The organism is Aneurinibacillus sp. Ricciae_BoGa-3, assembly GCF_028421645.1.
Lineage (GTDB): Bacteria > Bacillota > Bacilli > Aneurinibacillales > Aneurinibacillaceae > Aneurinibacillus_B.
In genome coordinates, this window is the sequence record NZ_CP116888.1 from 110379 (window position 1) to 167046 (window position 56668).

Consider the following 56668-nt stretch of genomic DNA (forward strand, 5'->3'; position numbering starts at 1 on the left):
CGGTTATCATCAACGCCCACTCGGAGTCCACTTTGACGTTCAAACGGTTGAACAATCACAATCTGACCAGGTTCGTTAAACTCGAACATGTAACTTTCACCAGATGTTTGCCCAATGAAAGTTTTCCAGTTCACATCCACTTTGACGTTAGGGGCTTTGCCTGTCCAAGCCACCACCGCATCAGGGTCTACACGACAAGGTGCTTGTAAAATCAGTGGGTTGCCATTCGTTTTAATGGCAACTTGAGCATTGGCTCCGTTATAAGACAACTTTGAAGTAAATATTCCTCTTTGGCTCAATACACCTACTCCAATCGGTGTCACACCATATTGGCAGGTATCCGTAAAGGCTAGTAAATCCTCACTCTCAACACAAAGGCTTTGAAACCACCCACTAGCCTCTAAACTGACAACGGTGACATGCGCCCCTTGGTCAGCTAGATAGACGGTTCCCGAACCTTGCACTTCCATCATTTCAAGGTTTTCACCTGAAAATCTTCGAGCTAGATGATTCATCACTTGTCCAACAAAACTTCCCTGATTCGTTCCGAGTAATCGTTTCGAATATTTGAATGTTCCTTGGTCAGCAACCATTGAGCCTTTTTTGGCGAAGAATATTCCACTTCCTTCGGCTTTCGCAAATAATTCAGCATGGGTATTTAAATTAAACAGGAAATCTCACTCCTTTTATTGTTTTTTGTAGGGAATCCGAACTTGGGATTAACCCAAGTCCTTATTCCAACCGAAGCGGTCACACACCTCTTCGATTTCGCCTTTCAATCCTTCATCCAGACCTTGGAAAGCCCAACCGTCTCCATCCCGATAAATACGAGCGGTAATGTTGGAGCAATAAGCTGAAGAATTTTCGGTTAAGTCAAATCGCCCAACTTCGCTTTCGGTATCACGGTCTACAATCCGAATGTACGCATCGGATACCTGACCAAAGTTTTGGCGTCTCGCATGAGCATCATAAATCGTAATGGTTGGAATCAATTCCGTAACGTTAGCGGGAATGGAAGTTAAGTCAATTTCGATGACTTCCACATCTTTGTTTTTGTCGTCCGTTACATTTCCAACACGGTCATCACCCGAATGGCGAACCGACCCGCAAGGACTGGTAGAATTGTTGAAGAATACAAGATGACGTGCTCGATGTACTTTCTTGTCGCTTCCAAGTAAGAAAACAGAAGCGTCCAGGTCGAACTCTACATTTCCAGTCGTATTCGCTGTCCAGCCAAGACCAATCGCAATGTGTTTAAGATTGGCATTGTTCTTTTTGAGTGAAAGGCTTTGCCCTTTACGCAAACTTAATGATTCTTGAGGGGTTCCATTATTCACGACTATTCATCTCCTTTATGGGCGATTATTTTTTATTATCGTTTATAGTCATTAAAAATTAATTTAAAAAAATTACAGTACACCATATTGGGCAAAAAGACCCGAAAGGTCTTGTGTAGAGCCGTTGCCTAATGCACCAAATTTCCACTCCCCATTGTGTCGATAAACTTCACCAACCACTAGAGAGATAGAAGTTGAATAATCTTCGCTTAAATCGAAGCGCACAAGTTCTTGACCATTTGCTTCATCCAGGACACGAATATAAGCATTCATTACCTGTCCAAAGTTTTGGCGTCGTGTATTGGCTTCATGAATGGTTGCAGTAAAGAGAATTCTTTCTACCTCTGGTGATACTTTAGATAACTTAATGGAAATCGTTTCGTCATCTCCCTGACCGACTCCTGTGCGGTTATCACCATGATGTTTTACCGCCCCATCAGGACTGATTTGTTGATTGTAAAAAACAACGTGTTTAGAAGAAACAACTTTTTTGGATGCATCAAGTAAAAAAACCTCTGTATCCAAATCAAATTCTCCTAACGAAGAAACATCCCATCCAAGTCCAACTAAGATGTTGTCGAGTCCAGGATTTCCTTTCGTTAAATCGATTTTCCCGCCCTTTGCGAGAGAAATTCCGCCACCTGCAGGTGCGCCTCCACCTAATTGAATAGATGGGGTTGATGTTGTATTACTTTCGATTCCCAATGTACATGCCTCCTATTTTTACAGATAAGAAGAGTTTTTAACTCTGTCGTGGATACCTTATTTTGTGTACCCGTTACCAGATAATATGTTATTACATAGTCAATTATAATTAATTTGTAGACTAAAGTCAAAATAATAATCAAGAAGTTTTATATGTAATTATATTATGTTAAGTTGTAATTAACAGGTCAATCATGATAGAAAAAGAAAAGAGGTGATTAGTATCACCTCTTTACCTGAATTATGCACTTAAACTTTGACCATCTTTATTTCGTCGGTCAACATCGGATGTTAGAACTTCTTTTTCAGTAAAAAACATCTCGAAGCTAAATGTATCCTCTTTCCAGCCAATGGTGATTTTTTCTAGCTGTTCTGCCGTTGTAATATCTTTTTCGAAATAGATGGTTTCTTCATCTTCCCCGACTTGCTCCATCTCGTATTCGTCAAATCGCTCTAGAATATAATCTTTTACCCCCTCTTTCTTTCTGGAGGCTTTTACTTTAATCGCAAATCTGTCGAAGACGTTGGCTATGGGAACCTGTTTTTCCATCAATTCTCGGTAAAGTTGAACATATGCTTCGATGGGAGCTTTCTTTTCTCCCTCATTTTCCAAAAGAAGGATTTCTTGTGCTTCACAAAGCCCTCCACGGTTACCAACTTCTTGCCAGATGTTATACTCCCAACCCTTTCTTACCGCTTTCCAACCAATGGTGTTGTTCGCTTCTTTTTCTTTAACCAATAGAAGCTTATTTTCATGTCTTCCCTCTGCAAACGTATATAAAATCCTATCCATTTCAACCACTGCTTGCATGTGTATCTCTCCCTTTTATTATTCTTCGATATAAATGAACGGTGAATTAACTTGTCCAATTCCTTTTTTATGGTTTTTCCGTAATTACTACGCTGTTCACGAATCTCATAGCCAGATTCATTTGCATGATAATCCTGCAACTCTTGTTTAATTTGTCCAATACTCTTGATTCTTTTCCCTCTATTTAACTCTAGTAAGTCTTTGAATCGACTATCATCAGGAAATTGGTTTAAACACTCAATTAACTTCAACTTTAAAACTCCTTTACGAAGTACTCTTTTTTTACTACCAGAGTCGCCTTCTGCGTTTGCTTTGTTTATCAATCGCAAACTCGACACTATAATCTTTTCCCCATCTTTCTGGAAGATTAAGCAAGAAGTCTTTCAACATCTCCGTGTCTTTAATTGAAACACGATACCTAATTTTCTCCTTATCGTAATAATCACAACCTGACTCTTGCATCTGATATTTCTCTACAAAATGACGAAGAGTAGGTTCGAATTCCTTATCTCTTTCATTGGTAAAGGTGTTGCGCATTAAGATATTGGCAACGGCTTCAAAAGTATCCAGCATGGTTTCTAATGGCTTGGCATTTTTGAACTTACTCCGATACTGCTTGATGTACTCTTCAATGGTATACCACTTCGTATCCTGCCAACCCACTGCTTTTTGAATGCCCCCACCTTCAACCGCACCTGCCCAACTTCCTATGCGCTTCCAAAGCTCTTTTTCTGTTCCCACCTCGACGAAGTACCAGGATTTTGCTCGTACGGTATTGTTCGCTTCATATACGTTATTATCGCCTTGACGAACAAACAAGAAATACAATTTTTCTTCTCCATTTGGAATGAAAAAGATTTGTTTGTTGTACTCGATGGTATAACTCATGTCATATCTCTCCTTTTGAATGTAAAAGTGTTTTTTCCCTGATTTTATGTGTGTATACCCTATTATATATTTCTGTCTGAAGCCTATTCTTTGCCTGTATACTCTATCTGCATGGATAATAGTGATTCAAAATGAATATACTGTACCCAAAGGTTTAGCGGAATTTAAAAGGAAAAGAGGCTATGTATGGCATGGATAACAAAGTCATTTGAGATTGTAAAGCAAATAACGGATAAAAGGGAAGTTCAGTATTCGTTTTTTTCGGGTCATCCCGTAGCCTTAGTATCCGCTATCAGTATTGCAATTGTCCAACAAGAAGGAGAAAAGGCACATTTGATTCGCCAAAATGTAGATGACGTTATGATTTACAACGAAGGAAAACCCTATCTGATATTTATTGGTTTCAACCATTGTATTACTCAACTCGAAAGGGAAGACACGCCGTTCTTGTTATTTGAAATCAAACCTCATGAAGAATTCAACATTCAAGATGTGAAACATCGTTTGATAACCTATGTACAGGAATTATCCTATATGTACCAATCAGCCCCAACAAAAAAAGGAAAAGTTTTACCCTTTCCCTCTCTCGACGTTGAATGATGTTATTGATTTTCTGATGATACCTGGCTCACGCTCACTATCTCATGTATAGCCTTTTTTAAGTCACTTTTGAACTGGTCATAACGCTCTATGGCATCGACAATCGTCAAACCTGACTGCAAAGTGTATGTTCCATCCGTGAAGATAAACTTGTAACTATTCATCGGTTGTTTCTGTTTTTTAACAGGGGGGTTACTTTCCCCTTCATCCTCTTGCAAATCACGAACCAATTCTGTAAAACCCCATGCTCCTGCGTATTTAATCTCGTTTGTTTCCTCGTTTAACACATAATAATTTTTCACGCTCATAAATTGGTGAACGTAAATTTTGTATTTGCCCAGCTTTCTAAGACATCGCAACTTTTCTCCTAACTTAGATACCGTGCCATCCGCAATGGTAACGTCTTTTGTTTCTTTTAAGCTGTGAAAATAGCTCACCTACCACACAACCTTTCTGTATCCCATTAAACAGCTTGTTTCTCCAACAGATGCTCTAAACCCGTATCCTCCAGGGAAATGAGGAAGGTGTATCTAGCTCGAAGGGTAGAATACTTATTAGCAACAAAGCACTCCATTTCGTTATCCATCCCTTCTACAAACGAATAAAAGCCATCTTTTAGCACTCTTTCGTCGTATTCAATGCCTTGTTTAAAAGTTGGTGATATCTGTTTTAACTCTTGCTTCTCAACTTCCGTTAAAAACCGTACGGTCTCTCCATCATGGCGGGTGATATACATGGGCGGGAAAGGAACGGTGAAATTAAAGTCGAGTTCAATGGGGTGAATATAGATAGCGGAGAAATGTTCAACCATAAGACGAATTATCTCTTTTTGTTTACTTTCCATATAACCCATCACATCTGAACGTTTTTCATCCTGTTTCATACCCTTTACACGACGCTCCAAGCCTGCAGGTATTTCAAAATCCATTGAAAAACCTACCTTCCAGGTTTTTGTTTCATCATCAAATGAAGCACCCAATCCAGCTTCTTCTGGAAGTATTGATTGAATCTTCTTTTTCAGTGCCTTTTTCATGTGGTTTCGAATTTTTTTATCCATGTTATTCTCTCCTTTAATAAGTAAATGGGGTCATTACCTGTTTTGTATAATTTGTATATTATAGATGACTCTAGTTAAGATATGAGAGCAAGAGAAAAGACACGTTATTTCGTGCCTCCTCATTGTTAGAATTCATCTTTGTTCTTTTTATAGAAATACCAAATGGTTCCTGCAAAAGCGATAAAACATACATGCACGATAATTGCCATTGTCCAGCCGCTCATAGCTATCCCCTTACTCTTTATTCGTTGTGTTTAGTTGTTTTGTATCTTAGAACTTATTACCAAACGAAGCAAATTACCAATAATCCGTTATTTTTATGTTATAATGACTACTTAATAAAGAGGGGTGAACAACCATGTCAATCAAGGAATTGCCGATAAATAAAGCGAAATCCATTGAGTTTTTTCGGAAGTCGAAGGATTTAATTCAGAAAGATACTTGCTATGCGAATTCCAGAATTGTTTTAACCGAATTTTATCCTGATGAATTTCAAAATGGAACCTATCGCATTGGTTACGGTTATTACACTTCGATAAAAAATGGTGGATTTGTTCGCCACTGCTTTATTGTTGATGACAAAAATGAAGTAATTGATGTGACGGCTGTCTACCTGGATTCAGAAGAACTTTTCTTGCAAAATGAACATCTAACGTATGTTTGTTTTGCTCAACTAAACACTGAACAATATGCTTATGCTTTCATTGAAAATGACTGTCACGAAGATTTAAAGAAACCTCTACAAAATAAAGAACGAGAAATTCCTGAGTACTTTGACAAGAAAAATTATCATGTCATGCTAAGAGATGTTATCAATTATCTCAATTTTGAGCCTGAAATTAAATATGACAATCCTGAAACTTGGACTCAAGAGATTAAAGATAACATAGAGTTAATCAATCAAATGATACGAGATGAATCCTCTCAAAAGTAACTACTAAATATATAAATTCGGAATGGGGAACAGCTTAAAAATGCTCCCCTCTTTCCCATTTGATATGGGGTCAACTTAACTTCACTCCATATTGTTGTCAATTTTCCTATAACGAATCTACATTTGCTTTAAAGCCTCACCAATCGCATGCATAATTTTCTTTTTGCTTGTTCCATTGTTTACATCATATTCAAACTTAAAACCACACTTACAGCTTCGTTTAACCATGTTATTTTCAACTTCCAACATGCCCTCCCCGTTACCAACAAGCTTATTTCCGCAATTCGGGCAGTCATTAATGAATGGTGATATTATCAAAAAATCTGTTCCATTCACTTTTATCAATCCTCCACTTTAGTATTATTCAGCTTTTGCCATACAATTAACTATTTTTATTCCCTTATTTAAATTCCCACACCGTTTTATCCCCTAATTTCCCAATCAGAACTCCAACCCTGGCTCCCAAGTAAAACACAAAGAGCATCAATTGAAAGAATAAAATCATTGGTAAAAAAAAGAAGAGCATTAGAAGATGGTACACTTTTAATTTGGAAGGGATTAACAACGGAACCCCTTTCCACTCATATTTTTCAATTAGCCAAGTTCCTCCTACCAACATTCCAATTGCAGTCCATATCAAGAATGAAATTTCAAATGATGACATAACTTCCTCCTCTTTCAACTTTCTGAATCGGTTATTTCATTTAATCTACTTATCTTTACCAGTGTAGAAATGACGAATATACTCAGGGAGCACTTCCTCCATCTCTTCACCACAAAAATCACAACTGTATTCCGATTTTAAATCCTCGATATTGTTAACCATATCCAATTGGCGCAGACAATTGTCGTTGTGACAGAGCAATTGATGCTTTCGTTTAATCTCACCCTCGGCTACCAATTGTTCAAGTACTTCTTCCGTTTCTTGGATTGTCGTTTTCGTTTGCATGGCAATCAAAGTTGGATAGAAACCCTTGACCACCTTACTGTTGGCTAGTTTCAGTGCTTTTTCCCGAATCAAATGTTGCATGTTTTATTGTCTCCCTTCGTTGATACGTAATGGTGTCTCTTCTATGGCTTGTGACAAATTCTTTGCGGAAGCATCTAATTCTGCAAATAAATCAGGGCGATGTGTCTTTTTATCCCGTACATCATTCCAGTATTCATTCAATCCATCCTGTAAGTCATGAATAGCGTCGTTCACTCGGTCAATCACAAATTTACTACCTGTGTAATACGATGCCCCACACTGTTCAAACGCAACAGGCACAATATCTATGAAATCATCCGTAATCATTAACTTTTCTTTGGGGATACCAATAGACTGCAAGGTGTCGATATTGTGTTTCGTTTTTGCAACAAGCACACATAGGTCATCTCCACTTTCACTATGAATCACTTCAAGTTTATTTAAGACATCCAACTTTTCTTGATACGTCATAAAATCACTCCTTTTAATAAGTCTGCTTATAGATATGAATCCTAATAATGGTTTTTATCCTGCAATCGTATCCAGTTCCTTTTTATCAACTTTCTGTAATGGATGACGAATCCAGGAGATAAAGAGGAATCAACTACAGCCAATCTAAATTGTTCATTTTGATAATCAACGATGTGTTCCTTGTCGTTAGGAAGTAAATTCTTCCCTTCTCTCTTTTGAAAGCCATCTATATTCAAACAATCTTCCCTTGTAACCACCCCTAGTTCACGGAAAGGCACAGTCTCAATTCCTTCTTCAATGTAATTTCCGTTTAAGAGAACGGGTTCTTTTAACTTTGTTAAAACCACCAAGTATGGAACCTGACCTTCTATAAGGTGGACTTCTTTTATGTCTTCCCTTTTGATTATTTCCATGAAGTGATTAAAGTTGACGGACATTTGTTATACCTCCTACTTTATTTTTTCATTCCAAATCACTTAAGTGTAGGAAGACCTCGAATAATTTCATCGGTCTGTTGGTCATAACCCGCTTGCATATAACCCATTTCATAGGCAAGACGAGCTACCTCCATTACATCTAGTGTCCAACCTCTTTTTTCAATCTCTGCTTTTAATTCAAGCCATCGTTTTTCTTTGGTATCCATTTTTTATATTTCCTCCTTCAATGATTTATCGACTTGTCCTTTACTGTCTTGCTCCGTTCTCACATAGGTGATGGTTATGTGGCTTGGGTCATCACCCGTTATTTTTACATCACCTTTTGCGGCTTCAAAAAGCTCCTGAATCGAAAAAGTGACCTGCTCACCTTCCCGCTCTTTTAGTAAAACGCCAACAACAGCCATAATTTGAGCCATTTGGTTCTTCCACTGTTTTAGCTCATTTTCTAATGCTTTAATTCCCTCAACCAATGGACTATCCATTCTTTGATTCACCTTTTCTCATGTGTATTTCGAAACCGAATGATGCTGTTGTTTATTACCAAACGTAGTGCAAAGGGGAAAGCATAATAACCTCGAAATAAACGATTTTCGTTGTTTTCATCTATGCCTTCCCACTTACCATAGTACGGAACAGCTTCAGGTTCTTCCTTCATCTTCTGCCATGTAACAAAGCTTTCGATGGATAATACCCATTTTTTTCCTCTTATGAGTACCAATCTATTCACCCTATCTTTAGGAAATCCTTAAACAATCCTCCACAGGAATCCAACAGGTTACGGCTCCACTATCCCACTGGATACGAATATCTGTACAAAATCGGGTTTGCTGTACATCAATCACTTTTCCAGTGTCACCAAAAAGAAGCCCACTGTCTTCAAACCTTGTGGATATCAATTCACAAAAATCTCCCGTTTCCCATTGCTCAACTGTCAACTTCCACCCTCCTTTTGTCTAGTTGATAGGTGTACCATCATCAAAAGATAACATATAAAAACCCAAGGATAACAACTGTTCTTGCTCGTACCATGCCATATTTTTACCAACCCATTCAGGTTTCTTTACTGCCAAGGCATACGCATCTAAAACAGGCTGTACTTCTTTGGCTTTCGCGACATCATCTGGAATGGTTACAACGATTCTTCGTTGATATTTTTTTGGTTTCGGTTTAGGTGCTCCAACAATTTCTTCTCCCCATTTCATTAAGGGGTGTTGGGATATTTGAACTTGTGCCATGATAAAATTCTCCTGTCTCTTTTTTCTTATTGACTATATTCTATCACTTATTTTCGTTTTAGTAAATTTTATTTTACATAGTCATATTAGGGTTATGTGACATAATAATTTTCGTGTGCCACGGACATATAAAAAAAGGAGACATTTTTGCCTCCTTTCACTTCCTGTATATGATAAACCGCTTATATAATAAAGTTGATACGCTATCAACTGAATATTCAATGTCATGTTCTACCTAATAAATGTAAAGGATATTCCTTTTTCCCTTGTGTGCCATACACGATTTTTTAAATGAAGGATAATGATTCCATTAGGATTCTAACACAATATAACCGAAGGATTGTTTTCGCTTACTCGCTTGTTCTTTGAGTCGTGGATAATAGATATTTGAGCAGATTTTGTTTTCATCATTTGTAATGAGAGTGAAGGTACGTGTGCCGCCATCTTCAGCGTTTAGTTCCATTAAGGCATGTCCTGTGGTTCCTGACCCTGCATAGAAATCCAATACCTTCGAATCTTTATTGGTGAATATCGAAATGATATTTTTAATGGTATTCAGATTTTTTACCGTATCAAATCCGTAATTTTTCTTGCCGTTATAATCATTTACAATGTATTCCATCATGTTGGTATCCATGTAAATTTGTTCGGATGGTTGTACCCAATACTGTGCGGAATTTTTATGTCGTCTGACAAACTCTAAGGGGTTTCCTGTGTGGTGGAGGTATTCTTCTTTGTAGCGTTCCCAATATTCTTTAATGGAGATTGGCTGTTTGTGGTTTTCATATTCTTTGTAGTTGTGTAAAGCTCGAAGACCTCGTTCTTTTGACCATTTCCATTGACCTTTATCTAATGTCAACCCATCGAGTACATACCGCATGGTTGGTCTATCGACAATCGATTTAAAAGAAGTCCAATACCCTTGTTTTCGTTGTTCAGAGGATTCTTTATAGGGATTCTTGTAGTAAAATTGGTCACTCTTTTGATACACAACTAAAAATTCAAACGCTCGATTTAAGCGGCTTACCTTTTCAAATTGATTGTTTAGACTCTTAATGCCTCTTTTAATCACAAATGTATTGATATAATTATCTTCTCCAAAGACTTCATCCATGACCATTCTTAGAGAAGCGTATTCTTTATCATCGATATGAACCGCAATCGCTCCATCTGCTTTTAAGAGTCCATGCGCTTTTTCTAACCGTTCTTGAATGGAGGTAATCCATTGCAAGCGACTTAATCTATCGTTATATATAAAATCTTTATTCTCCGTTCGATATGGTGGGTCAATGAGTATAAAATCATAACTCACCAATCCTTCCAATAATTTTAGTCCGTCTACGTTTTCTCCATTAATCAGTATATTTTTATCAAAATCGATTAGCACAAACTATCATCTCCTTTCGTCCATTGACTATTGTCTATGGATAAAGTATAAGAAAATAGGAAAGAGCTTTCAATTTGTTATTGGAAGAAGTAAGTTCGACAGACTTAAACCTTGTGAGAATGGAAAAACATTCCCTGTTATGCGCAAAAAAAGAGCCACACTTTACGATGGCTCCCGCAATATTCTTATGCTTGTTTTCGTGGTTTCTTTTCTATGAGACCATAAATGGCTTTGATGGTTTCATGAAGAGAAGGAACTTCAATCACCTCAACATGTTTCCTCGCAACAGGGCTTTTCATATTTCCCTTTGGTATATACATCCTTTTAAATCCCATTCTGTCCACTTCTTTAATCCTTGCTTCTACATTTGGCACTTTCTTAATTTCTCCTGTTAAGCCTACCTCTCCGACAAAGACTGTATCCGACGGAATAGCTCTGTTATAAACCGAAGAAACAATCGACATGATGACACCAAGGTTAACGGATGGTTCTGTGAGTTTTAATCCACCTGATACCATTACTGTCACGTTTTTATCATTACAGGAGATGCCACCACGCTGTTCGAGAATCTCAACAAGTATCGATAGTATTTCCTTTTTAATACCAGTGGCTAATCTACTTGGGAAGCCGTAGAAAGACTTACTTGCTAAACTCTCGACTTCCACTACAATATTTCGGGTTCCTTCCTTCGTAATGGTTAAGGCAGTACCCGCCACAGGTTCCATGCGCTCTGTTATAAAAAACTTAGAGGGATTATCTATTGGAATGAGACCGTCTTCTTCCATTTGAAACAGTCCTGTCTCTCCCGTATCCCCAAACCGATTCTTAACGGCTTTGAGTATACGAAGCTGTTCCGTTCTATCTCCTTCAAGATAAAGCACAACGTCTACAGCGTGCTCAAGTGTCCGACTACCAGCTAACTCGTCTTCTTTGGTCATATGACCGACGCAGAAAAAACTTCTTGGCTTCTTACTGTCTTTTGCCATTTCAATAACTTTTGCTGTACATTCATTCACTTGAGTAGGAGACCCTGGTCTCGACGGAACATCCTCTAAATACACAGTCTGAATGGAATCAATGATGACAATAGCGGGGTCAAATTCTTCAATATACTGTTCTATCTTGTTCATGGATGTTTCTGAAACGACATAAAGATTATCCGATATATTGTTTTTACATGTTCTATCGGCTCTAGTCTTGATTTGTGTATCACTTTCCTCCCCAGAACAATATAAAACCGTATACCCTTGTTCCGCTAATTCATTGGCGGTTTGAAGTAATAGTGTGGATTTTCCCGTTCCTGGTGGTGCAGATAGGATAATCACGGAATCTCGTACAATGCCTCCACCTAGCACACGATTCAATTCCCCATTACTTGTCAGAATGCGGTCATTTTGACCTGTTTCTACCACTTTCAAGCGAACAGGTTTTTTGTTATTCCCTAATCCCTTTCGACTTCCCATTACCGAAGCCACCGATTTACTACTTTCTGCAGTAACTTCTTCAAGCGTATTCCACTTTCCGCAATCGTCACACTTTCCTTGCCATTTAGCATGGATATGCCCACACTCATTGCATTTAAATTGGGTTTTTACTTTTGCCACTGTATATCCTCCTTCAAATAGAAAAGAGAAAGCCAACCGCTTTCCCCTTTTATCCTGTATCTATTATTCGTTGTTTTTGTTAGCAAGAAGCTCTTTGGCATCTTCGAAAAATTTTCGTTGTTCCTCTCCTAATTTATCGATATTCGCTTCTATCCAGACAATTTGTTTGGATGTGAATCCTTTTTTTAGTGAAATAAACAAATAGCTGGATACCACGCTGTAGCCGAAATAGGCATATTGTTCTTCTTCTTGGAGTCTATCGATATCCGTCATGATGCCACCAGATGGATTCTTATTCAGTTCCTCTAATTTATCGTAAGCAAAGCCGTGGTGTTGACTATATCCACATGGGAAGAACTCGCCATCAGGTGACAGCCAACCAGACAAGCCTTTGTTTTGTGTTTGATTCATTTTTTTATTTCCTTTCACTTGTTTTTATCTGGTAGGATGAAGAAAGCACATTTAAGCATCTATTAATCCATTCTCAGACAACCAACGCTTTGCTTTATCCAAAATATCTTGTTCTGTTGGATGCGTTTTTGTGAATTTGAGAATCAATTCAGTCTCTCGACCTTTTCTCACAAACGTAATGCTGGCAACAGACTTTAAAGGATTTGCTTTATTCCCAAAATCATCCCGATACTTTTTGCTGTCATATGGTTCGATAAAATTGATTCTCACTCCGTCACCCTCCCAACGGTTATTTATTTGCCGTACCACATATAGGCGGGGGTAATGGCTAAAAACGCATAGTGGTCTTCATTTACATGTCCCCAATCTTCGGTGTACACTCGCCATCCCTTAGCATTGCTTCCATCGTGGTTTAAATTTTTATCCCATTTATCTAGTTCAATGATTTCTGCCTTTTCACTCATAAGAAACGCTTTTACAGTTGGGAAGATTTGTTCCCCATCCATCGGAGCAACCAAAGCAGTCGAACCCGTTACATTTTCACTCCAATACAGGACAAGACCTTTTTTCTTATCAATCCGAAACGCTCTGGCTTTCTTTCCTGATAGTTTAAATGCGAGTTTGAGAACCGATGCCAAGTCATCCCAATCTCTTCCGTTTACATTAAATACTTGATTATCCATCTCTTTTTTTAGACCTCACACATAATCCAAAGATTTATCTCTGTCTTTTATTAGCCTGTATTCTTTGTTTCCCATTGCTTCATCCCATTGCCCAAACTCAACGTCAGTCCCACAAGCATCACAGTAATCTAAGAGAGTACCATCAAGCAATTCATCGATTTTATCTTGATTTTTCGTTTGAATGGCTTCCTTAATTTTATTGAATTCCGCCAACGTGAGTTTTGAAGTCAATCGTTCATCATTGTGATACGGACAGGTAAGGTAATAGACTTCTTCGATAATCCCTTTCTCAACTAAGAAAGACTGAAGTTTGTCCGTATCCTTCACAAATCTCCAAAAATTATACACGATATTTCCTTTACGAACGGACACAAGATAATCGTCGAGTTGAATTTTCTTTTGTTCCGACATAAAATCAATGTCCCGAAGGTCTGGATAGTGATGAACGCCCAAAAGCTCTGGATATTCTTCTTGTTTCATTGCCTCCACCATTTGCCCAATTTCATACCCAAGAGAACGTAAATTTATCGCATAGAGTTGGGTGTGTAATGCCTTTAATACTTGGCGAGGCATCGTTGATTTAAGTTCTTCCAAATTAACACTTGTTAAATAGTTAGCAAATTCTTCATACTTTTTTATGATTTCTTCCTGTTTTGACATGCTATTTCACTCCTTATTCTTACTTTGTATGTATGGATTTAGTTGTTCCTTTTGATAGGTCTCATACATTTTTAAACGGTCATCGTTGGATAATTGGGCAAATACACTTTCTTCTTGCAACCTTTCTTTTTCCCACGCTTTAAAGTCGGACTCCCACATGTTTTGGATAGATAAATCGTTCATAGGATTGCTTCTCAACCTTTACACACCTTTCGTGTTACTTGAAATTGCTTTTTTCCAATTCATCTTCGTCATAAGCACCTTCGCTAAAGTACGCACAATTGTTGGCGGTTTTTTCTTCATCAAGAATTGCCATGATTCGGTAATCGTACATACAGCAACAACCGTCGTAAAACTTACAAAGACTACAGCTTTTATTCACTTCTCCTGTCATTTACATTTCCCCCTGTGTATTGGTGTCACTTTCAAAAAAACCATCAACACCCTTGTGTTTATCACACGCTTGAACAGGAGTTGGTACATCCTTGCCTGTCTCTTTGTGTCTCGCAAAAACCAATCCAGTTGTCGTTGCTTCGTTTTCGCAATTCTTATAGCAACATTTTGTGTTCATCTTAAAGTCCTCCCATTTATTTGTTTTGTTTTTTGTACTGTTTATATTGTTCAAATCGCTCGTGAGGCGATAACTTATGAAATTCTTCATCCATGCACAACATGTGCATTTCCCATTTTTGATATTCTAAATACTCGTAAGACATGGGTTCTCCTTTCTTATTTACTAATCATTATATTGTAAATATATATTTATGTAAATAATTTTTTACATTTTACAATAAAAGAAATATATCTCCTGTTGTTTTTTACCTAACTCGTTGAACAAAAAAAGAGAGGGCGTTCTCAATGGCTGAGTGTGCCTTCTCTTCCTTATTCCTCTGAATTATCTTCTTCGGCAATAATGTACATAAAGTTAATATTGTGCTTTTGCAAGGCTAAAATTCTCCGTTCGGTTAGCACTTCGCCTTTGCTTAACAGCTTAAGCTCTTTGTCTTTATATACATCCTCCGCTAAAATACTATTTACATATTGTTTATGGACGGGTACTCGTAATTTGTTATTCTCTTGCATCACTTGTTCACTCCTCTTTCGTTTTTATTATTGTATGTAACTGTTTAATGATGATAACGATAAGAGTGTTTGAGTGTGTTTTAGCTAAGTTTTAACAAAAAAATAGAGCCTCCTTGGGAAGCTCCGTCTTTCTTTTATGCTCCTAACTCATGAACCTCAATGACATCCTTCAAAAAATCTTCTCCATCCAATTTCACAAAACTTTGGAGATTGGAGAGAAAGTACACGAAAATTCCAGACATATCGTTTTTTCGTGTCACAATATTAATTTTCCCATGTCCATACGTTTTGGTTACGATATGTTTGCGCTCCCATTGGCACAATTTTATTCAAAAGATTTCTTTCTACATCCGTTACTTTCGGGTTCATATCCATTTCCGTTTCCCACCTTTTTAAATGCATTTTTTCCATACAATATTATTCACCGATTTTTTTTAATAGATTCTTGCCTTTCTGAACAACTTTTTTATCTAATGAAATATCTGTTGCCCATTCAAGAAACTCTTTTGATTCTTCAACCATAGTCAACAGCCATTCAAAATCTAAACAAAGTTCTTGCATACCTTTTGTGGTTTCCGTTTTGTAGTTTCCCCATTTGTCGTTTATCTGTTCTAACCTGTTTAATCTATTCACTTCCTTATAATGGAATATACTACGTTTAATAGTTACCATGAATGTTATACAGCGACTATTTCAATCCAGGCAATTTATAGATGGTAACAGGGTAATCAGAAAACACTTCTTCAATCATGGCTCTGACTACGTTCCAATCTCCACCTGCCAAACCAGAACCTAATTGATAAGGCAATCCAACAGACAGTGTAAAAGCTTTTGCTTCTTCTTTTAATGCCTGTAAAGATTCTTTTAAAGCGTCGTATTCGGTTTGCATTTCATTACGGGAGAATCCATGTTGTCCAAATAGATTGGCTACATACCGTCCCTCTTTATGCGTCTGTACAATTTGACACATTCCCAACAAGCTTCGCCGTTTATTGTGTTTGTTACATAACCGCACGTAAGCCTCGAATACCTCTGGATATAGCTGTCTAATGTGATAGGCAATACCAGCCCCCATAACGGCAAGACAGTTGGTTTGGTGACCAAGGATATTTTCTTTGCTTTTTAATAAATCTCCGACTACTTCTTTTACAAAGCCACCTTGATTTAAGACTTTAATGAAGGGTTGGCATTCTTTTAATATGGATGTCCTCCCCTCCTTTACGTACTGTTTCACCACATCCGCTTGGCAGTTCACGCTGTTACCGCGAAAACTATCCGTAAAATCATCAAACTCGGATGCATAGGCTACCAGTGAAGGCGAAGCATCCAAATATTTTACCCACAACAATTTATAAAACGGTGTCAGGTACTCCAAAGGAAATCTCGTACCGTTTACTTCAAAATAAGCGGGTGTTTTGGCTTTAATATCTTTCCATGAGGTAGGAACCCGAACACTACCATCTTCTTGTAGAATGCGTTTGCTTAACTGGTCGGGTAGGTCAGAGGTGTTTCCACCTCCTTCCCCCCTAAGAACCGTACATGAGAGTTTCCCCTCATACGGCTCAAGCCTACTTACATCACTTCTGTGACGGGCTATTGTCGAGTATCTTGGCTATGGTGTGCCTGATGACAATACCTATGGACGTAAGCTAAATTTGTTATTTCATCTGTTCCACCGTCAACTCTACGAATCTTGTGATGAACGTCTCTATCATCTGTAGAGTTAATAGATAAACCGCAGAAGTAGCATAGTCCTTTTTGATTGAACCAGACTTTCTTAAATTTGCCACTGAGTTTTTTCATTCCCAATTGGAACTTTCTCTCTTGAAAATAAGCCCTACCTTCGGGTAAGTATGGGTTTTGTTCTGTTTGTATGGCGGTGTGACGTACAATGTGCGTATCACCAGGTCTTCTTAAAGTTTGACCATTCGTTGTGAATGTCCAAGACCTTCCATTGACAGTTTGCCAGTATCGGTTTTTAATCCACTTTTTCGACCTGTGTTTGTGCCGTCTTTTTGCCCATCTCCATAATGCCCAGAACATATCCGTCTCGACTTTATCAAAGGTTTCGGTACTAACAACCGCTTGGTGGTAGTTGCACCAGCCTTGTATGATGGGATTTAATTTTTCAATTAGGTGTTCTTGTTTCTTCCCATCATAGTTTTTGATAATATCCCTGATTTTTTGGGATATGGATTTAATAGAGTCTTTACTTGGTTTAATTAGTAGAACTCCATTGTATTTCCTAAAGTTCCAGCCAAGAAAGTTGAATCCTTTGTCGATATGGGTTATAACCGTCTTATCCTCTGATAGAATCAACCCTCTTTCGGTTAAAAAGGACTGAATGAGGTGCTTGATTTCTTTAGCTGTTTCTTCACTGTCTGCTGTAACGATAAAGTCATCAGCGTATCGGACAAAATTGACTTTGTGCTTATTGTGCCTATAGTCAATTGTTCCTTTCAAGTTAGACCAATATCTTTTCTTGATTATTGTTTCGATTCCATCCAGAGTCATGTTAGCCAGTATAGGAGATATGATACCTCCCTGTGGCGTACCCTCGTCTGTTGGGAAGAGTTCTTTTTTGTAGACAAATCCTGCTTTAAGGAATTGTTTTAGAACCTTTTTATCCATAGGAATGTTCTTCAATAACCAATCATGGTTGATATGGTCGAAACAACCCTTGATGTCTCCTTCGAGAATCCATTGAGCTGACCTTTTTGTGGAGAGCACCGAGAACGCTTTAGCCATTGCATCATGAGCACTCCTTCCCTTGCGGAAGCCAAATGAGTTTTTATCTGCTTTGACTTCAGAAATGGGGTCAAGTGCCATTGCGTATAAGGCTTGTATTGCTCTGTCGTTCATGGTGGGTATTCCTAAAGGTCTCTTTTTCCCGTTTTTCTTGTCAATAAGAATTCTTTTTAACCGTTTTGCTTTGTAACCTTTTGGGTTTAAGCTCAAGGTTGCTTTCATTCTTTTAGCGGGGGTATCCCAAAGGATGCCATCAATACCAGGGGTTTTCTTACCTTGGTTTTCCTGGCTTACTTTTCTTACTGCCAATAGTTTGGCATAGAAGGAATTTACTAAAACTCTTTGCAAATACTTAACCAATTTCCAATTCTCTTCCATTGTTGCCCTTGCAATACGAGATTGCAACCTATTCACTTTTTGTTGGACTTGTTTCCATTTAATCTGGTTCCAGTTCAACTCTTGTGTAAAGGTGTTCTTCTCGTTATTGATTAACGGGCTTATAGACTTACCATTATTCATAGGTTACTCTCCTTTCTTGCAGTAGTAGACCAGTTGGAAGTCTGCTCCCTTTCGGGAAGGACTACGTTGAGTCCCTATCCATTCCATTACAGAATGGCGTTTGCTTTTTCCAACATCCCTTACCCTCTATACCGTTGTTGTTTCTTGCGAAACTCCTACCCTTGCGGGAGCATATAGGGCTTACCCAGTTTTCTAATACAGCCAATTCACTCTGCCTTAGAGTCTACCTCTAAACCGAAGGGGAAATGTCCATTCGTCAGGAATCCACTACATTATTCCTAACCACCCCTTATACCTTTTGGTTCAAGCGTTTCATCCTCGTTTCGCTTGGTCGAGATTACGGTTCTTAAATAGTAGTTCGCTTACGCTACTCATAGCAGAATCTTTACCCTGGGGAATGAGTAAGATGAGGATACTCACCTTCTTCCCTTTGTCCTATTAGCTTCCAAACATCTTAATTACTTAAGAAGCAGGTAATAGTAGGGTTACTCTGAATGGATAGAGTAGTCCGAGGGTCTATCTTTGTGATAGACTTGGACAGCCCGTATTAGAACTTTCCTGGTCGCACGTAATGGTTCTCGATGCTATCTTCTTTTCCATATAAATTCACTTTTGCATAGAAAGCAGTAAATCGCTTATCCCCTTTAGATGAACATTCCAAAACTTTCATTCCAATTCTCCTCTCTTTACATATCGGTTGATAGATACCTGTTTTATTCGTTTGTTTATTATAGTTCGCTTGTGTACAAAAAAATAAAGGGAACCGAGATTCCCTTTACTTAAAATTTCACAGCGTTTACATCAATAGAATCCAGGAGGATTGGGCATTTTTCTTTTTCCCCCATTCAATCGACTGATTTTATTCTCTATCGTAATAAGTTTAAGAATTTGATAAGTACTGTTCGGGTCACGTTGGCATCTCCTCTTCTGCCGATGCAAGATATCCAACTTCTTTTGCTTTTTCGATTTCAATAACTTCCGCTCCTCTCTAGTCTGAAAATATCTTATCCAGCATTTCTTTTTGATACACCATGAACTGTTCTAGCTTGGCGTTATATTCTTCTGCTAATGCGACTTTTTCAGGCGTTTTTCTTGTGACATATATGTCGTCTATTTTATAACGAGTCCATCCGTCATTGGCTAAAACAATTTTTTTATGAATGATTCCTTTTAATGCTTCGAGTCTATCTAATTTTGAAAACCGATTTCGTTCCCTATAAATGAGGTCTTCTTCTTTCTTTTCTTGCGGTTTTTTATATTCAATACCAAGGAAATCTTTTAGCACTTTTAGATGCCTGTTTTTTGTCCGTACAGCTTTATGGTAATCCCTATGTTCTTTGTCTTTTGCCTTCAAAATCTCCGTTACGTCATATTGGTTAACATGTAGTTGTGTGAGCTGGAATTGTTTATCCCATACACTTACCCATTCTTGCTGGTAGTGTCCAGTTGCTTGTCCAACGTAACCGCCAGTTGTTGAGTCCTTTACAATATACGTTCCGTTTTCTTCCCGTACCATTTCTTTCCCTCTGCTTCACGGTATTTTCTATAAGCGATTCTATCATTTAAACATTAATTAGTAAAATATTATTTACATATTCAAAACAAAAGAAAAAGCACAGAAGTTTTATCTGTGCCTTAGATGAAAAGAAAGATTCGGTTGGTATCTCATGAGTTTTTCTTTAATAACCACACCTAACGGTTTATCATAGGAATGTTCAACCAGACATGACGTACAAATCCACCCATGACTTTTCGATTTCTTCCATCCAATTTCCTGAACTTTCTTTTTGGGTTTAATGTTCGTTAAAAGGATTTCCCATTTATCGCATGTTCCACACCATATGATATATCGTTTCTCAACGCCCGATTTGAATAAATTCATGTTGTCAGTCACTCCTGGTGTTTTATTCTCTTTTCTTTTTATCGGTCTTTTGAGTTTGATATATAACGATTGAATGACCTCATTTAAACAAAAAAAGACTTCTCATTAAGTAGAAGTCAATCTTTTGCGTCTTCATAATCTTCTTGATAAGCTTCTTGAAGAAGTTTCGCTACATTACAAGCCTTTCGGGAATTCGTTCGATGGGTGATAAACCGTGCCCCTCCCGAATGACAAAGGTAAATACCAAAAAACGATTTTTTCTCTTTTTTCACCTCATAATAAACATCCCATCTACAAGGAAATTTCATCTGGAAACCTTTGTTGGTTTCAATTTGCTGTTCTTCTTTCATTGCCTTACCCCCTTAAAAGTTACACCTACTTCACTTGCTTAGTTATGATATGTATTCGGTTAACCCTTAATTGGAATAGCTCCAAATGCTCGTTGCATGCCATAATAGGTCACGAACCATGTCCCTTCGGATTTACGGTATTCTCCCTCTTTAAATCGACCACGCTCAATCGCTTTACGCACAACAGAGCGTTCAAATCCCCACAATGTAGCGGCTTCGGATGCTGATAACACTTGGTTTAAATCTGCAGATGGTTTCCCGATGACCACAAATGAAAGTCGCTCTATGCTTTGTTTTGTAACCACTCCCCAAAATATTTCGTCTGATGGTTCTTCGTTATCTTCATTGAATACCATGTAGTCTTCATTTTCTATTTTGCAATCGGTTGCTAACGCATACACAGCCCCAACTTCTTCTAATACTTGCATCGCTTCTTCGTACGTGTTAATTTGTTCTTGCCTTGATTTGCTTTCACTTCTATAAAGCTCGACATTAAATAACCGCTTCCTATCTTTTAACACCATTTCAAATCCTATATCTCCTACGTAATTGATGGTATGACGAATGTCAACTTTGGAAAGTGTCATATAGTTCATCACCATTTGTAAAAGGTTCTTAAAGGGCAGATTTCTTACATAGTCAGGAAAAACGAGTGTATCCAAATTCTTTTTCGTTTGTTTCTCTTTGACAAAATCAATCCATTCACGGTGAGTAAGATTACTTTCATCGACCGTTTCATCTAATTGCACAATCAATTCTTTCATGGTTACAGCATTCATACCGTTCACTTCCTAACATTAGGATTGGGTTGCTTCAATAGGAACTTTATATTCATGGCTATCTATCGTTAATGGGTGATTTTTATTACCTCTACTTATCTGTCTTTCTTCTTTTAACGATTATTTCAATTTTATCTCCCTCTTGAGTGAGGAAATTTGACAATGAATCAATTCCAGTTAATAAATCTCCTGCTTCTTGTGTTTTTCCATTTTCCTCTGCTACATACCAACCTTGTTGTGCTTTCACTATAGTTCCTTTAAACTTGAAAATTTGCATTTACCTACACCTCTTCCGAGAAAGGTTCCAGATAGCTAACCTGTTTTCCATGTGCTTTAGCATACGCAATTTCATTACGGGTACTGCTACCAATATAGCCACCCACATTGACCACATAAATTTCATCCGCCATATCAATCTTTTTCAGGTGAATCAGGTCTAAATCAGCCTTTTGTTGTTCTGTAAGGACAAGCCCTTTCGCATGTCCAAAAACACCGCATGAGATAACGACATTTCCTGCTAATGTTAAACGTTCGTTTAATTGCTCATACTCTTTTTGAAATTTTGTTGACCCACAAAGGGTAATGACTTTTATATTCTCTTTATCTAGCATGTTGATTTACTCCTTTATTTGTTTTTGTTCATTTTTCGATTAAACGCACTACATATGGACGAATCAAAAAAAATCTTTGTCCATTAGAGAATTTCGATTTGTCTATAGCATTTATGCAATTCCATCTGTCCATCGTCTCCATCAACAACCGCTACTTTTATAAAATCATTCATCGTTACTTGATAAATGAAATCACTGTCATCAAATTTTACTGAATCGGAGAAGAAAATTTCTTTATTATTTTTATCGAAAAAACCTGTTGTTTGGTCGCAACTAACAACATTCCAAACATTCGTATCAATTGGAAAATGTAATATTCCATTCATTTCTGACATCAAAGAAGTTACAATCGTTATTTCTTCCCCATCTGCTTTGGTTTTTAATTTAATTCTAAATTTATCATTTAACATATCCTATACTCCTTCAAATTCAGTTTGCCATATGGGTCTTCATCACAACCAAAGTACAAGGTAGTCATCTATTTTTCTGAAAATCTATTTCTGATTGTTTCGTTTCGTATGTTTTGAGGTACTCTATAAATGGCTTAAACGCCTTATCTGGTTTAAACCCGTACCGTTTTCTTTTCAGGCGGTTCCAGGCTTCATCAAATCCCTGTTCTTCACTGAGTAACCACAAAACAAATGTGGCACTTCTCGATTTCCCCTCATGACAAGTAATAAGAAATCCATCTTCTTGTGTTCTGGCATCTACTAACCGTTTGGCTACTTTCCAAGACGATTTTGCTCGTTCCAAGTCACCATCCCTAAATGGAATCGATATATAGGTAACAGAAGACGGAATATAAATTTTACGGTTATCCTGTCGGCTATCTCGAAAATCAATCCAGATATTCACTTTGGGTTGAACCTCAATCGTTTTTCCTTCCATCAAAGCCTTTTTATCCTGAAACGTAAAATCTCTCCCATACAGAGGAACGTCCACATCATCTTCTCCGCCGACCCACAGCCAATCGGATATTCTCGTGATACCAATCCCATAAACATCCGCTAAATCATAAATGTTATCATAAAGGTTAAACGACATCATTTCCCCTCCTTTTTTCTTCAACTAATCCTTCTGAAACGGTAATTGCATCTCTTGAAACAAACCGATTTGTAGCCCAATGGTTGTTATGGTTGCTCCGTCCCTTCTATCTCAGTAGTTCTATTCTTGTTTATTGCTTCAAAGTCTGAATCAATCCACTTCTCTGCCGCTTCACAAGCCGATTCAAGGGTTGGGTACTCACCGTATGTAGTTGGTTTCCAATGCGAGTTAAAGGATGTCCCTTGTGGTGTCTTAATCGAGAAATAATGATATGGATGACCTGGTGTATAAATCACTTCCGCTACATATTTTTTCTTTCGCCCTCTATGGATAATTCGTCTGTCCCAAACGTCTTTGTTTTCTAATTTCCTGAATTTCATACCGAACCCCCTTTTTAATTTTTCCTCAATTCGTGTCTTATAAACAAAGTATAGCACCGTCCTCAATTCGTGTCAATGCTTATAGTCAATGAAAAACAGGAACGTTTTTGTTCATTCCTGTTTCAGCTTGTCATTTCAACAAGACGTTCTTTAAGGCTGGTGTAACGTTTTCTCGTCTTTTGTGTGCGAATCGCATGAAGAATAGAAGCCGCTTGTCCAACCACCACAGAAAAATTTTGCGCTCTGGTATAACCTGTATAAAACAGATTGTTATCAAGCATGTGGTAATTTTCTTTCATAATCGGGATAATCACCGCTCGCCACTGGCTCCCCTGCGATTTGTGGATAGTGAGGGCGAAAGCGTGGTCTAGTTCAGCAAAGTGGTCATCATAAAAGACATATCCATCTTCATAGCGCACGATGATTCGTGTTTTATACGGGTCACTCTTTTTACCCTTGACGATATCTTCAATAACCCCAGTTTCCCCATTTGTGATACCTGTCATCTCATAATCTTGGTGATAAATAGCAAACTTGTCTTTGATATACCAAAGCATGTCATAGTTATTGCGAATATGAATAACTTTATCGCCTCGTTTAAAAAAGAGATTCACCAACTCTTCCTTTTTCGTACGATGATTGAATACCGCAATTTTTTTATTAAGCACCTTGGTATCTTCATTATCGGGGTTAAATTCCTGCTGTATGAGATAATTCATCGCATAGGTTCCCACTAAACTACTCTTTTGAGGACATAAAACCTGAATATCTTCTATACCATAATGCTTGACTTTCTGTACTTCTCGAATGGATTTAATGAGGGCGAGTTGCGCATCAAGCATGGATTCTTTTCGAAGCACAAAGGCATCTTGGGTATCGTGACAGGTTGAAATCATTTCACCCGCAATCATACGATTCGCATTACGGATAATCCCTGAATCTTTTCCTTGTCGTTTCACGACGTTTAACGTTACAATTCTAAGCACATGACTTTCAATAAGGTCAAGTAGCACATTCCCCGCTCCCACACTTGGTAGCTGTTTAGTATCTCCCAAGAAAATCACTTTCGTTTCATCTGGAATGGCAGAAAGAAGGTTTTTCGCAAGCAAAATATCCACCATCGAACTTTCATCCACCACAATGCAATCGGCATCAAGCGGATTGCTTTCATTGTGTTCAAACCCTGCATCAGGTTTGAATTTTAATCCACGATGAATGGTCATACAGGCTATCCCTGTTGCTTTTCCTGCTACCTTACTCGCCTTTCCAGTGGGGGCAAAAACTTTCACATCTAATCTACGGTTTAATTTTTCATATTGCATCGCAAGAACACGAAGAATGAGATTTAAACTAAAGGTTTTGCCACACCCTGCACTTCCGTTAAGAATGAAAAATCCTCCCTTTCCCCTGGTGAATTCGATTACCGCTTCTCGTTGTTTTTCCTCCAAAGAAATGCCTTCTGATTTTAAAAGTTGATTGAGGTCTTCTTCCGCATTTGTAAATTCTTTGGTGCTGTTATGGGTTAAGGCAATAACCCGTGAGGCAACCTTTCGTTCCGCCTCATAGATGTCAGGAAGGTAAACCTTGTCGTCATCCACGATGACTTTATTTTGAGTCGCTAGGTTGTCCAATTCTTTTTGAATATCAGAGCGGTTAGTGCGAATCACAACAAATCGTTTCTTCTCTTTCTCGAAGCGGTTTGTTTCATAACGGTATTGTTTAAATTGTTGCGAAAGCTGTTTGTACCGTATGGGAAAAACAAATCCCCCAATCTGATAGTAAATCGTATCTTTTCCTCGATAATCTTTCAGTAACGTCACCATTTCTTCTTCAGTAAGACGAACGGTAAGCACTTCTTTGGCTCGTTCCAGCATCTCCTCCGTAGGTAAATAGCAATGTCCTTGTGAAGTGGCTTCTTTTAGAATATGACGAATAGCCTCCTGTATCCGATACATTCCCTGTGGGTCATACCCAAAGTCTCTGGCAATCTTATCGGCTTTCTCAAAAGCAAAGGTTGGGAATTCATCCGTGAGAAGAAAAGGATTTTGTTTGATTTTCTCTAGTACACCCTCTTTATATCGTTCAAACAATTTTTTCGCTTGTCGTAAGTTAAGTCCAAACTCCAATAACTGATTTAAAGAATCCTGACTTTCTTCCGATTTTTGAATCGTGTCCTGCCAACTTAACACGGATTTTTTTTCAATCTCATTGACTTCATTGGCAATTTTATTAGGGTCTTTCGCTACGAGGTCGAGGACTTCTTCTCCATACAATTCATAGAGATATTCCACATTTTTATAAAGTCCATCGAAGTTTTTTAGGTACGCAACAATTCCGTTTTTAGTCACAGGACGAGTCACTTTTGCAATCTCTACGGACAGTTGTTTCTCTCCCCTAAAATCGACGACTTTACCTTTCATTTCATAGGTGTTGCCTAAGAGTAAAGCGGTAGGAAAAATTCCCGATACTTTTATTCGGTCACCTTTTTCGTCTTCTCCCTGATAAATACCATATCCGCTTTCTTCTCGGTAGGTAAAAGCCCGTTCAATTACAATTTTTTTCGTTAAGAATGTATAGAGGGGAATTTCTTCTAACGCATCTAATTTATGATTGGTAATTCCGAAGTTAAAACCACCGCCAGGAGCCTCTTTAATTTCAAACATTATGTCTCTCTCCTTTCTTTCTTTTTTATCCTATGTAGAAGGAATTGGTTACATAAGAGTTTTATTGTTTAGTCACCTTTATTCTAATTGACTATATGTTATAATACCATTTATATTGTTTATAATTTATTTTAAAACTTTATATTTACCTATAATTAGAAAGGGGTTCTTAAATCTTGAAAAAAAATACAAAGAAAATGACAAAGATGCTGACGGGAGGTGTCTTAGCTACTTCCCTATTATCTCCAGTAGTCGCCTCACCCTTAACCGTTCATGCCGCCACTTCTGCAAGCGTGAGCGATTCACAAAGCCAGCTACCTAAATTCACATCCTTTACAGACCTTCCAGGAATAAGCGATAATGCATATTCTGCAACTAAGGCGACCGTTTCTGCTAAAACTATAGATAATGGCATAATCGCCATCCAATGGAATGGTTATACAAACTGGAGGGACAATCTTGTAAAAATAGACGCATCAGGAAAAATTGTATCTAGAGCCGTTTTGCCCGACAAAGATTTTGTTGCAAAAGGCATTACACAAGCACCAGATGGAAATTTCATTGTCGTGGGTTCTACCTATGATTGGGGTTGGAATCGGAATTGGAACGTAATTACAAAATTCGATGTAAATGGTCATCAAATTTGGAGCACGAATGTTCCAATCGATATGGGTATTGGTATAAACGCCGTGGCAAAAACTTCTGATGGAAATTATATCGGCGTGGGACCGCATGGGTGGACTAAATTTGATGACAATGGAAAAGTGATATGGACTAATTTTGATACCCAAGCTTTTACATTGACTTCTGCCACGCCTACTTCCGATGGTGGAGTTATAGCCGCTGGTTATCTCGCTTCACATGGTTCAAAAACGTCAGTCATTGTTCGTATCGATGGCAAGGGAAATGAAGTTTGGAAAAAATATTTTAATCCAAGCGTGGAAAATGCTTTCAATGGAATCGCTCCCACATCCGATGGCGGATTTGTAGTATCAGGGATTGACCGTGAATGGGATTTAATGGGTATGGTGGAATTGCAAAATATGACGCAAACGGAAACCAAATATGGTGGAAAAAAGTAGATTCTCAACTCGCTTCGGTAAGCTCTACTTCCGATGGATTTCTAGTTGGAGCCATGCAACGTAGCTTGATTCCAGCCATCATTAAATATGATAATAACGGAAACAAACAGTGGCTCTTAAATAATACCTCTCACTACGCTTCCAATTACTATGATTTATCTGCAAGGAATGTTTCCCAGATACTTCTGATTTCTGACAATGAATTTGTTGCACTGGATGGATATGGTTTTAATCATTACAATGGTGGCGGAAATTCTATTCAATCCATCAACACTTCTTTAAATCAACTTAAAACCTCATTAAATCAAGCTGACCTGGATAAAGTAATGGCGTTAATTAACGCTCTTCCTGATAGCACTCCTGAAAAGGCTACGCTATTACTTCAAGCCAAAGCCATCCAAGCCCAAATTGATGTAAAAACCCTTACCAGTAGCGTTAATCAAGCGGATTTAACGAACTTAACTACGGTCAATCAGCTTCAAACAAAAATAGATTCGGTTTCGGCTTCTGTAAATCAATACGTAACGGACGCTACCCTAAAAGCAAACTTGTTACAACAAATTGTTGTGTTACAAGAAAAAGTTAATGAAGCCAAAGGAACCCTTATGGTTGTGGACGCTGAAAACACTGCTTCTGCAGGTTTAACTACGCTCGATTCGGTTACATTAGCACAAGGCAAAGTGGATACGGCTACCGATTTTATCAACAACAAGGTAACAGACAAAACTGTACAGTCCACTCTCAACCAACGTCTAGCGGTGGTTCAAGAGAAAATCAACGAAGGCAAAGCGACCATTTTAACTGGACAAGCTGAAAATGACCTCACTAGTGATAGCGTGACGCTTGCTCAATCCGCAATCGATACGGTTAAGGATACAACCGTAAAAGACAGCCTACAAGCTCGATTAAATGTGGTTAAACAAGTCATTCAAGCCACGGATGACACCAACAAATTAAAGGATTCACTCTCCTCATTTGAAAAGACTTTAAACCAAACGGATTTATCCAAAGCGAATTTCAATAATCAGAATGTGTTAGATAGGTTGAAAAATATTTTCAAAGGCAACTATAAGCCTGCACTTACGGTTATGGACACGCTCAAAGCTTCATTGAAAGACATTCAAACCCAAGCAGATGTGGTCGCAAAAGAAGTTACAGCCTTACCTGACAGTACCGTGGCGACTATTGTTCAACGCAAAGCGGATTTAAATACGCAAGTGAACAACGTGCAACAGGTGTCGAATGTCCTTAAAGCTATTTTGGATGCAAACTCCATAGGTGGTCAGAATGAGCATGGAAATATCGAATCTGCTCTCCAGTTAGAGAATGAACATAATAAAGCGATGAAATCAGTTAAGCCAAATGTCAACTATCTGCTTGCAAGAGAAGCCATTCACCTATCTGCTAATAAGAATTTGTATGATGTAACCATGCCTGTCTTGCCTTCCAAAGAAAACATTAAAGCGAATGGAGAACAATCTGCTTCCGCTACAACAGGCAGTATTTTTGAGAAGAATCACTTTGCGAACGATGGCATTGCACCTCAACCAAAAACGGTTATACTCGGCTCCATTCTTACTGACAAACTTGGAGCGAAACAAGACATCCACTTCTTATCTGTGAACCATTCGTTGGCAACAATGGACGACCAGGGAAACACCACACTCCAGTACAAAACCTTAACGGTTCATGGCAAAGAGGTTAAGCTGTTACTACAGGGTATGGATAACCTCATTGCGTACAGTTCGAAAGGCTATATCGATATCTACACCCTTATTAATCAAGGACATTCTCAACCAAACGAAAAATGATAAACAAGGATGACGAGAATTATCTCGTCATTTCAGAGTGTATACAAAATCACTTTTTCAAATAGAGAGCTAAAGAAAAAGGCTATACGGATTATTGAGTTGAAAACAATAGGTTCAAGTATTGCAAAAATATTTCAATCTAAAGTTGAATAGTCGTACTGTTTAGCAGTTAATTACGTTCAAGTAAAGCAAAATCATAGTTTGATTCGAATCGTATTGTTAGTTGTGGGTTTACATCATTTCCTAGATACCCAAGCAAACATTTTGCATTTAAAATCCAACTCTGTATTTACATCTTCTAAACGAAAATATTAGGGAACACCTGTAATGCATGATTTATAATGCTCTTTAAAGCAATTTCTTGGTTTAAATGTTCGATTTGGCTCATTATAATTCTCCTTTATTAAGGTGAAGAGATTTCAACACGATAATCCGATTTGCAATGATTTGCAAAGTCTATTTCAACACGTTATTCCGAATAACCAAGAAAAAGTGGTTTTTGTTTCTTTATTACAGTATATCTAGATGAATTTCAGTGATATACAACTATATGTTGATTTGAAAATTAAGGAAGAAAGTGGCTGTCGACAAAGTCGACAGCCAGGGATGAAGAGAATTATCTCGTCATTTTTTTATTGGAACGAACGCTTGTTTCTTGCTCGTTAGGTATATACTTGACACAATTTTTATAATAAAAAGATTATATCGCTCTCTGTTAGGACCAATCTAATTTCATTTTCGTTATTTTATTGACTGTAAAGTATTATATTATTAATATTGATTATAGTAATAATATATTTAATAAAAATCATAACAGGATAAAGAAAGGAGCAATACATTTACATGAAGAAAAACTCAAAGCAAATTACGAAGATGGTAACAGGGGGTGTATTAGCCGCATCGTTACTACTTCCACTTGTTCCACAATCCGCTCATGCGTCAATGAATCAGCAATTCTTATCAACTTTTGGCGGAAGTGGAAGTGATTATTTTAATTCCGTAGTCTCTACTACTGATGGCGGGTATGTTGCCGTAGGAAATTCCAATTCAACAAATTTTGATATGACAGGAATTAATAACGGGGCAAATGATGCTATTCTAGTTAAATATGATTCAAACGGACAAAAAGTTTGGGTAAAATCGTTCGGAGGAAGCAAAGATGATTACTTTACTGGTGTAACTCCAACTCCAGATGGTGGTTATATGGCTGTTGGTTACACAGCTTCATCAGATAAGGATTTGGCAGGACTAAAACCTAAAAACGGTTGGTATGATGCTATTCTTGTTAAATTTGATTCACAAGGTAATAAACAATGGTTTAAAAGTCTAGGTGACGCTAATTTTACTGCAATCAAACCTACCTCAGACGGTGGATATATTGTGTCAGGCAGTTCCAATGGACAAGCCATTTTGGTTAGATACGATGCAAATGGAAATCAATTGTGGGAGAAATCTTTTGGTGGAAGCGGGGATGACAATTTTAAATCAGTCACCGCAACTACTGGTGGAGGGGTCATTGCTGTAGGGTCTTCCATGTCAACGGATGGTGATATGACTGGATTAAACCATAGTCGATACAGAGAAGATGCCATTGCTGTAAAATTTGATGCGAATGGAAATAAAATTTGGACAAAATCATTTGGTGGAACTTATGATGATTATTTCAACTCGGTTACACAGACATTGGATGGAGCATTCGTCGCAGTAGGTTATACAACTTCTGTTGATGGAGATTTAAAAGGGTTGAATAAAGGGGGCAATGATGGTTTTCTTATAAAATTTGATACAAATGGGAACAAGATTTGGGCAAATACGTTCGGCGGAAGTAAAGATGACTATTTCTACTCCGTAAGTCCATCTTCTGATGGGGGAGTTTCAGTTGTAGGATTATCCTATTCAATTGACAAAGATATGACAGGGTTAAATAAAGGAAGTGCCGATGGCATTGTTGTTAAATACGATGCAAACGGTAATAAAGTCGATACAAAATCCTTTGGAGGCAGTCAATATGATTTGTTTAATTCCGTAGCCTATTCCTCCAATGGTGGTTTCGTGGTCGCTGGAGCTACAGGGTCAAGTGATGGAGATGTTAAAGGACAAACGCTCATGGGCGGATATGATGCTATTTTGGTTTCCTATGCCGACGGTGTTTCTCTACAAACCCAAGTACAGAATGCCATCAATGCACTTAATCAAGCCAAAGCATCCTTAACCCAAAGCAATCTAGACCAAGCCTTAAAATTAATCAATACCCTTCCTGATAGTTACACTGGAAAACAAGATTTGTTAAACCAAGAAAAATTCTTACAAGCTCAACTGGATGTGAATACGCTCACCACACAGATTTCACAAGCCGACTTAACCAGCCAGGATGTGATTACCCAACTTAAAACCAAATTGGATGCCACCACAACTTCGGTGAATCAAAATGTGACGGATGCTACACTCAAAGCAAATCTCCTACAACAATTAGCCAATCTCCAAGAAAAACTGAATGAATCCCAAGCAACACTTCTCGTTGTAGATGCTGAAAATACCGCTTCTGCTGGATTAACCACGCTAGACTCGGTTACTTTGGTACAAAGCAAGGTTGATGTAGCAACTGACTTTATCAACAAAAAAGTGACGGATACATCCGTACAGTCGTCTCTCAACCAACGTTTAGCTATCGTTCAAGAGAAAATCAATGAAGCCAAAGCTACCCTTTTGACTGCTCAAGCAGAAAATGACCTGACCAGCGATTGCGTTACGCTTGCTCAATCGGCTGTCGATACTGTTGGGAATGCAACAGTAAAAGATGCCCTGCAAGTTAGATTAAATGTGGTCAAACAAGTCATCCAAGCGACAGACGATGTAAACAAATTGAAAGCTTCTCTTACCTCATTTGAAACCACTTTAGCTCAAACTGATTTATCAAAACCTACGGATGACAAGTTAAACTTATTCGATAAAGTGAAAAATTTGCTTAAAGGAAACGTGAAAGCCAACCCGTCCGTCATGGATACACTCCAAGCCTCTTTGAAAGACATTCAAACCGAAGCCGTAGTTGTGGCAAATGAAGTTACCGCCCTGCCAGACAGCACAATAGATACCATTGCTCAACGAAAAGCAGATTTAAATAACCAGGTGTCCAACGTGCAACAAGTGTCAAACGTACTCAAAGCGATTTTGGATGCTCATTCTAAATCCGTTCAGGAAGAACATGGCGACATCAAAACGTTTCTGCCTACAAAAAATGTTTACCTTCTTGGAAAAGAAAGGATTCATATTTCTTCCAACACGAATTTGTATGATGTTACCCTCCCTACCTTCCCTGCTAAAGATGTAAAAGTCGAGGCAAAAGAAGCTCCTTCGGTTTCAGTAGGAAGCATCTTTGAAAAGAATCACTTTGCAAACGACGGTTTAGCACTTCAACCGCAGACCGTTACACTTGGTTCTGTTCTTACAGACAAACTTGGAGCGAAAGAAGACATACACTTCTTGTCTATCAATCATTCTTTGGCAACAATGGATGACCAGGGCAATGCGACCTTACGATACAAAACATTGACCGTACACGGTGAGGTAGTAAAAGTATTAATCCAAGGTCAAGATAACCTTATTGCGTACAGTTCCAAAGGGTATATCAACATCTTTACAAACATTAACCAAGGACATACTCTAGCAAAAACAAAATAGAACAACCAGAGGCGAGAAATTTAATCTCGCCTTTTTTAATGTCCTTTCCTAATTTGCTAAATAGGTTTATTTTTATTGACTATATGTTATAATTTATTTATTATTGTTTATAATTTATTTTATTTAATCAACAAATAGAAAGGGGTAATTTAAATCTTGAAAAAAAATTCCAAGAAAATGTCAAAAATGATAACAGGAGTTGTTTTAACCGCCTCGTTATTAGTTCCACTCGTACCACAATCTGCTCATGCAGAAGTAAACAAATCAATGATTGCATCATTCGGAGGAAGTGGCTATGACAAATTTAAATCGGTAACACCTACACCTGACGGTGGGTATATTGCAGTCGGTGAAAGCAGGTCAAATGACAAAGATATGGCTGGAATCAGCAAAGGTTTCTTAGATTCAACCGTTGTGAAATTTGACTCTAGCGGTAAAAAAGTATGGTCAAAATCATACGGTGGAACACAAGCTGACTCTTTTGCGTCAATTGTTCCTACTCCTGATGGCGGATATCTTACAGTTGGCTATTCTAACGGAATTGATGGTGATTTCTCTAAAGGTAGTCACGGAAACAACGATGCGGTGGTTATTAAATTAGATGCGAATGGCAATAAGGTTTGGACAAAGAGTTTTGGAGGAAGTGCAAGTGACCAGTTTGATAAAGTGATTCTCACATCTGATGGAGGATTCGTTGTTGTTGGTCGTTCCGAATCAAATGACCAGGACATGCAAGGTCTTTCTAAAGGTCAAGCCGATGCTATCATTGTGAAATATGATGCGAACGGAACTAAACTATGGTCTAAAGTCTTTGGCGGAAGTCAAACTGACAATTTTTACAGTGTTGCCCCAACAGCAGATGGTGGAGTTATTGCCGTTGGTACTTCTTCTTCTCATGATGGCGACACCACGAAAATGAATCTTCCGTATATTCCTAATGGTGTTAGCTATGCAATTGCCCTAAAGTATGATTCGAAAGGCAATCAAGTATTTGCAAAACCCTATCTTGGTTTAAGCAGTAACTACCCCATTTTCAGAGATATCGTGCCTTCTACAGATGGTGGGTTCCTTGTGGCTGGTTTTGTTAATGTAGGTTACGGTAGCAATAAAGGATATATAGCAAAACTAGATGCAAATGGTCAGTATTTGTGGGAAAAAACATTTGGTGGAACAAATTCTACTTCTTTTTATTCTGTAACCCCTACTTCTGATGGTGGATGTATCGCAGTAGGTGAATCCTTTTCATCTGATGGTGATATGAAGGGGCTTAAGAAGGGATACGAAGACGCGGTTGCAGTGAGATATGACGCAAATGGAAATAAGTTAGAAACTACCGTCTTGAATGTCACAAATAGTGGTAGTTCATCGTTCTACTCCATAGCCAAAGGGAATGATGGCGGATTTGTTGTAGTAGGTGAATCAGATTCTACAAATGGTGATTTGGCAGGGATGAACAAAGGTGGGCAAGATGCTATTCTCGTTAAATATGCCGATGGCGTTTCGTTACAAACCCTTATCCAAAATGCGACAACCGCTTTAAATCAAGCAAAAAAAGATTTATCACAATCAAGCTTAGATAATGCTGTAAAAGCCATCAACCTTATTTCAGATACCTACGCAGGTAAACAGGATTTGTTAAAGCAAGCAAAATCTATTCAAGCGCAAATCGATGTGAATACCTTAACCGCCAAAATTGGGCAAGCAGATTTGACTAATTTAGATATCATCAACCAGTTACAAACCCAACTGGATACCACAACCACTTCCGTAAATCAAAATGTAACGGACACCACATTAAAAGCCAATCTGGTACAGCAACTAGCCACGCTACAAGAAAAACTTAATGAAGCTAAAGCCACTATTTTAACAGGACAAGCAGAAACAAACCTAACGACTGACAGTGTAGCCCTTGCTCAATCGGCTATCGATACGGTTAACGATACCAGCGTAAAAGATGCTCTGCAAACTCGAATAAATGTAGTCAAGCAAGTGCTTCAAGCGACTGATGATGTGAACAAATTGAAAGATTCCCTTACTTCTTTTGAAACCACATTAAACCAAACAGATTTAGCAAAAGCTACAGATGTTAAGCTAAATATATTGGATAAGATTAAAAATGTACTGAAAGGAAATGCCTCTACGACTCCTTCTGTAATGGACAACCTCCAATCTTCTTTAAAGGACATTCAGACTCAAGAAGTTGTGGTTGAAAATGAAGTCACTTCGCTTCCTGATAGCACAGTTGCTACCATTTCTCAACGAAAAACCGATTTAACTACGCAAGTGACCAATGTCCAACAGGTATCCAATGTCATTAAAGCCATTTTGGATGCCAACTCAAAGGGTGGGCATGAGGAACATGGCGATTTAAATTCTGCTCTATCGTTTGAAAATGAACACAATGAAAAAGCTAAAACTAGCGTAAACTATCTGATTGCTAGACAAATGATTCACCTTTCCGCTAATGCCAATCTATATGATGTAGCAATTCCCGTATTCCCTTCTAAAGAAGAAAAAGCGAATGTGGAAAATTCTGCTTTGGCTTCAAAAGGCAACCCCATTGAAAAAAATCATTTCGCTAACGACGGTGTCAGCCTTCAACCAAAAAGCGTTACACTTGGTTCTATTCTTACCGACAAACTTGGAGGCAAAGAAGACATTCACTTCTTATCTGTTAATCATTCTTTGGCAACAATGGATGACCAAGGAAACACCGCACTTCAATACAAAACCTTGACCGTACACGGTAAAGAGGTAAAAGTATTAGACCAAGGTATGGATAACCTGATTGCCTACAGTTCCAAAGGCTATATCGATGTCTACGCCCTTATCTCACAAGCACATTTGGAATCAAACGAAAAATAAAAAGAACACAAGGACGAGATACTTTGATAAAAAGTCATTCTCGTCTTTTTTCATCCATCTTTCCTATCCTATTTTTTATTAAAAGTGTTTTTCACTCGTTTTGGTTTCCAGAACTGGTATTGGATTTTTCGCAATTTTTTCCAACAGGAGATACACAATCCCTGGTAGTTGCTCCAAATCCTATCTAAACTTAATTACTCAGAAAGAAAGTCCCGAAATTTGATTCGGGGCTTTTTTCGTGTGCCTAAATTCATTTCATAATCGGTTCAAATCCACTTTATAATAAAATAGTTAGATTTCTTTAGCCATAGGAGATGTTTTACTTCATGACTCTTCACGCTAACTTTCGTTTCATATTAAACCAACGAAATATCCATACACTAAATGAAGCTAAACATTGTAGTGAACTAAAGGGTATTGCCCCACATGTTATTGAGAAACTATGGAACGATGACCCCTCCCATCTAAAAATGAAAACCTTACTTCTGGTATCGAAAGCACTTGATATCAGTGTATTTGATTTGCTCTTTTACTCGGAGGATTAACGGTATAGTGAAGGCACTGCTCTTTTTTATAAAATGGCAAAGGAAAATCCTTCTCCAAAATACCCTACTTCGTATACATCATAGCCTAAAATATGTACCCCATAGTAACGATTAAGTCGTGGTATCAAATTTTCAATGGGAAGTTCATCGGATTTATCGCTCCCCATAACCTTTACGATATCCGTATCTTTTTCTTCTGAAAACCCTGATTGACAACGAATCAGTTCATTCGTTTCATCTTCTAGGATTTCTTCTATTACACATTCTAATTCCGTTGGCGTCAAAAACAACAATTTCATCTTCAAGCACTCCTTTTTTAGCATCCTTACAACCTGTCCAGTGGCGATAAGATTATTATATAGGAACATTTGTTCGTTTTCAATTGTTTTCTGCAGTCCCTTCATCCTACGTTATACGAAAATAGGCACACGTTTTTATGAGGATTTTCGCCTGTTGGATAAAACAAAAAAGAAAATCCCTATACAAGCAGATTCCCTTTTAGTCAAAAATATTCCTTACATTTTGGAACAGAACACCATGCCATCTTCTCTGATTTCATCAATTTTGACGGGTGTGGCTCGTTTATACATATTACCTGGTTCATCCTCTATACATTGCGTCAATTCCCCAACTTCGGGTTTTTCGAAGAAGTAAGCAACGGTTAAATTATGTGTACCCATTTTTACTGGACATTTCCATACCGTTCTCATTTTGGTTTCTCGATATTGGTCAGTTAATTTTCGTCTCAGTTTCTCCATTGTTTTATCTCCTTGGTAAGACTCCTTTATTTCAATCGTTAGGCAACTTGTTTCTCTTGCTTAATGGATTCATCCAAATGCGTGTAACGTTCTCTAGACTTATACGTTTTCACCGCATGCGCAATGGCTTCTACTTGTCCAATCACAACATTAAATAGCTCGGCTCTTGTATAGCCTGTATAAAAAAGATTGTTATCAAGCATCTGATAATTTTGTTTCATAATTGGCAGAATGACTGCCCTCCACTGGCTACCCTGTGATTTGTGGATAGTGAGGGCGAAAGCGTGGTCTAGTTCATCAAAATTGTCATCATAGAACACGTATTTGTTTTCGTAACGGACGATGATTCGGTTTATCTCGTCTCCGTTTTTGTCTTTCATTTTAATAATATCTTCAATGACCCCACATTCTCCATTGGTGATGCCAATCGTTTTGTCATCTTTGATGTAGTCTGCGAAATGTCCCTTTTCGTACCATTCCATATCGTAGTTATTTTTAATATGGATGACTTTATCACCCTTCTTAAAGAAGAGTTCCAGCATTTCAACGCCCTTTCTAGGGTCAATGGTGACCTGGAATTTCCGATTTAACACCTTTATGCCATCCGTATCGAGATTAAACGCCTGCTGAATCAAATAGTTTAGCATATAGGTTCCCATTAGACCTGTACGTTGTGGACACAATACTTGAACATCTTCAAACGTGTAACCATCGAATTTAAGGATATTCTCAATAGATTGGAGAATTGCTTTTTGTGCGCCTTCCGTTGTTTGTCGATTCACGACGTAAGCATCCTTTGTATCTTCACAGGTTTCAACGATTTCTCCATTAATGATTTTATTGGCATTACGGATGATTCCTGATTGTTTTCCTTGTCGCTTCACCACATTTAAGGTAATCACTTTTACGACACCGCTATGAATCAGGTCATGCAGGACGTTACCAGCCCCTACACTTGGAAGCTGTTTAGTATCTCCCATAAAGATAATTTTCGTTCCTCGTTGTATCGCATTCAGTAAATGTTTCGTAAGCGTGATGTCGAGCATAGAGCTTTCATCCACAACGATTACGTTCGCCTCTAACGGTTCATCTTCATTGAATGTAAAGCCCGTTTGTGGATTGTATCCTAATCCCCGATGTACGGTCACACATTCGATACCTGTCGCTTTTGTTGCCACTTTGCTTGCCTTCCCTGTCGGGGCGAACACCTTAACACACAATTTTGTTCCATTGTTTTTAAATTGAAGCTGAAGAATCTGCAGAATAATTTTCAACGTAAACGTTTTTCCGCAACCCGCACTTCCGTTGAGGATATGAAAACCGCCATCTTCCTTGGCGAATTCGAGAACCGCTTCTCGCTGTCTCTCTTCTAGCGTAATCTTCTTTTCTTTAAGAAAGGTATCCAGTTCGGTTTCTAAATCGATGGAACGTGTAAATTGTGAGGTATTGGCTAACAACCTTACTCGTTCGGCTACCCGCTGTTCATCTTCGTACAGATAGCGTAAATACACACGGTTGTCATCGTAAATAATTCTTCGTTGCATAGAAATTTCTTGCAACTGGTCACCAACATCTTCAATATCGAATGGAACCACCACATAACGAAGCATTTCTTTCTTCTTCGGGTTCTTCTCTCTTTTATACCTATCAAGTTGACCTCGCAAGTCATTATATAAAATGTTGTAGGTTAACTCGCCCATGCTGTAAACAAACTCATTTTTATCACGATATTGAGCGACCAATTGATTCATTTCTTGGGAAGTAAGGCGAATCGTAAGCAGGTCAATACATTTATCTATCAGTACATCAAGTGGAAGGAAACAATGACCTTCCGTACTTGCTTTTTGGAGAACATGCATGATTCCTTCCTGTACACGAAATTTACTTTTTGGATTAAACCCAATCTCACGAGCAATGCGGTCGCATTTTTCAAACCCGTAGCCACGGACTTCCAACGCAAGAAAATAAGGGTTCTCTTCGATTCGCATCACGATTTCCTCTTTGTATTGCTCATAGAGTTTTCTAGCCTGTTGCATGCTAAGTCCATATCCCAAAAGCGTCGATATGGTGTGTTGGGAATCCTTCATCTTATCCAATTGCTCTTTCCAGTTCATGACGGATTTCTTCCCAATTCCGACGATGCGATTTGCCACCTGAATAGGGTCTTCCATTAAGACCTCAATGCTTTTATCTCCAAACACCTCATAGATAGTTTCTGCTTTGGATTTAAGCCCTTTTAACGTCTGCAAGTAGGCAATGATACCTTTTTTGTTGATGGGACGTACATTTTTGATTTTATTTACATTGATTTGTTTTTCGCCCTTATACGTGACGATTGTTCCTTCTACTAAATACGTTTGTCCAACAACCAATTCTGAAACAAATGCACCCTTTATAAGCAACTCCTGTTCATTTTCATCCTCACAAGCATAAACACCAAACCCTGTTTCTTCCTTAAATAAAATTTGAAACGTTGGGATAACCGTTTTTACCAGTTTTTCGTTGTTTTTATATCCCTCTAAGACGTTGAGCCTTTTTTTCTCTTCCTGCATTTTTCTATCAAATTCAAAAAAATTGTCCATGCTATATCCCCCTCCTCACCTGTTTTCCGATTCAATATAATATATTTATTGTATCATAAAAGTTCATTTTTGTAAATTTTATTTTACCATTGTTTAGGAGGTTTCTTGCAGTGATAGGTCGCTTCTTATTCATCTATAATGTAAAAACAACATGGAACAGGTGTGGTTCAACTACTATTTGAAAGGGCGGTTGATGGTTATGGGGAAAGAATTCGCAATAAAATTGCTCGAAAAAATGATGGTTATGAAAACACTGTTTTTTCTGCTCTTTTATTTTTGTCTACATGTATCGCTTGACGTTTCTTTCATTTGGTCATTGGTCTTTGCGGTCATGTTAGAGGCAGTACTTCCCTATTTGCATGTATTGTGCCAAAAAGTTGCCTACCGTCTCCTTCGTTGGGATGCGTCTATTTCCATTGAGATGGGAAAACGAACGTGGTATGTAACGGATGCAAGTGAGTATGTATACACCAAGGTCGAAATGATGGTTATCTTGCTCTCTCCGCTGGTGGTGCTGATATTCCCTAGTGTCTACCTTTTTTGGCAACATGATATCTTATCAACGACGCTTTGTTCGTTAATCATCATGGTGACTGTTCTTGGTATGTTGGAGAATATTCACAATGCCATTAAAGTGCTGGCAGATAATGCGGATACGTATTATAAAATGAAAGATGGAAAGATGGTCAAATATGCGATAAAAAAAAGACAAGCCCTATAACATTAGGTAGCTTGTCTTCTTTTTTCCTTTTTTGAAGTGATTCAAACAAACCGTTTTTCAAATTCATGAAGGATGTAATCAAACCTAATTTTACGTTGGACATTTTTTATTCCATCAACCGTTTTCTTATCAGAAACCATTTGTTTCAATTCTTCGGCAGATATATACGTAATTTCTCTATCTTTTGATTTTTTTTGGTCATCAATGTACACGATGACTAGTTCGTTGCAAAATTTTTTATACTGTTTGACTTCTTTTGTTATGTCATAAATACTGGTTTTCATATCAATAATTTTATCCGCCTTTATGATGTCGGTTCCTCTTGAGTGGTATTTGGTTTTGTCATAAATCGGATTGATGACTAAATCAGGTCTGCTATTATTAGGTAGGATACAATCGGGAACAACGTATTCCTTATATATTTCTCGAAACGCTTTATAAACGATATTCTCCCATTGGTAAGACAAGGTATTTTTTATGTAATAGTGATGGGCTTGTTTGGCATGTTCCCATGCTTTATCTTTGTTTGAAACCAAAAGATATAAGCAGTAAAAAACAAAATGTGATTGGATATCGTTATAGCCAAACATGCTATCTCTTTGTCCTGATTTCTTGGACACTAAAAATACTTCATGATACCAAACATCTATTATGTCATTCCATTCTCTTACATCAAACTCTTGAAGTTCTTTTAGACTCTCTATTTCATTTAGGACATCCTGAACAAAAGGGAAATCTTTCGAAGTAAATTCCTCAACCAATTCATCTATTGTCGTTGTACGTTCGTCATTCAATTTATCACCCTTCTCAGCACATAGCTCTCACATTTGTAATCCAATAGCCCATTAAAAAAGACAAGACCCATTACATTAGGGAACTTGTCTTCTTCCTTTTTAGTCTTTTAAGTGCATATGCGTTCGCATGAAATCATTAAAGATTGAGAAAGCCTCTCCAAACTGTTTATAGTACGTTTGGTCTGCCTCTTCAGTAAGTTTGTCAGCAACACTAGTTTCTAATGTTAATCCTTTATCGTATAACCAAAGAAAGCCACGAATACAGTTATCTATCGCCAGGTCGATGTCATCACCCACTTCGATATCGCCTTCTTGCACACCTTTGTACTTAATTAATTCCAAATCCATGACTTGAAGTGTCACACGTTGCTCGGCATTGTCATGAGTCGTGGATTCTTCCAACTTCTTTCGTAATGTGTTCATCTCAAACACCTCATTTTTTGTTAGTTACTATTATCATAACGGCTTTTGTAGCAATTATCACCGAGAAAAATGGGATTTATTCAAGAAAACTCATGTTTAAGCTCAATAAATGCCTTTTTCTCCTCAATTAATTGTTCAACGTTAACGATTTGTTTGGTTGTTGGCATGTTTCTCATGAATCTCCCACCACTTAGCTTCGCTTGAAGTGTGGGTTTCTTCTCTTTCAAGTCAAGAAGTTACTAAAAGACCATTCGGTCTTTCGCTTTCACGAAGAAAGAGAATCTTCTCGTCTCTATAAGAAGCAACATCTTTCGATGGGTGGATTCGCACCTTCTACTACTCCCCAACTATGCGGGTCGTAGATACGTGGGAAGACCTTCTACTTCCCAAGGTTCAAAAGAACCTCGTAACGATTCACTCAATATATTTTTGGCTCCGTGAACATCTCGGTGAGACGTATACCCACAGTGACAACGATAATTTCGAGTAGACACTTTCTTTTTTCGTTTGCAAACAGGACATGTTTGACTGCTATAGGCTTCACTCACAAAGAAAACTTTAATTCCTTGAGTATTTCCCTTGTATTTCAAATAATCTTTGGTTTTGCCAAAACTCCAATTAGATAGCTTCTGATTGGTCTTTTTTCGTTTCTTTTTCTTGGTCTTTCGTTGTACCCCTTCAGGATTGCCGACATAGATATCGGAAATCTTTTGTTGGATACACCAATCCACAAACGATTTGGTCGTTTTGTGTAAAGCATCTCGCAATTGATGTTCGCTCTTGGAGATAATATACCGTTTTGCTCGTTGGTACTTTTTCCATTGGCGAGAACCTTTTTTACAATGACTTTGACGTTTTTGGAGTTCGCCTATTTTTTTATTACGTAAACGATGCAGACTTCGCATCTTACGACCTGAAACCAGAATGCTTTCTCCATTTTCACAAAACGAAGCGATGGTATGGATTTCTCCCATATCTACGGCACAAGAAAAACCTTTTTCATAAGGTTGTTCCTCTTGCCCATCTTCATAAGAAACAGATAAATAGAGTCCATTATCATAGCAAAGTTCGATTTCTTTGATATCACCTTTGGGAAGGTGTTTCGCATGTAAAACCAAGGGAGGAACACGTTTCCCGTGGAATACACCTAATGACAAGGAAATCGTTCCGTTTTCCGAAATGGAAAAAGCTTTATCCACCCATTTAGTATTGAAATGTTTTTTCTTTTTATAAGGATATCGAGCCGTTTTAATTCCTTTTTGAATGGCTTTGTAGGTACTATCCCTGGCATCCAAATATTTGTGAGCCACCGCTTGAATGCTCTGACTATGAAGACGATACTTCCCTTTAAGATGTTTTTGGATTTCTGATTTTTTTATCCATTTTTTGTAAGTAAAAAAATAGTTTTTTGCTTCCACAAGACAATCATTCCAAATATCAGCAGAAATACGGTTACACTCAAATAATTGCTGAATGGTTCTTGGAGAAGCAGAAAAATAAATCTTTTGCCCTCGATACATAGTGATGATTCACCTCCTTTTCTATGAATTTCTATTATTATACAAGAAAAAAAGAATAGCGATTCATCTCCCACCTATAGAGGAAGGTGACTTCTCGCTAATCATGTTAAATAGATTCCAACTCTTTTTTCCAGATTTCATAGGAAGCGTCACTTGGCATTCGCCAATCCCCTCTTGGTGATAAACAAATGGAACCGACTTTTACCCCGTCAGGCAGGCAAGAACGCTTGAATTGTTGTGTAAAGAATCGTTGATAGAACGTTTTCAAAACTGTCCACACCTCGATTTCATCGTGTTTGTTACCAAACGCTTCTCTTGTTAAGAAATAAATTTTGGATGGTCGATAACCAAAACGCAACATGTGGTACAAAAAGAAATCGTGTAGTTCATAGGAGCCAACTGTTTGCTCTGTTTTTTGAACAATCTTTCCGTCCTTATCTGGCGGAAGCAGTTCAGGACTTACAGGCGTATCAGAAATATCTTTTAAGGCAACCGCAATGGATTCACTCGTAGATGTATCTGCAACCCACTCCACTACATAACGAACTAAGGTTTTCGGAACACTAGCGTTTACCGCATACATACTCATATGGTCAGCATTATACGTACACCAACCTAATGCTAATTCGGACAAATCACCCGTTCCCACCACCAATCCATTTACTTGATTCGCAACATCCATCAATATTTGCGTTCGTTCTCTGGCTTGGCTGTTTTCATAGACAAGGTCATGGAGGTCTTTGTCCTGTCCAATATCCTCAAAATGCTGGTTGACTGCAGAACGAATCGGAATTTCTCTCCACGTAATCCCAAGCTCCTTCATAAGTGTCACAGCGTTTTGATAGGTTCTATCGGTGGTTCCAAAACCAGGCATGGTAATGCCCACGATGTTCGTTAATGGCAATTTCAACCGCTTAAAGGCTTCCACCATAACAAGTAGAGCTAATGTAGAGTCTAATCCACCTGATATGCCAATCACCGCTTTTTGGATACCCGTCTTGGCTAAACGTTGCATAAGCCCTGTCGATTGAATTTGAAAGATTTCCTTACAGCGTTCATCCCGCTCCTCTTTTTTAGAAGGAACAAACGGATAGGCATTGGTGTAGCGTTCCTGTTTCACGACATGGGTGTAGTCAAAGGAAAACCGCACCGTTTGATAATCACGCTTTTCGGTCTTGCCCATAAACGTGTTGAATTTCCGTCTATCATTTCTCAGACGCTCAATATCAATGTCCTGGTAGATAAAAGTAGATTCTTCGATAAAACGAATTTCCTTTAGGATAGAGCCATTCTCTGCAATCATGGAATGTCCTGAAAACACCACATCCGTAGTCGATTCTGTCTGCCCTGCAGAAACATAGAGGTAAGCCGACAGTGTTTTAGCCGATTGTATCCGCACCAAATCCCTTCGGTAATCTGCTTTTCCCACAATCTCATTACTAGCGGAAAGATTAGCGATGATATTAGCTCCATTCACTGCGTGATAAGAACTTGGTGGAATCGGCATCCATAAATCTTCACAAATCTCTACACCAATTACTGCTTTCGTCTTTCGTTCTTCGAAAAAAAGATTTTCATTGAAGGGAACCACTTGTTCGCAGAGTTCAATCATGTTGGAAATGCGATTATTAGATGATGCGAACCAACGCCTTTCATAAAATTCATTGTAGTTTGGAATAAAAGTCTTTGGCACAACCCCAAATATTTTTCCTTTATGAAAGACAACCGCAGTATTAAAGAGTTGATTATCCGCTTCTATCGGCATTCCTACCGCAATCATCATATCCATATTTTGTGTTTCTTCTAGTAAACGACCTAACGCTTGTTCCGACTCGTCTAGTAACAGCCGTTGATGAAACAAGTCTGCAGACGTATAACCAGGAATACTTAATTCAGGAAAAACCAACACTTTTACTTTTTCCTGTTCTGCACGCTTTATGATGTCATAAATCCGTTTGCTATTTTCAGTTGGGTTTGCCACTTCAAGAGTGGGTACGGCTACACCTGCTCGGATATAACCATGTTCAAATAAATCCATCATGCTACCACCTTTCTTTTTTAGTTCTATATAGAGAAGCCTGACTTTAAATAGCAGTCAGGGTCATATTTTACAGGTTTTTGTGTATAGGTGTATTCTACCTTTCGGCACTTCGTATATGTTCGACGCCATCTATGTTTGTCTACTCTTCCTTAATCTACGCACCATTTCTTCGGCTTGTCTAATTTCATCTTGATATACCATTTTGCATTACTATCTAGCTTAATATCCCGATTTCTGAACGCCGTTTATAGTAATTCGTATAATAGGGGTCTTCGTCATCCCTACGTTGTTTTTGGATAACTTGCTCTTGGTTTTTGATTATCTCCTCATTTTGTTTGGCGATTTTGTTTAATTCTTGGGCAATAATATCTTCTTTGCTCATTTGAATCCCTCCAATCATAGATATAAATGATTTTCTGTAATATAGGCATTCACCGATTCAGGAACCAGAAAGCGAACCCTCTTTCCTTCATGGATTCGATTTCGAACGATGGTGGAACTGCAAGTCGTTTTGACTTCCTCGTTCATCACCATAATGTTTGATTCATAACGGGTTAAGACTTCATTAGCATGAATAATCTCCTGAACCGTCCTATCCCCTCTTTCCATCACCAAAAGTTTAAAGGTAGCAAGGATTTCTTCATAATCGTTCCAATTGGGAAAGTCCAGTAAGTTATCGGCTCCCATCACAAACCAAATTTCATGTTGCGGATATTGCTGTTGGAGAAGTTTGAGGGTTTCAATCGTGGTTAAGCATGTGGCACTTTCTACTTCAACGGTAGAAACATCAAACCTATCATTTCCTACGCATGCCCTTCGCAACATTTCAACCCGATGAAGGGATGGGAGAAGCCCTTTCTTTACATAGCGGTCACCGACTGAAACAAAGAGAAGTTTATCGATTTCATAATCGTTGTCGATTTGTTCTGCCAATAAGAAATGAGCGGTTGTGGGAGGATTAAAAGAACCACCTAATGCGACGAGTACAGGTTTCAATCTTCTCCCCTCCCTTATTCCATATTCAATTCTTTTTTCAGTTTTTCGAGTTCCGCCATTTTCTTTGCTCGAATGACTTCTTCTTCTTTTTCTTTTAAGACTTTTTGGATTGCCTTAATTTTTTCAAGGAAGGCGACTGTATTTACTTCTTCAATTAAAAAGTACCGTTCGTTTTCTCGTTTTTCATGCTCTTTTACCAAGGATTCCATGTCCTCAAATACCTGATAAGCGGTATAAGGATACCCGTCATCTCGACCTGCAGGTGTACCAAAAGTATAAGTGGTGTAAGCTTTTAAATAATTCATTCTAAACGCTCCTCCTTTAACCAGGAGAGGGGTGGTATCCCTCCCACTTATTTGGTTGTATCGTATGGTTTTAAATCAGGATTGGTTGCAACGCCCCTACCGACTTTTGCTAGTGGATAGAAGGTGTCTTGTATTTTCACTTGCACAATATCGGCGGTATAATCATTGTTAGTGCCATTAGCCGAGGAGTTTTCAAGAAGGCTTGAACCTACCCCGTAAATATCGACTTCGGCATGTACTTCTTCAAAGCGTTTTATCTTCTCTGCATTGAATCCGCCTGTTACGACGATTTTGATATCTTCGCAAAAGGCTTTCGCCAGTGGTCTTGCGGTTTCAAGGTCAGTGTAGTTCATATCCGCAACCAGTTCTGTCCAGAAACCATCGATTTTGGTACGTAACAGGTGAACCAAACGAGGATTAACTCCGTTATCCAACTCTTTATTGAAAATCGGTTCAATGGATTTATCTCGCATGTTTCCGCCTGTATCTGGACGAACCCCAAACAATTTATATTTTTTAGCTTCTTGATATTCCCCTGCTTTGGTAAGCTCCCAATAGTGGTTCCACATTTGACGAATGACAGCAAAGCTATCGGCTACACAATCGTTGTGGAAGTCTACCAGGACAATACGTGGCGTTTCCACTGGCATGTATTTGGAGAACTGCATCATGGTTTCCGCTGTATTTCCCAAGAAAGAAGCAATCGTAGCGTGTGAGATGGTTCCACCCGCCTTACCTCCCCACCAATCTCCCTGCTCATTGGTAGAAATCGAAGCATCATGTGTTTCCCCATAATCCATTTCGTAGCGTTGTAAAGCAATCCAGTAAGCATAGCCATCTAAGCCCTGCATCTTGTAGTGGTCAAAACGTGCAGGGAAGAAGAGCACTTGCTTTCCCTTGGTTGCTTTGAGCACATTGTATACGTTTGTTGCAATCCGAGTGGGTACGGTTAATACACCAAGCATAGAAGTTTCCAAATGTCCGAAGTATCTGTATATACCTCTCACCTTCATGACGGGCTTGACATTTAACGGGTCACCATCAAAAGTAACGATGTCGCCATCTTCAACCGCTTCGATTTCTAACTGGTCAAAGGTATTGACAAAGGCTCCATTTTCGTCAAAGTAACCTGTACCGACTTTTAGAATCGCAAGAGCTTCATCAATCCCTGCTACTACCGAGAATGGCTTTCTGCGAGTGAAGAACTGCATTTCCACCACGATGTCTCCGTTTTGAACATCCACCACGGATACGACCCCGTTTAAATCGTTTGGTTTGTCACCGAATTTGTATCCTGTTTTGGAAAGCTCGGTAAGTACCCGAATGGTATTGTTGAAGTATTCATCCGCATACCAACCTCTCCGCATTTTATCTACAATTTCATCTGTCATTTTAAAGGTTTCAATTGGTAAACGTGTTCCATTGAACTTACTCATCGTTATTTTCCTCCTTTTATTTTGTGTTACTTATTATCAAAATGATATTAACTAAGGGTAAAAAAATATAACACTCTGGATAACCACACTTTCGACTTAAAAGATATTATCTTTTTGATACTATCATATTAATATTAAGTTATGCGATTGTCAAGTAAAATATTCCACTTACTGCTGGAAAGGTGTCGAATACCAAACGAGCGTATCTAGAAGGTTAGAAAAAAATTTAAAAAAACTTTTAGGATGAAAAAGGGTTCTTTCGCTTTTTTATAAATAAAAGAGAGATGGCTTTAAGCCACACATCTTATATTAGGAGGAAATAACTTTATGAAAGACCATCCATTGTTCGGAAAAAAGGTAATGATTTTAGGAAAAAGGCGTAAAGACCGAGGTAGGAACCATTGTAGGAGAAGGCAACAATGGGTATCTGATAGTACGTATAGAGGAAGAAGAACGGGAACGGAGAACTTGGATAAAGGAATACGAAATCATCCACTGGTTCTCCTAAAAAAACAACCACCTTACATATGTAGGATAACCGCAAACATAAAAGAACAAGAGGGGATTCTATCATTCCCCTCTTGTTTATAGTGTGTCTTTACTACCTATTTTCCTTTACTTTTTATACCATGATTGATTATGAGGCGTTGCTCGAAGTTGTGGTAGGTCGATAGATATACCGTTTGTTATGATTGTGTGGTTGTTACCCCATCCTGGATACGATTCACTTTTAATTTGTAGCTGGTGTCACCTTCCGTTGGAATAAAATCGCTTATCACATAACCCTCTGGAATGTCAGATACATTAAAGAAAAGATTTTGGTCATCATCTTCAAGTGCAAATAGGTCTTGAAGCGTTAATTTCCCCTTACCTTTCCCTACTCCCCATTTTGATACTTCCTTTAAATACTGGCTGTCTTTGGATATAAACTTCTCAAAGAATAGTGGGACATTCCCCAATATCGAAAAAGTTACAAAATCCTTCCGCTCTACTTTACCAATATGGGCGACTGTTCCATAGGTTCAAACATTCTTCAAAGGTTAATTCGAGAATCGGATTACGTTTTTTGATTGCCGATTTTATTCGATTATGTACATATTTAGAATGGAAGAAATCTTCGTCAATGGTTAAGTTACTTGCAGGTACTTTACACTCGACATAACAAGGAAAATTCATCTGTTCAACGTTTTCCTCGTTTAATCGTTCATACGTTTTATACGCATAAAAGTAATGCCATTTATTTGTTAAATACACCAAGTGCTCGTTGGAATGGTATGCCTCTTCGTAATTACTAAAACCTGTTACCTGTCTTGGAACCAGACCATGTAAGAGGATGTCATTTAGGTAATACAGGCTTGTCCCATGATACAACGTAACCAAACGTTCTTGTCCGTTATCTTTCTCTCCCTTTTTAACCATCTCATTCACGTTTTCAAAATGTTGTTCTCTCAACTGAGAGGTAACTTACTTCGTTCCATCTAGTTTTGTTAAATCAAACTTCATTCCGAACCCTCCTGATTTCTTGCCTCATTTTTTCCCGAAGCCAATCGGTTTTATCTACGTAATAGTTATCACGAACCAGGTAGTCCAGTAGAAGCAAATCTGCTTTCTTTTCTAGTTGTATCCCAAACTCCTCTTTCACTTTCTCTTTAAGCCATTCGGTTCGATTGGATACGCCACTGTTCTCAGCAAACGTTTCGAGTAAATTATGTTGAATCCAAGCGAAATGCATACCGAATAACTTAATCTTTACTTTTTTTCGGGTGACATGTCCTCCATTGCTTCTCTTGTTCCACAAACCGAACAAATCTCCGTTTCATTATCCCTTCTGCTTATCGCACCTAATCCTTCGAATGTACCGCCACATAACGGACAGGTTTTTTCACCCACAACGGCACGAAAAAGCATAACAGGTGTATAAATCACTTCGCCATGTAAAAGCATCTGTTCAACATTCTTTTTATCAAAATACTCAATAGGATGAACCTTATCTCCCGTCAATTGAATCACTTCTTGGGCAATTTTACAGTTTTGAAAAAGAAATTCTAAATCTGTATCTTTCCAACCCTCTGTAGGGTCTTTTGGAGCCGTTTCTCCTCTTCCTTTGCATTGTATCCGTAGGTCATCTAATTCCATGATGGTTTCTCCTCCAAGTTATACACCTGTATGGGTGCTTTATTAATCTTATTATACACCCATTTAGGTGCTTGTATACCCTCTTTTTCTACTTTTTTCTATTTTTTTAGAACAAAAAAAAGAGAGGAGAACCTCTCTTAATCTGCACATCTATTTATTTGTTTCCAAACCACATGAAAAACATATGTTAACCGAAAATCCAATTCTAGCAATCTAGAATCTAGTATAACAACAAAAACAAGTTGTTCATCTGACCATGAAGCTAAATTTTCTAATCTTTCTTACATCGAAATTTTTAAACATACCTATCAAACCTTATCGACCAGAAATGACCTTCTTAGAGTGAACTAGTTCCGTTATGATAAGGAAAAAATGAAAGGAGCAATTGGATGAAATTCAAAAACAAATGGAAAGCCGTTTTACTCTTATCCTCTGTTTTTACCACTACCCATCTGCAATCGGCATTTGCTGACCAACTTGTTGATTCCAAACCTTTTTTTGACGCCCCATACAGTTTTACCAATTTTAACGGAGGAAATTGCGTGTGGTTAGCATGGGAGATGGCTTATGAAAAATGGGGAATTCAGCTACCCCATGTAGGAGACGCTCGACTTTGGACAGCCTTGGATGGTCAAACCGTTCAACAAGGCGAATGGCAGTATACCTTAAAACTTTCAGATAAACCCGTCAGAAATAGCCTCGTTATCTTTCAACCAAGCGATTTAGATACCGTTGCAGGAGGAGCCTTTAATGGTGATTTTTATGGACATGTCGCCTGGGTTTCAGACATTCCCAATCCCAATGAAATACATGTGGTAGAAAGCTCGGTTAATCCACCAAGTGACGGGATGAAATGGCATGGTTGTTGGTGGAGAGAACAGTATTATCAAATTGTAAATCTAAAAACCATCAAATTCTTATACATTGAAAAGGCAATAAATACTCGTACCCATACGACACTCACCTCACCTGACGTACTTGTCAAACAAGACAACAACGAAATCTACCAATTCGAAAGCCTAAATAAAGACAAGGTATACTTCTCTTTTGACTCCAACAAATACATCTACATTCAAGATATAACCAACCCCTTAATTTTCCACCGTCAGTATGTCGCACAGAACGAGTCTTTATCCCTTTCTACGAACAAAAGTTGGCAGGTGCAAGAACAGAACGGAAAACTGTTAGCCTTCTATCAAAAAACCTCCCCTTCTCAACTACTCAACATCCAATTCCTTGAGCAGTAATGCAAAAAAAAATAATAAAAAAGGAGTGAAGAATTAATTGAGAAAAATCCTCACCACGGCTTCTTTTCTTGTACTGTTGATTCCTCTTCTTACAACGAACGCCTACGCACAGGACAAGCACGAGTCCATCAACGATAGAGCCAAATTAACCCCTGTATCTATTCATCACAACATCAAACCCTATTTTAAGAAACAGACACCGTTATATGAATTAAAAAACGTAAGAAACCAAAGTCCCTTTCCTTCAACGGACACAGATACACAAAACTTTGCTATGAATTTCTCCCCTCTTTATAAAGCCATACAAAACACAAGTCGTTTTAAAGGTACTTTTGACCTCACATCCCAATCCAATGTAGATTCTCTCTCCACTGTGACAGCAACGCTAAATGGTGTAACGGATATCCAGGAGTCGTATGTCACGCTGGACGGTACACTGGAATCCAACTCCGCCTTTAGTGATAAAATAAAAGAAAGGGTTTCGTATCTGTTAAACAGCGAACACGCTTATGTAAAAAATCAAACTGGTAAGGTTTCAGAGGAAGACTCCATGCTGGCAAACCGACACTTATTATTTTGGTTACAAGATACGCATGCAGTAGCCAAAACCCTTTCCCACGCTTCGATTCACTCAAACCTAGTAGAGGATAAAAATGCTTACTCTCTATCGTATATGATAGGGTTAAAGAACAGAGAGGACATATTAAACCTCCTTCCTAAAGAATTTTTTAATAACGTACCCCAACTAAAAGATAAAGACATCCAATGCCAAATATCTATCAACGTCTCCAATGAAAAAATTACCGCGTGGACAATCACCTTTACAGGGGATTTGTTGACAGATACGGATAAGAAAAATGGAGTTTCCCCAGCCACCGTAAAAATAGGTTATTCTGTTACCTATAAAGATGAAATGCAAAATATCTATCGAGCAAAAAGCTTATAAGCACACACACATTATAAGGGTGCTTTTTCTAAATCTAAAGGGATTTGTCTAAAACACTGAATCCATTGATATATCAACGTTTTTTAAGTCTTTTTTTGAATCCAACAATCGGATATTTTTGTTTGTTTTCGTCCGATTGTTGGAAAACTACTTATCACACCATATACATCTGTTTGATATAAATTTTGCACATTAAAAGAGGAACCCAAATTGAATCAGGTTCCTCTCTTTAAACCAAGTTTTTATGTTGCCTGCCAACGAACCAGCACCCGTAGTCTGGTGAGTCATTCAGGTTGTTATGTTGCTTGGTCAACAAGTAGATTTCACTACTTGTGGTATTCTAATATTTTTTGGTTATTCCTACAACGAAAAAGATGAACAACAAAGCTTAACTGAACCTACTTTTTAATACAAAAGCCCTATCTTAGCTAAAAAGCTAGACAAAAAAATACGAAAAACTGTACGATAGTGACGAATTTACATATCAGTTTTTTCTTTATATATGGAGAGGAGTTCCCACCATGACATACGACCATGAATGGAATGAAAGAAAGGCAATTCACTTTCGAATGACGAAACTAGACGAAGAAATGCAAGCCATTCGAGAGGAATATAAGCGGTTGTTTCAACGTTTACGAGAATTAGACCATCTTAACCTCGAACAAGAACCTGATGGAGAAATCCCATTAAATGATTCTGTAAACAATAAGGTCAATCCAGTCACCTCTACAAATGAAACAATTGTGCAAGAAAGCAATAAAAAAGAGAATGAATTTGCAATAGTTGCCAATCAAAATCCTAGCGAACAAATGCAAACTTCCACTATGTCGTCTTTTTCACAAGACAAAGAAGAGCAAGAAGAATCTGATGGGATGCAGGAAGCCTTAGAGTTGCTGAATAACCCACCAGAACCTAATCCAAAGTCATGGAAATATCGTTATTATCTCATTTTACAAGCCTTACGAGAAAAAAGGACAATGGACGTTGAGGAAATTAGAAGTCTGCTGAGAGAAAAAGGACTCATTTCGAACCTTGCTCCCGTTCTCTCCAGTTTAGTTAAGAAATACACGGTTGTGCAAAAAAAGGAAGAGGAATTTACGATGACGTGAATAGCACAAAAAGCCTTGGGTAGTTTTATATACTCCGAGGCTTTTTTGATATACAATTTCTACGCTCTAATGTCGTTTACCAACTGGATGCCATTGGCTCTCATGTTATACAAAGAAAAAACATTCATGAGTTCAGCTTGGTGATTCGTCTTTTCTAAATCAAAGGTTTCGACTCCCTGTACGGGTACGATGATGTTGGAAGTGACATTCCATTCATTAAAATAGCCCTTAATAGAAAGTGCAAACTGTAAGACACACAAATCCGTGCAATCTCCAACGAGTACATAGTTTGTGATTTCTGGATTTTTCATCATCCACTCCGCAAAGTCTTTGCTTACAAATCCATTGGTTGAGCTTTTATAACATAACGTCCCATTGTCATCAAGAAAGGACTTTAACTCCTCTATGACTTCGCTCTCCTCTGTTCCTTTTAAGCAGTGTACAGGGTAGGAGGCAAACTCCTTGGAATCCTCATTGTGGGCATCTGCAAAAAAGACTTTTTGATACCCATCAAATAAAGGTAAGGTTTTCACCAGATAAGGGATAATCCCCTCAATTCGTTCTGAGTATAACGCTCCTTTTTTAGCAAATCCATTAATCATATCAATTACAACAACGGCTGTCTTGTCTTTTGGTAGGTCAACAACCGATAAGAACGGTAGATTCTCCATTGAATCTAAAATATTGGGTATTCGGATTTTCGTGTTGAAAAATTGAAATATTAAATTATCAAACTAACCGCAACTTCGCTTTATCATGAGGTAAGTTTATCTCTGCGTAATGAGTTATAGCGCCACTTCCGTTAATCTGACTGATATCAGGCACAAACCATAAATTATCGTCAAAAAAGGCTACATCAACGAACTTACCGTCAGAAATTAAATATTCGACCCCCGATTTTGGTGGGCGTTCAGGGTCATATTTCCGCCATCTAATCAATTCGACCCCTCCTTCACAGTTTATATTCAATCTCACTATGGAGAGATTACATAATTTTGAATTTCAACACACTAATCCGAATGGTCAAAATATTGGATAGAGTTTTGGCTGACTCCTTTAAAAATCGTTTTTCATTCGCAACAATCGGCATATCTTTTCTCCTCCTTATTTTATAAAGTTTGGTTTATAACTGGTTAACCTTTGATTTTTTCTGTTTATATAGTTGGAAAGGAAGTTGTAAGAGACCAAAGAATACATCGTAGCTGACTTCCTTAAGTCCTCGTGGATTGATGTAACAAGGGAAATATTCACCCTGTTCCTTATCTGGAATCATGCGTTGAGAAACTCGAAAAAGCCCCGCCTCTTCTAAGGCGAAAAGGTTCCAAGTAAAGGTGATTTGTTTATAGAGTAAAACCTCAACATATTCAATCATCTGTTGCACATGAAACCCTGAAACAACCCTATCCTTGTAGGTTTTTGCTACTTTCGATAGGTCAATTTCTTTTGTTTTAGGATAACGAATGACCACGAACTCTCGTTTTTCGATACGCTTGCCCTCACTATCTTGCCATTCATAAGGGTCGTTTCTGGTTTCAATCGTGATTTGGACATCTTTAGGATGTTTAATAATGACCTTTTGTTTATCCGAACTCTCCGTAAACATCAGTACCGTGTTCATCATGCATCCCGCTTTCCAAACAGCGTTTCTTCAAAAATTCTCCACTTTTCCCTAACCGCTTCATCTGAATTTCCTCGAAATCGTAACGTAAAAGCAGGTTTTAAGTAACATTCACCCTCGCTATATTCCAAGTCCAATTGCTCTGAAATCAGCTTGATAAGCTGGCTGTTCTTCTCCTCATATAAGAAAGAAAGGTATCCATCTTCCCGCTTCGTCCAGATTGTATGGTCGTGCATCAATCCCGAACAGGAGGCTAGTGTGGTAAATCCCTCTCGGTTAAGTTTTTCAACGAAAGGAGCAATAGAAATGTCTATCAATCCAACCCCTTCTATTTCCACCGCTTCTCCCTCTTGTTCCGCAAGCCCCATTACCTTTTTAAGGCGTCGTATTGTTCAGGGGTTGCGGTTGGCTTCATATCCTCCACAAACTGTTTCACTTCATCCATTGAAGAGAAGATTTCACTTAGCTTTTTTGTCATCGTCATTCTCCTTAAAAACTATTGAGTGTCCAGTCCACATTAAAGGTAAACAGTTTAGGTGGTCGGTGAGCGGAACCTTCTCGAACGATATCCGTTTCAATGACCATCGGTTTAATTTTTCGACGGAAGTTTGCCACAATGAGTTTTCGTCCAAGAATCGCTTCGTATACTTTCTGCAGTTCAATAAAGGTGAAATATTGCGGCATCAAGTTAAACGCAATCGGCGTGTATTCCAATTTGTTTTGCAATCTATCTAATCCGTAGTTTAAGATTTTAATATGGTCAAATGCCATATTATCGGTGTCAATAACAGCTGGATAGTTAACTACTCTTGTTTTGACAATGCCTCGTTGTTGGACATGTGTTTTCTCCAATAAGGTATAGACGATTCTTTCTTCCCCATCTTCACTGGTAAGCTGGATGTCAATTTTCTTCGTGATAAAGACTTCTCCATCTTTCTTTTCTTCACTTTCTTCGAGAATGTTTCGTTCAATTGAGAACCATTTGGCATCCGCCGCATCGTCTCCTGCCTTTACCTTTAGGTGGGTGCTATCTACCAAAGCCATATAGGAGGTGCTAATGACACGCATGCGAGGGTCACGCTTTACATCGTCTCCCCATGTATAAAGCTGTTCCAGATAGACATCATCTAGATTCGTTTCTTCTTTTAGTTCTCGAATTGCTGTGGCTTCTAACCCCTCATTGATGTTAAGGAAACCACCAGGGATTGCCCATTTTCCGATATAGGGATGGTCTTTTCGTTTAATGAGCAAAACCTTCAATTCCTTATCAGGCACTTTGCGGTTATTGCTCTCTTTTTTATCTGAGACAGTAAAAAGAAGCATGTCGGTTGTTACTGATGGTTTTTCATACTTGTCTTTTTCCTCTCGTTTGTACCATTCCAAGAACTCCGCTTCTGTTTGTCCTCGTTCATTTAAAGTTTCAGGTTTTCCATCAACCATTTTAATGTTTGGCATTTATTTGGTTCCTTTCTTTGTTGGTTAGGTTTCAAAGGGTATTCCAAATCGCATCAGGTTCGTTTTCACTTAACTATTTGATTTGAACCATTTTCTTTCTTCATAATCTAGATAACGTCTTTCTCCCGTTGTTTTATCAAAAGATTCTATGCGTCTACGTTCATCCGCACCCTTTTGTAACGCTTCAAATGTTTTAACAAGTACACCATCCACGTAATAGACCTTTCTTTTACTTTCTAAACTAAGGAACACACTCTGCTTTTCGTTTATCATTAATTTTTCTTTATTCATCTCTCGTTCCTCCTATACGCCATTCCCTCTATTTGAGAACATCCCATTTATATAATTCAT

General features: G+C 38.2%; 74 protein-coding genes (2 of these 74 only partly in view). 11 read left to right on the forward strand and 63 right to left on the reverse strand.

Annotated features, from left to right (window positions below):
* From PP175_RS25995 to PP175_RS26020, 6 genes are all read right to left on the reverse strand, one after another.
* Window positions 1–671: the 5' portion of an AIM24 family protein gene (locus PP175_RS25995; protein ID WP_272444248.1), read on the reverse strand. It extends 85 nt beyond the left edge of the window; 671 of the gene's 756 nt are visible here — the first part of the coding sequence; its start codon is at window positions 669–671; its stop codon lies off the left edge, out of view.
* Window positions 672–719: 48 nt separating this feature from the next.
* Window positions 720–1337: a TerD family protein gene (locus tag PP175_RS26000; protein ID WP_272444016.1), complete on the reverse strand. Its 618-nt coding sequence runs from the start codon at window positions 1335–1337 to the stop codon at window positions 720–722.
* A gap of 72 nt (window positions 1338–1409) precedes the next feature.
* On the reverse strand, window positions 1410–1970 hold the full coding sequence (locus tag PP175_RS26005) for a TerD family protein (RefSeq protein WP_272444249.1): 561 nt from the start codon (window positions 1968–1970) through the stop codon (window positions 1410–1412).
* Between the two features lie 313 nt (window positions 1971–2283).
* Window positions 2284–2781 carry a hypothetical protein gene (locus PP175_RS26010; protein WP_272444017.1) on the reverse strand — a complete coding sequence of 166 codons (498 nt, stop codon included), beginning with the start codon at window positions 2779–2781 and terminating at the stop codon, window positions 2284–2286.
* Entirely contained in the window at window positions 2733–3104 is a 372-nt protein-coding gene (locus PP175_RS26015) for a hypothetical protein (RefSeq protein WP_272444018.1), read from the reverse strand. The genes PP175_RS26010 and PP175_RS26015 overlap by 49 nt, the downstream gene beginning before the upstream one ends.
* Window positions 3105–3138: 34 nt before the next feature.
* Window positions 3139–3741 carry a hypothetical protein gene (locus PP175_RS26020; protein ID WP_272444019.1) on the reverse strand — a complete coding sequence of 201 codons (603 nt, stop codon included), beginning with the start codon at window positions 3739–3741 and terminating at the stop codon, window positions 3139–3141.
* A 186-nt stretch (window positions 3742–3927) separates the two neighbouring features.
* Between PP175_RS26020 and PP175_RS26025 the strand changes: the two genes are divergently transcribed.
* A complete protein-coding gene (locus PP175_RS26025) occupies window positions 3928–4341 on the forward strand; it encodes a hypothetical protein (protein ID WP_272444020.1) in 414 nt (137 codons plus the stop codon).
* A 2-nt stretch (window positions 4342–4343) separates the two neighbouring features.
* On the opposite strand, the gene PP175_RS26030 is transcribed toward PP175_RS26025, so the two are convergent.
* Window positions 4344–4778, reverse strand: a complete 435-nt coding sequence (locus PP175_RS26030) for a hypothetical protein (RefSeq protein WP_272444021.1) — start codon at window positions 4776–4778, stop codon at window positions 4344–4346.
* Window positions 4779–4804: 26 nt separating this feature from the next.
* Window positions 4805–5398, reverse strand: coding sequence for a hypothetical protein (locus PP175_RS26035; protein WP_272444022.1), 594 nt, complete (start codon window positions 5396–5398; stop codon window positions 4805–4807).
* Between the two features lie 358 nt (window positions 5399–5756).
* Between PP175_RS26035 and PP175_RS26040 the strand changes: the two genes are divergently transcribed.
* On the forward strand, window positions 5757–6332 hold the full coding sequence (locus PP175_RS26040; RefSeq protein WP_272444023.1) for a hypothetical protein: 576 nt from the start codon (window positions 5757–5759) through the stop codon (window positions 6330–6332).
* 117 nt (window positions 6333–6449) lie between these two features.
* Here PP175_RS26040 and PP175_RS26045 read toward each other — a convergent pair whose 3' ends face one another.
* The 33 genes from PP175_RS26045 to PP175_RS26205 form a co-directional block, all read right to left on the reverse strand.
* Window positions 6450–6668, reverse strand: a complete 219-nt coding sequence (locus PP175_RS26045) for a DUF3797 domain-containing protein (RefSeq protein WP_272444024.1) — start codon at window positions 6666–6668, stop codon at window positions 6450–6452.
* 64 nt (window positions 6669–6732) lie between these two features.
* Window positions 6733–6996: a hypothetical protein gene (locus PP175_RS26050; RefSeq protein ID WP_272444025.1), complete on the reverse strand. Its 264-nt coding sequence runs from the start codon at window positions 6994–6996 to the stop codon at window positions 6733–6735.
* Window positions 6997–7041: 45 nt separating this feature from the next.
* Window positions 7042–7362: a hypothetical protein gene (locus PP175_RS26055; protein WP_272444026.1), complete on the reverse strand. Its 321-nt coding sequence runs from the start codon at window positions 7360–7362 to the stop codon at window positions 7042–7044.
* A 3-nt stretch (window positions 7363–7365) separates the two neighbouring features.
* Window positions 7366–7773, reverse strand: coding sequence for a hypothetical protein (locus tag PP175_RS26060; protein WP_272444027.1), 408 nt, complete (start codon window positions 7771–7773; stop codon window positions 7366–7368).
* Window positions 7774–7814: 41 nt separating this feature from the next.
* Window positions 7815–8210 carry a hypothetical protein gene (locus tag PP175_RS26065; protein WP_272444028.1) on the reverse strand — a complete coding sequence of 132 codons (396 nt, stop codon included), beginning with the start codon at window positions 8208–8210 and terminating at the stop codon, window positions 7815–7817.
* A 35-nt stretch (window positions 8211–8245) separates the two neighbouring features.
* The gene (locus tag PP175_RS26070; RefSeq protein WP_272444029.1) at window positions 8246–8416 is read right to left on the reverse strand and encodes a hypothetical protein; all 171 of its coding nucleotides are present in this window, start codon (window positions 8414–8416) and stop codon (window positions 8246–8248) included.
* Between the two features lie 3 nt (window positions 8417–8419).
* The gene (locus PP175_RS26075) at window positions 8420–8692 is read right to left on the reverse strand and encodes a hypothetical protein (RefSeq protein ID WP_272444030.1); all 273 of its coding nucleotides are present in this window, start codon (window positions 8690–8692) and stop codon (window positions 8420–8422) included.
* A 252-nt stretch (window positions 8693–8944) separates the two neighbouring features.
* Window positions 8945–9145 carry a hypothetical protein gene (locus PP175_RS26080; RefSeq protein ID WP_272444031.1) on the reverse strand — a complete coding sequence of 67 codons (201 nt, stop codon included), beginning with the start codon at window positions 9143–9145 and terminating at the stop codon, window positions 8945–8947.
* 18 nt (window positions 9146–9163) lie between these two features.
* On the reverse strand, window positions 9164–9445 hold the full coding sequence (locus PP175_RS26085; protein WP_272444032.1) for a hypothetical protein: 282 nt from the start codon (window positions 9443–9445) through the stop codon (window positions 9164–9166).
* 310 nt (window positions 9446–9755) lie between these two features.
* Window positions 9756–10832, reverse strand: a complete 1077-nt coding sequence (locus tag PP175_RS26090; protein WP_272444033.1) for a DNA methyltransferase — start codon at window positions 10830–10832, stop codon at window positions 9756–9758.
* A 185-nt stretch (window positions 10833–11017) separates the two neighbouring features.
* Window positions 11018–12436, reverse strand: coding sequence for a DNA repair protein RadA (gene radA / locus PP175_RS26095; protein ID WP_272444034.1), 1419 nt, complete (start codon window positions 12434–12436; stop codon window positions 11018–11020).
* A gap of 63 nt (window positions 12437–12499) precedes the next feature.
* Window positions 12500–12847 carry a hypothetical protein gene (locus PP175_RS26100; protein WP_272444035.1) on the reverse strand — a complete coding sequence of 116 codons (348 nt, stop codon included), beginning with the start codon at window positions 12845–12847 and terminating at the stop codon, window positions 12500–12502.
* A gap of 51 nt (window positions 12848–12898) precedes the next feature.
* Window positions 12899–13117 (reverse strand): hypothetical protein, encoded by a 219-nt coding sequence (locus PP175_RS26105; RefSeq protein WP_272444036.1) that lies wholly within the window; start codon window positions 13115–13117, stop codon window positions 12899–12901.
* A 23-nt stretch (window positions 13118–13140) separates the two neighbouring features.
* Window positions 13141–13530: a hypothetical protein gene (locus PP175_RS26110; protein ID WP_272444037.1), complete on the reverse strand. Its 390-nt coding sequence runs from the start codon at window positions 13528–13530 to the stop codon at window positions 13141–13143.
* A gap of 15 nt (window positions 13531–13545) precedes the next feature.
* Window positions 13546–14190, reverse strand: a complete 645-nt coding sequence (locus PP175_RS26115) for a hypothetical protein (RefSeq protein ID WP_272444038.1) — start codon at window positions 14188–14190, stop codon at window positions 13546–13548.
* A gap of 6 nt (window positions 14191–14196) precedes the next feature.
* A complete protein-coding gene (locus PP175_RS26120; protein ID WP_272444039.1) occupies window positions 14197–14388 on the reverse strand; it encodes a hypothetical protein in 192 nt (63 codons plus the stop codon).
* A gap of 19 nt (window positions 14389–14407) precedes the next feature.
* Window positions 14408–14584 (reverse strand): hypothetical protein, encoded by a 177-nt coding sequence (locus PP175_RS26125; protein WP_272444040.1) that lies wholly within the window; start codon window positions 14582–14584, stop codon window positions 14408–14410.
* Entirely contained in the window at window positions 14585–14761 is a 177-nt protein-coding gene (locus PP175_RS26130) for a hypothetical protein (protein WP_272444041.1), read from the reverse strand.
* Window positions 14762–15072: 311 nt separating this feature from the next.
* Window positions 15073–15273: a hypothetical protein gene (locus PP175_RS26135; RefSeq protein ID WP_272444042.1), complete on the reverse strand. Its 201-nt coding sequence runs from the start codon at window positions 15271–15273 to the stop codon at window positions 15073–15075.
* A 417-nt stretch (window positions 15274–15690) separates the two neighbouring features.
* Window positions 15691–15945 (reverse strand): hypothetical protein, encoded by a 255-nt coding sequence (locus tag PP175_RS26140; RefSeq protein WP_272444043.1) that lies wholly within the window; start codon window positions 15943–15945, stop codon window positions 15691–15693.
* Window positions 15946–15961: 16 nt separating this feature from the next.
* On the reverse strand, window positions 15962–16870 hold the full coding sequence (locus tag PP175_RS26145) for a DarT1-associated NADAR antitoxin family protein (protein WP_442870503.1): 909 nt from the start codon (window positions 16868–16870) through the stop codon (window positions 15962–15964).
* Window positions 16867–18540, reverse strand: a complete 1674-nt coding sequence (gene ltrA / locus PP175_RS26150) for a group II intron reverse transcriptase/maturase (RefSeq protein WP_272444045.1) — start codon at window positions 18538–18540, stop codon at window positions 16867–16869. The genes PP175_RS26145 and ltrA overlap by 4 nt, the downstream gene beginning before the upstream one ends.
* Window positions 18541–19087: 547 nt before the next feature.
* Window positions 19088–19210 (reverse strand): hypothetical protein, encoded by a 123-nt coding sequence (locus PP175_RS26155; RefSeq protein WP_272444046.1) that lies wholly within the window; start codon window positions 19208–19210, stop codon window positions 19088–19090.
* 318 nt (window positions 19211–19528) lie between these two features.
* Window positions 19529–20056 carry a hypothetical protein gene (locus PP175_RS26160; RefSeq protein ID WP_272444047.1) on the reverse strand — a complete coding sequence of 176 codons (528 nt, stop codon included), beginning with the start codon at window positions 20054–20056 and terminating at the stop codon, window positions 19529–19531.
* Between the two features lie 108 nt (window positions 20057–20164).
* Window positions 20165–20422: a hypothetical protein gene (locus PP175_RS26165; protein ID WP_272444048.1), complete on the reverse strand. Its 258-nt coding sequence runs from the start codon at window positions 20420–20422 to the stop codon at window positions 20165–20167.
* A gap of 116 nt (window positions 20423–20538) precedes the next feature.
* Window positions 20539–20772: a hypothetical protein gene (locus tag PP175_RS26170; RefSeq protein WP_272444049.1), complete on the reverse strand. Its 234-nt coding sequence runs from the start codon at window positions 20770–20772 to the stop codon at window positions 20539–20541.
* Between the two features lie 59 nt (window positions 20773–20831).
* Complete coding sequence (locus tag PP175_RS26175; protein ID WP_272444050.1) at window positions 20832–21551, reverse strand: helix-turn-helix domain-containing protein; 720 nt, start codon at window positions 21549–21551, stop codon at window positions 20832–20834.
* A gap of 91 nt (window positions 21552–21642) precedes the next feature.
* Entirely contained in the window at window positions 21643–21828 is a 186-nt protein-coding gene (locus tag PP175_RS26180) for a hypothetical protein (RefSeq protein ID WP_272444051.1), read from the reverse strand.
* Window positions 21829–21832: 4 nt separating this feature from the next.
* Window positions 21833–22162, reverse strand: coding sequence for a hypothetical protein (locus PP175_RS26185; protein ID WP_272444052.1), 330 nt, complete (start codon window positions 22160–22162; stop codon window positions 21833–21835).
* Window positions 22163–22245: 83 nt separating this feature from the next.
* Window positions 22246–22572: a hypothetical protein gene (locus PP175_RS26190; RefSeq protein ID WP_272444053.1), complete on the reverse strand. Its 327-nt coding sequence runs from the start codon at window positions 22570–22572 to the stop codon at window positions 22246–22248.
* Between the two features lie 64 nt (window positions 22573–22636).
* Complete coding sequence (locus PP175_RS26195; RefSeq protein ID WP_272444054.1) at window positions 22637–23230, reverse strand: protein-tyrosine phosphatase family protein; 594 nt, start codon at window positions 23228–23230, stop codon at window positions 22637–22639.
* Window positions 23231–23292: 62 nt separating this feature from the next.
* Window positions 23293–23586, reverse strand: coding sequence for a hypothetical protein (locus PP175_RS26200; protein WP_272444055.1), 294 nt, complete (start codon window positions 23584–23586; stop codon window positions 23293–23295).
* A 122-nt stretch (window positions 23587–23708) separates the two neighbouring features.
* Window positions 23709–26249, reverse strand: a complete 2541-nt coding sequence (locus PP175_RS26205; RefSeq protein WP_272444056.1) for an AAA family ATPase — start codon at window positions 26247–26249, stop codon at window positions 23709–23711.
* Between the two features lie 176 nt (window positions 26250–26425).
* On the opposite strand from PP175_RS26205, the gene PP175_RS26210 reads away from it, so the two are divergent.
* The 5 genes from PP175_RS26210 (at window position 26426) to PP175_RS26230 (ending at window position 36230) form a co-directional block, all read left to right on the forward strand.
* Window positions 26426–27331, forward strand: a complete 906-nt coding sequence (locus PP175_RS26210) for a hypothetical protein (RefSeq protein WP_272444057.1) — start codon at window positions 26426–26428, stop codon at window positions 27329–27331.
* The gene (locus PP175_RS26215; protein ID WP_272444058.1) at window positions 27259–29142 is read left to right on the forward strand and encodes a hypothetical protein; all 1884 of its coding nucleotides are present in this window, start codon (window positions 27259–27261) and stop codon (window positions 29140–29142) included. Before PP175_RS26210 ends, PP175_RS26215 begins: the two co-directional genes overlap by 73 nt.
* An 843-nt stretch (window positions 29143–29985) precedes the next feature.
* On the forward strand, window positions 29986–32820 hold the full coding sequence (locus PP175_RS26220) for a hypothetical protein (RefSeq protein WP_272444059.1): 2835 nt from the start codon (window positions 29986–29988) through the stop codon (window positions 32818–32820).
* Window positions 32821–32976: 156 nt separating this feature from the next.
* The gene (locus PP175_RS26225; protein WP_272444060.1) at window positions 32977–35685 is read left to right on the forward strand and encodes a hypothetical protein; all 2709 of its coding nucleotides are present in this window, start codon (window positions 32977–32979) and stop codon (window positions 35683–35685) included.
* Between the two features lie 326 nt (window positions 35686–36011).
* Window positions 36012–36230 carry a helix-turn-helix domain-containing protein gene (locus PP175_RS26230; protein WP_272444061.1) on the forward strand — a complete coding sequence of 73 codons (219 nt, stop codon included), beginning with the start codon at window positions 36012–36014 and terminating at the stop codon, window positions 36228–36230.
* Between the two features lie 26 nt (window positions 36231–36256).
* Here PP175_RS26230 and PP175_RS26235 read toward each other — a convergent pair whose 3' ends face one another.
* The 3 genes from PP175_RS26235 to PP175_RS26245 form a co-directional block, all read right to left on the reverse strand.
* Window positions 36257–36529 carry a hypothetical protein gene (locus tag PP175_RS26235; protein ID WP_272444062.1) on the reverse strand — a complete coding sequence of 91 codons (273 nt, stop codon included), beginning with the start codon at window positions 36527–36529 and terminating at the stop codon, window positions 36257–36259.
* Window positions 36530–36745: 216 nt separating this feature from the next.
* Window positions 36746–36988, reverse strand: a complete 243-nt coding sequence (locus PP175_RS26240; protein WP_272444063.1) for a hypothetical protein — start codon at window positions 36986–36988, stop codon at window positions 36746–36748.
* A 38-nt stretch (window positions 36989–37026) separates the two neighbouring features.
* Window positions 37027–39570, reverse strand: coding sequence for an AAA family ATPase (locus PP175_RS26245; protein WP_272444064.1), 2544 nt, complete (start codon window positions 39568–39570; stop codon window positions 37027–37029).
* A gap of 199 nt (window positions 39571–39769) precedes the next feature.
* Here PP175_RS26245 and PP175_RS26250 point away from each other — a divergent pair, with 199 nt between their 5' ends.
* Window positions 39770–40291: a metalloprotease family protein gene (locus tag PP175_RS26250; RefSeq protein ID WP_272444065.1), complete on the forward strand. Its 522-nt coding sequence runs from the start codon at window positions 39770–39772 to the stop codon at window positions 40289–40291.
* Window positions 40292–40332: 41 nt separating this feature from the next.
* Here the strand turns inward: PP175_RS26250 and PP175_RS26255 are convergent, their stop codons facing one another.
* From PP175_RS26255 to PP175_RS26310, 12 genes are all read right to left on the reverse strand, one after another.
* Entirely contained in the window at window positions 40333–41085 is a 753-nt protein-coding gene (locus PP175_RS26255; protein ID WP_272444066.1) for a hypothetical protein, read from the reverse strand.
* Window positions 41086–41184: 99 nt separating this feature from the next.
* Entirely contained in the window at window positions 41185–41508 is a 324-nt protein-coding gene (locus tag PP175_RS26260; protein ID WP_272444067.1) for a hypothetical protein, read from the reverse strand.
* 347 nt (window positions 41509–41855) lie between these two features.
* Window positions 41856–43028 carry an RNA-guided endonuclease InsQ/TnpB family protein gene (locus tag PP175_RS26265; protein ID WP_272444068.1) on the reverse strand — a complete coding sequence of 391 codons (1173 nt, stop codon included), beginning with the start codon at window positions 43026–43028 and terminating at the stop codon, window positions 41856–41858.
* Between the two features lie 106 nt (window positions 43029–43134).
* Window positions 43135–45066: an NAD(+) synthase gene (locus PP175_RS26270; RefSeq protein ID WP_272444250.1), complete on the reverse strand. Its 1932-nt coding sequence runs from the start codon at window positions 45064–45066 to the stop codon at window positions 43135–43137.
* Window positions 45067–45283: 217 nt separating this feature from the next.
* Window positions 45284–45451 carry a hypothetical protein gene (locus PP175_RS26275; RefSeq protein WP_272444069.1) on the reverse strand — a complete coding sequence of 56 codons (168 nt, stop codon included), beginning with the start codon at window positions 45449–45451 and terminating at the stop codon, window positions 45284–45286.
* 14 nt (window positions 45452–45465) lie between these two features.
* Complete coding sequence (gene nadD, locus PP175_RS26280) at window positions 45466–46065, reverse strand: nicotinate (nicotinamide) nucleotide adenylyltransferase (RefSeq protein ID WP_272444070.1); 600 nt, start codon at window positions 46063–46065, stop codon at window positions 45466–45468.
* Between the two features lie 14 nt (window positions 46066–46079).
* Window positions 46080–46370 carry a hypothetical protein gene (locus PP175_RS26285; RefSeq protein ID WP_272444071.1) on the reverse strand — a complete coding sequence of 97 codons (291 nt, stop codon included), beginning with the start codon at window positions 46368–46370 and terminating at the stop codon, window positions 46080–46082.
* A 47-nt stretch (window positions 46371–46417) separates the two neighbouring features.
* The gene (locus PP175_RS26290) at window positions 46418–47806 is read right to left on the reverse strand and encodes a nicotinate phosphoribosyltransferase (protein ID WP_272444072.1); all 1389 of its coding nucleotides are present in this window, start codon (window positions 47804–47806) and stop codon (window positions 46418–46420) included.
* Window positions 47807–48492: 686 nt separating this feature from the next.
* Window positions 48493–48765 carry a hypothetical protein gene (locus tag PP175_RS26295; RefSeq protein WP_272444073.1) on the reverse strand — a complete coding sequence of 91 codons (273 nt, stop codon included), beginning with the start codon at window positions 48763–48765 and terminating at the stop codon, window positions 48493–48495.
* Between the two features lie 34 nt (window positions 48766–48799).
* The gene (locus PP175_RS26300) at window positions 48800–49258 is read right to left on the reverse strand and encodes a hypothetical protein (RefSeq protein WP_272444074.1); all 459 of its coding nucleotides are present in this window, start codon (window positions 49256–49258) and stop codon (window positions 48800–48802) included.
* Window positions 49259–49298: 40 nt separating this feature from the next.
* Complete coding sequence (locus PP175_RS26305; RefSeq protein WP_272444075.1) at window positions 49299–49604, reverse strand: hypothetical protein; 306 nt, start codon at window positions 49602–49604, stop codon at window positions 49299–49301.
* Window positions 49556–49942 carry a hypothetical protein gene (locus PP175_RS26310; RefSeq protein WP_272444076.1) on the reverse strand — a complete coding sequence of 129 codons (387 nt, stop codon included), beginning with the start codon at window positions 49940–49942 and terminating at the stop codon, window positions 49556–49558. The genes PP175_RS26305 and PP175_RS26310 overlap by 49 nt, the downstream gene beginning before the upstream one ends.
* A 389-nt stretch (window positions 49943–50331) precedes the next feature.
* Between PP175_RS26310 and PP175_RS26315 the strand changes: the two genes are divergently transcribed.
* The 3 genes from PP175_RS26315 (at window position 50332) to PP175_RS26325 (ending at window position 53244) form a co-directional block, all read left to right on the forward strand.
* Window positions 50332–51189: a CHAP domain-containing protein gene (locus PP175_RS26315; protein WP_272444077.1), complete on the forward strand. Its 858-nt coding sequence runs from the start codon at window positions 50332–50334 to the stop codon at window positions 51187–51189.
* Between the two features lie 37 nt (window positions 51190–51226).
* Window positions 51227–52135 carry a hypothetical protein gene (locus tag PP175_RS26320; RefSeq protein ID WP_272444078.1) on the forward strand — a complete coding sequence of 303 codons (909 nt, stop codon included), beginning with the start codon at window positions 51227–51229 and terminating at the stop codon, window positions 52133–52135.
* Window positions 52136–52656: 521 nt separating this feature from the next.
* On the forward strand, window positions 52657–53244 hold the full coding sequence (locus tag PP175_RS26325) for a hypothetical protein (RefSeq protein WP_272444079.1): 588 nt from the start codon (window positions 52657–52659) through the stop codon (window positions 53242–53244).
* A 59-nt stretch (window positions 53245–53303) separates the two neighbouring features.
* Here PP175_RS26325 and PP175_RS26330 read toward each other — a convergent pair whose 3' ends face one another.
* From PP175_RS26330 to PP175_RS26360, 7 genes are all read right to left on the reverse strand, one after another.
* Entirely contained in the window at window positions 53304–53915 is a 612-nt protein-coding gene (locus PP175_RS26330) for a cysteine hydrolase family protein (RefSeq protein WP_272444080.1), read from the reverse strand.
* A gap of 58 nt (window positions 53916–53973) precedes the next feature.
* Window positions 53974–54183 carry a hypothetical protein gene (locus tag PP175_RS26335; RefSeq protein WP_272444081.1) on the reverse strand — a complete coding sequence of 70 codons (210 nt, stop codon included), beginning with the start codon at window positions 54181–54183 and terminating at the stop codon, window positions 53974–53976.
* A gap of 184 nt (window positions 54184–54367) precedes the next feature.
* Complete coding sequence (locus PP175_RS26340; protein WP_272444082.1) at window positions 54368–54865, reverse strand: hypothetical protein; 498 nt, start codon at window positions 54863–54865, stop codon at window positions 54368–54370.
* Window positions 54862–55200 carry a hypothetical protein gene (locus PP175_RS26345; RefSeq protein WP_272444083.1) on the reverse strand — a complete coding sequence of 113 codons (339 nt, stop codon included), beginning with the start codon at window positions 55198–55200 and terminating at the stop codon, window positions 54862–54864. The genes PP175_RS26340 and PP175_RS26345 overlap by 4 nt, the downstream gene beginning before the upstream one ends.
* A 151-nt stretch (window positions 55201–55351) precedes the next feature.
* Window positions 55352–56317, reverse strand: coding sequence for an NUDIX hydrolase (locus PP175_RS26350; RefSeq protein WP_272444084.1), 966 nt, complete (start codon window positions 56315–56317; stop codon window positions 55352–55354).
* A gap of 69 nt (window positions 56318–56386) precedes the next feature.
* Entirely contained in the window at window positions 56387–56608 is a 222-nt protein-coding gene (locus tag PP175_RS26355; RefSeq protein WP_272444085.1) for a hypothetical protein, read from the reverse strand.
* Between the two features lie 28 nt (window positions 56609–56636).
* Window positions 56637–56668, reverse strand: the end of a protein-coding gene (locus PP175_RS26360) for a hypothetical protein (RefSeq protein WP_272444086.1). Its footprint extends 127 nt past the window's final position; the window shows 32 of its 159 coding nt (coding positions 128–159); its start codon lies beyond the right edge, outside the window; it ends in the stop codon at window positions 56637–56639.

What these genes read in the sequence shown, in the direction of transcription:
- PP175_RS26020 (WP_272444019.1), bottom strand. Translation starts at nt 3,741, where the DNA reads ATGAGTTATACCATCGAGTACAACAAACAAATCTTTTTCATTCCAAAT.
- PP175_RS26025 (WP_272444020.1), top strand. Translation starts at nt 3,928, where the DNA reads ATGGCATGGATAACAAAGTCATTTGAGATTGTAAAGCAAATAACGGAT.
- PP175_RS26035 (WP_272444022.1), bottom strand. Translation starts at nt 5,398, where the DNA reads ATGGATAAAAAAATTCGAAACCACATGAAAAAGGCACTGAAAAAGAAG.
- PP175_RS26040 (WP_272444023.1), top strand. Translation starts at nt 5,757, where the DNA reads ATGTCAATCAAGGAATTGCCGATAAATAAAGCGAAATCCATTGAGTTT.
- PP175_RS26050 (WP_272444025.1), bottom strand. Translation starts at nt 6,996, where the DNA reads ATGTCATCATTTGAAATTTCATTCTTGATATGGACTGCAATTGGAATG.
- PP175_RS26055 (WP_272444026.1), bottom strand. Translation starts at nt 7,362, where the DNA reads ATGCAACATTTGATTCGGGAAAAAGCACTGAAACTAGCCAACAGTAAG.
- PP175_RS26060 (WP_272444027.1), bottom strand. Translation starts at nt 7,773, where the DNA reads ATGACGTATCAAGAAAAGTTGGATGTCTTAAATAAACTTGAAGTGATT.
- PP175_RS26065 (WP_272444028.1), bottom strand. Translation starts at nt 8,210, where the DNA reads ATGTCCGTCAACTTTAATCACTTCATGGAAATAATCAAAAGGGAAGAC.
- PP175_RS26070 (WP_272444029.1), bottom strand. Translation starts at nt 8,416, where the DNA reads ATGGATACCAAAGAAAAACGATGGCTTGAATTAAAAGCAGAGATTGAA.
- PP175_RS26075 (WP_272444030.1), bottom strand. Translation starts at nt 8,692, where the DNA reads ATGGATAGTCCATTGGTTGAGGGAATTAAAGCATTAGAAAATGAGCTA.
- PP175_RS26085 (WP_272444032.1), bottom strand. Translation starts at nt 9,445, where the DNA reads ATGGCACAAGTTCAAATATCCCAACACCCCTTAATGAAATGGGGAGAA.
- PP175_RS26100 (WP_272444035.1), bottom strand. Translation starts at nt 12,847, where the DNA reads ATGAATCAAACACAAAACAAAGGCTTGTCTGGTTGGCTGTCACCTGAT.
- PP175_RS26110 (WP_272444037.1), bottom strand. Translation starts at nt 13,530, where the DNA reads ATGGATAATCAAGTATTTAATGTAAACGGAAGAGATTGGGATGACTTG.
- PP175_RS26115 (WP_272444038.1), bottom strand. Translation starts at nt 14,190, where the DNA reads ATGTCAAAACAGGAAGAAATCATAAAAAAGTATGAAGAATTTGCTAAC.
- PP175_RS26125 (WP_272444040.1), bottom strand. Translation starts at nt 14,584, where the DNA reads ATGACAGGAGAAGTGAATAAAAGCTGTAGTCTTTGTAAGTTTTACGAC.
- PP175_RS26130 (WP_272444041.1), bottom strand. Translation starts at nt 14,761, where the DNA reads ATGAACACAAAATGTTGCTATAAGAATTGCGAAAACGAAGCAACGACA.
- PP175_RS26135 (WP_272444042.1), bottom strand. Translation starts at nt 15,273, where the DNA reads ATGCAAGAGAATAACAAATTACGAGTACCCGTCCATAAACAATATGTA.
- PP175_RS26140 (WP_272444043.1), bottom strand. Translation starts at nt 15,945, where the DNA reads ATGGTAACTATTAAACGTAGTATATTCCATTATAAGGAAGTGAATAGA.
- ltrA (WP_272444045.1), bottom strand. Translation starts at nt 18,540, where the DNA reads ATGAATAATGGTAAGTCTATAAGCCCGTTAATCAATAACGAGAAGAAC.
- PP175_RS26155 (WP_272444046.1), bottom strand. Translation starts at nt 19,210, where the DNA reads ATGAAAGTTTTGGAATGTTCATCTAAAGGGGATAAGCGATTTACTGCT.
- PP175_RS26160 (WP_272444047.1), bottom strand. Translation starts at nt 20,056, where the DNA reads ATGGTACGGGAAGAAAACGGAACGTATATTGTAAAGGACTCAACAACT.
- PP175_RS26165 (WP_272444048.1), bottom strand. Translation starts at nt 20,422, where the DNA reads ATGAATTTATTCAAATCGGGCGTTGAGAAACGATATATCATATGGTGT.
- PP175_RS26170 (WP_272444049.1), bottom strand. Translation starts at nt 20,772, where the DNA reads ATGAAAGAAGAACAGCAAATTGAAACCAACAAAGGTTTCCAGATGAAA.
- PP175_RS26175 (WP_272444050.1), bottom strand. Translation starts at nt 21,551, where the DNA reads ATGAATGCTGTAACCATGAAAGAATTGATTGTGCAATTAGATGAAACG.
- PP175_RS26180 (WP_272444051.1), bottom strand. Translation starts at nt 21,828, where the DNA reads ATGCAAATTTTCAAGTTTAAAGGAACTATAGTGAAAGCACAACAAGGT.
- PP175_RS26185 (WP_272444052.1), bottom strand. Translation starts at nt 22,162, where the DNA reads ATGCTAGATAAAGAGAATATAAAAGTCATTACCCTTTGTGGGTCAACA.
- PP175_RS26190 (WP_272444053.1), bottom strand. Translation starts at nt 22,572, where the DNA reads ATGTTAAATGATAAATTTAGAATTAAATTAAAAACCAAAGCAGATGGG.
- PP175_RS26200 (WP_272444055.1), bottom strand. Translation starts at nt 23,586, where the DNA reads ATGAAATTCAGGAAATTAGAAAACAAAGACGTTTGGGACAGACGAATT.
- PP175_RS26205 (WP_272444056.1), bottom strand. Translation starts at nt 26,249, where the DNA reads ATGTTTGAAATTAAAGAGGCTCCTGGCGGTGGTTTTAACTTCGGAATT.
- PP175_RS26215 (WP_272444058.1), top strand. Translation starts at nt 27,259, where the DNA reads ATGGGATTTAATGGGTATGGTGGAATTGCAAAATATGACGCAAACGGA.
- PP175_RS26220 (WP_272444059.1), top strand. Translation starts at nt 29,986, where the DNA reads ATGAAGAAAAACTCAAAGCAAATTACGAAGATGGTAACAGGGGGTGTA.
- PP175_RS26230 (WP_272444061.1), top strand. Translation starts at nt 36,012, where the DNA reads ATGACTCTTCACGCTAACTTTCGTTTCATATTAAACCAACGAAATATC.
- PP175_RS26235 (WP_272444062.1), bottom strand. Translation starts at nt 36,529, where the DNA reads ATGAAATTGTTGTTTTTGACGCCAACGGAATTAGAATGTGTAATAGAA.
- PP175_RS26240 (WP_272444063.1), bottom strand. Translation starts at nt 36,988, where the DNA reads ATGGAGAAACTGAGACGAAAATTAACTGACCAATATCGAGAAACCAAA.
- PP175_RS26245 (WP_272444064.1), bottom strand. Translation starts at nt 39,570, where the DNA reads ATGGACAATTTTTTTGAATTTGATAGAAAAATGCAGGAAGAGAAAAAA.
- PP175_RS26250 (WP_272444065.1), top strand. Translation starts at nt 39,770, where the DNA reads ATGGGGAAAGAATTCGCAATAAAATTGCTCGAAAAAATGATGGTTATG.
- PP175_RS26260 (WP_272444067.1), bottom strand. Translation starts at nt 41,508, where the DNA reads ATGAACACATTACGAAAGAAGTTGGAAGAATCCACGACTCATGACAAT.
- PP175_RS26265 (WP_272444068.1), bottom strand. Translation starts at nt 43,028, where the DNA reads ATGTATCGAGGGCAAAAGATTTATTTTTCTGCTTCTCCAAGAACCATT.
- PP175_RS26270 (WP_272444250.1), bottom strand. Translation starts at nt 45,066, where the DNA reads ATGGATTTATTTGAACATGGTTATATCCGAGCAGGTGTAGCCGTACCC.
- PP175_RS26275 (WP_272444069.1), bottom strand. Translation starts at nt 45,451, where the DNA reads ATGAGCAAAGAAGATATTATTGCCCAAGAATTAAACAAAATCGCCAAA.
- PP175_RS26285 (WP_272444071.1), bottom strand. Translation starts at nt 46,370, where the DNA reads ATGAATTATTTAAAAGCTTACACCACTTATACTTTTGGTACACCTGCA.
- PP175_RS26290 (WP_272444072.1), bottom strand. Translation starts at nt 47,806, where the DNA reads ATGAGTAAGTTCAATGGAACACGTTTACCAATTGAAACCTTTAAAATG.
- PP175_RS26310 (WP_272444076.1), bottom strand. Translation starts at nt 49,942, where the DNA reads ATGGAATTAGATGACCTACGGATACAATGCAAAGGAAGAGGAGAAACG.
- PP175_RS26315 (WP_272444077.1), top strand. Translation starts at nt 50,332, where the DNA reads ATGAAATTCAAAAACAAATGGAAAGCCGTTTTACTCTTATCCTCTGTT.
- PP175_RS26325 (WP_272444079.1), top strand. Translation starts at nt 52,657, where the DNA reads ATGACATACGACCATGAATGGAATGAAAGAAAGGCAATTCACTTTCGA.
- PP175_RS26330 (WP_272444080.1), bottom strand. Translation starts at nt 53,915, where the DNA reads ATGGAGAATCTACCGTTCTTATCGGTTGTTGACCTACCAAAAGACAAG.
- PP175_RS26340 (WP_272444082.1), bottom strand. Translation starts at nt 54,865, where the DNA reads ATGATGAACACGGTACTGATGTTTACGGAGAGTTCGGATAAACAAAAG.
- PP175_RS26350 (WP_272444084.1), bottom strand. Translation starts at nt 56,317, where the DNA reads ATGCCAAACATTAAAATGGTTGATGGAAAACCTGAAACTTTAAATGAA.
- PP175_RS26355 (WP_272444085.1), bottom strand. Translation starts at nt 56,608, where the DNA reads ATGAATAAAGAAAAATTAATGATAAACGAAAAGCAGAGTGTGTTCCTT.